This is a genomic window from Mesorhizobium sp. M0998 (genome assembly GCF_040318885.1).
Lineage (GTDB): Bacteria > Pseudomonadota > Alphaproteobacteria > Rhizobiales > Rhizobiaceae > Mesorhizobium.
Genome location: NZ_JAMYND010000013.1, coordinates 1 through 55,719 on the forward strand (window position 1 = coordinate 1; position 55,719 = coordinate 55,719).

Genomic DNA, 55,719 nt, shown 5'->3' on the forward strand with positions numbered 1-55,719 from the left:
CCCCCGCCCCCGGCGGCGCGGTGGGGGGGCCGGCCTTGTTCCACCGCCGGCGCGGGGCGCGGGGCCCGATCTTCAGGGCCTTCGGCACCGGCCGCACGCTGAAGGCCGCGATCGAGCAACTGCCGCCGATGGAATGCCCGCAGCACAAAGTGGTGTCGCTGACCGGCAACATCTCGCCGGACGGCTCGGCGGCCTTCTACAACGTCATCTTCACCATGGCCGACAGGGTCAAGGCGCGTTCGTTTCCGATGCCTTTGCCGGTCATCGCTTCCTCGCCCGAGGAGCGCGAGATGCTGCTCAGCCAGCCGATGATCCAGCCGACGCTGGCGCTTGCGGCCGAGGCCGACGTCACCTTTGTCGGCATCGGCGATCTCGGCCCGAAGGCGCCGCTTTACGAGGACGGCTTCATTTCGGAGGGTGAATTAAAGGCGCTGCAGAAGGCCGGCGGCGTCGCCGAGATCGTCGGCTGGGTATTCGATCGTGACGGCCGCATGATCGAGGGCATCACCAATGATCGAGTGTCGTCGGCACCGCTGCCGTCGCGCGAAAAGTCGCTGGTGATCGCGCTTGCCATGGGCGACCGCAAGCTGCCGGGCATCTTCGCCGCCGTCAACCGGCGGCTGGTCAACGGCCTCGTCACCGATGAGCGGACCGCCGCCGCCTTGCTGGCGGGCGCATGATCTCCGAGCCGCTGGCGGTCGGAAACGATCATGTGAAATCGAAACGCATCTGAATCCCCGATAAAACGAGCGTCACTACTGGTGCCGGCCGCAAGGATCGTTGCCGTCGAGAAAGCCCATGTCGCGCTGCAGATGCGGCGGCAGCTCCCGGACGTCGAGATAGGCCCGTTTCCGCGCCGCGTGCCTTGCCAATCCCCGCGCCAATTGTGAAAACCAGCCATGGGCTGGAGCAAGAAGCAGCTTTTCCTGTATTGTGGTCATGATCGTCAGCCTTCGCTATCTCTAGGCGTAATTGATCTTCAATACGAAATATCGGTAGGACCGGCCGGTGCCGCCAATCAAACGTCGATCACTGCCCATAAGGAGGGCTTATGCCGGAGCTCAATTCACGACAGCTGGTTTCGCAGCTTCCTCCGCTTCAGGCGATCCGGGTGTTCGAGGCGGTGGCGCGGCATCTCTCGTTCACCAAGGCCGCCCAGGAGCTTGGCATGACGCAGGCGGCGGCAAGCTATCAGATCAAGCTTCTGGAGGAGCGCATCGGTGCGCCCCTGTTCTTGCGCCAGCCAAAACAGATCGTGCTGACCGAACCCGGCCAGCGCCTGGCGCCCGCGGTCAGCGAGGCGTTCGCGCTGTTGAGCGGCGCCTATGCCGCCGCGCGCACCGGCGCCGACGGCGTGCTTTGCGTTTCGACGCTGCTGACATTTGCCTCCAATTGGCTGGCGCAGCATCTCGGTTCGTTCCAGGTCGCGCATCCGTCGCTGGCGGTGCGCGTCGATACTTCGAACAGGGTTGTCGACTTTGCCAGAGAGGATATCGACATCGCCATCCGCTCCGGCGGCGGCAACTGGCCGGGCGTCGAGACCCATATGCTTTTCAGGGCCGATTTCACGCCGGTCCTTAGTCCAAAGCTCGCGGCAAGCATCGGCGGCGTCAAGGAGCCGGCCGACCTGCTGCGGCTGCCGATCCTCGACCCGGGTGACATCTGGTGGCGGGACTGGTTTGCCGCCGCCGGCCTGCCGGTCGAGGAGCTGGCCAAGCGTCCCGGCACCAGCATGGGCGCGCAGGCCTACGAGGCCAATGCCGCGATTGCCGGCCACGGCGTGGCGATCGTTACCAAGGCGCTGTTCAAGACCGAACTTGCCGACGGCCGCCTGATCCAGCCCTTTGATCTGGTCGGTGACGACGGCCACGCCTATTGGCTGGTCTATCCGACGGCACGACGCAACGTGCCGAAGATCCGCGCCTTCCGCGATTGGATCCTGAGCGAGATCGCTTGCCAGTAGGCTGAATCCCAGCAAGCCCGAGCAAAGCGCCGGGCCCAATCAGCCCGGCCGAATCCTTCGTCAGACATGCCGCAAACGTCCCAGGCTTGCCGCTGCACAAGACCCGGCGTGCTGCGCTGCAGCAACGAATCCGTCTTGACATAATTCATCGCAAGTGAGTAATTGCTCACAGCCAAGGCAAATGCTCATCTTGGTTTATGGGAGGAATTTTGATGAAACTTCGCACGTTCACCCTAGGCCTGTTCTCGGCCAGCGCCCTCGCTTTCGCCGCGCATGCCGAATCCATCACCATCGCCACGGTCAACAATGGCGACATGGTCCGCATGCAGAAGCTGACCGACGACTTCACCGCCAAGAATCCCGACGTCCAGCTGCAGTGGGTCACGCTCGAGGAAAACGTCCTGCGCGAGCGCGTCACCACCGACATCGCCACCAAGGGTGGCCAGTACGACGTGATGACCATCGGCACCTATGAAGTGCCGATCTGGGCCAAGCAGAACTGGCTTTTGCCGCTCGACAAGCTCGGCGACGATTACGACGTCAAGGACATCATCCCGGCCATAGCCGGCGGCCTGTCGGTCGACGGCAAGCTCTACGCAGCCCCGTTCTACGGCGAAAGCTCCTTCGTCATGTACCGCAAGGACCTGATGGAAAAGGCCGGGCTCAAGATGCCCGATGCACCGACCTGGGACTTCATCAAGCAGGCCGCCGACAAGATGACCGACCGCGCCAACGGCGTGAACGGCGTCTGCCTGCGCGGCAAGGCCGGCTGGGGCGAGAACATGGCCTTCCTGACCGCCATGTCGAACTCGTTCGGCGCGCGCTGGTTCGACGAGAACTGGAAGCCGCAATTCGACCAGCCCGAATGGAAGAACACGCTGCAGTTCTATGTCGACCTGATGAAGGCCGACGGCCCCGAGGGCGCGTCGTCCAACGGTTTCAACGAAAACCTGGCGCTGTTCCAGCAGGGCAAATGCGGCATGTGGATCGACGCTACCGTCGCTGCCTCCTTCGTTTCCGACCCGAAGAACTCCACCGTCGCCGACAAGGTCGGCTATGCGCTGGCGCCGGACAATGGCCTCGGCAAGCGCGGCAATTGGCTGTGGGCATGGTCGCTAGCCATCCCCGCCGGCACGCAGAAGGCCGACGCCGCTCAAAAGTTCGTATCCTGGGCAACCAGCAAGCACTATGCCGAGCTCGTCGCCTCGAAGGAAGGCTGGGCCAACGTTCCGCCGGGAACGCGCTCGTCGCTCTATGCCAATCCCGAATACCAGAAGGCAGCACCTTTCGCCAAGATGACGCTGGACTCGATCAACTCCGCCGATCCGACGCACCCGACCGTCAAGCCGGTGCCTTATGTCGGCGTCCAGTTCGTCGCCATTCCTGAGTTCCAGGGTCTCGGCACCACCGTCGGCCAGCTCTTCTCGGCGGCACTTGCCGGCCAGTCGAGCGTCGACGATGCCTTGAAGCAGGCGCAGGACGCCGCCACCGCGACGATGACCGAAGGCGGTTACATCAAGTAAGCTCCTCCCGGTGCCGGTTGCCAATGGCGACCGGCAACGGCCGCCCGAATCCCAGTTCGGGCGGCCAGCTTTCACACCGCTGAAAAACTTGGCCGACCTCGAAGGGTGACCGTCATGGCTACTCAGCAGACCCGTTCGCTTGCCCGTTTCATGATGGCGCCATCCGTGGTGCTGCTGCTGGTCTGGATGATTGTGCCGCTGGCATTCACGCTGTGGTTTTCCTTCCAGCAATACAACCCGCTCAATCCGATGCGCGACGGCTTCGTCGGGTTTTCGAACTACGCGCTGTTCTATTCCAACCCGGCATTCCTGCAGTCGATCCTCAACACGCTCACCATCGTCGTCAGCGTGCTTTTGATCACGGTGATCGGCGGTATTCTGCTCGCCCTTCTGCTCGATCAGCCGATGTGGGGACAGGGCATCGTCCGCATCCTTGTCATCTCGCCGTTCTTCGTCATGCCACCGGTGGCAGCACTGGTCTGGAAGAACATGATCATGCATCCGCAGTACGGGGTTTTCGCCGATATTGCGCGCTTCTTCGGCGGGCAGCCGATCGATTGGTTCGGGCAGCACCCGCTCCTGGCGATCATCATCATCGTTGCCTGGCAATGGCTGCCGTTTGCTACGCTGATCCTGTTGACCGCGCTTCAGTCGCTCGACGTCGAGCAGAAGGAAGCCGCCGAAATGGACGGCGCCGGCTTCATCAGCCGCTTCATCTATTTGACGCTGCCTCACATGTCGCGCGCCATAACCGTCGTCATCCTGATCCAGACGATCTTCCTGCTGTCGGTCTATGCCGAGATCCTCGTCACCACCAACGGCGGCCCGGGTTACGCCTCCACCAACCTGCCCTTCCTCGTCTATCAGAAGGCATTGCTGGAGTTCAAAATCGGCCAGGCGTCCGCCGGCGGTATCATTGCCGTCATTCTCGCCAACATCGTTGCTTTCTTCGCCATGCGCGCTGTCGGCAAGAACCTGGATAAATAAGGGAGGATAAGATGGCACGTGCAGTCACCACCCAGCACAAGACGATTGCTACCGCGGCCGCCTGGATCGTCGCGCTGCTGATCTTCTTCCCGATCCTCTATACGATCATCACCTCGTTCAAGTCGGAGCAGGAGGCTATCCAGGGCTTCAACCTGTTCCCGTCGGGAACCACGGAGAGCTATTCCGAGGTCCAGGCGCAGAACGGCTATTTCAAATTCTTCCTGAACTCGGTGTTCCTGTCGGTCGGCTCGACCATCCTGGCTCTGCTCGTCGCCATACCGGCGGCATGGTCGATGGCGTTTTCGCCGGGCAAACGCACCAAGGACATCCTGATGTGGATGCTTTCCACCAAGATGATGCCGGCCGTCGCCGTGCTGTTTCCGATCTATCTGATCTTCCGCGATACCGGTCTGCTCGACAGCCGCATCGGCCTGATGGTCATGCTGATGCTGATCAACCTGCCGATCGTGGTCTGGATGCTTTACACCTATTTTCGCGAGATCCCGGGCGAGATCCTGGAAGCGGCGCGCATGGACGGCGCATCGCTCTGGAACGAGATCATCTACGTGCTGACGCCGATGGCGGTCCCCGGCATCGCCTCGACCATGCTGCTCAACATCATTCTCGCCTGGAACGAGGCGTTCTGGACGATCCGGCTGACCACCACCGAGGCCGCGCCGCTCACCGCTTTCATCAGCTCCTTCTCCAGCCCGCAGGGGCTGTTCTGGGCCAAGCTTTCGGCCGCCTCGACGCTGGCGATCGCGCCGATCCTGATCATGGGCTGGTTCAGCCAGAAGCAGCTGGTTCGAGGCCTGACATTCGGTGCGGTAAAGTAGCGGGCATCGCCTGACGCAAAACGAAAAGATAGCCCTTCGGGGGAGGAAACCATGGGAAACATCACGCTCAAGAACGTCTCCAAATCCTTCGGGGCGACGTCCATCATCCCCGGCCTCGATCTGGTCATCGAGGACGGAGAGTTCGTCGTCTTCGTCGGCCCGTCGGGCTGCGGCAAATCCACCCTGTTGCGTCTGATCGCCGGTCTCGAGGATACCAGCGGCGGCACCATCATCATCGATGGTCGCGACGTCACCGGCGAGGCGCCGGCCAAGCGCAAGCTGGCTATGGTGTTCCAGTCCTATGCGCTCTACCCGCACATGACGGTGGCCAAGAACATCGCCTTCCCGCTGAAGATGGCGGGCGAGGACCAGGCGACCATCGACAAGAAGGTGAAGGACGCCGCGCGGATCCTGAACCTCACCAACTACCTCGACCGCCGCCCCGGCCAGCTCTCCGGCGGCCAGCGGCAGCGCGTCGCCATCGGCCGCGCCATCGTGCGCCAGCCGTCGGCCTTCCTGTTCGACGAGCCTTTGTCCAATCTCGACGCGGCGCTGCGCGGCACCATGCGGCTGGAGATCAGCGAGCTGCATCACCAGCTCAAGACAACCATGGTCTACGTCACCCACGACCAGATCGAGGCGATGACCATGGCCGACAAGATCGTCGTGCTCAATGCCGGCAATATCGAGCAGGTCGGCTCGCCGATGGAGCTCTATAAGACGCCGAAGAATCTGTTCGTCGCCGGCTTCATAGGTTCGCCGAAGATGAACCTGATCGAAGGCGCGCCGGCCGCCAAATATGGCGCCAAGACAGTCGGCATCCGCCCGGAGCATATGAACATTTCGAAGACGTCAGGCGACTGGAAGGCGACGGTCGGGGTTGCCGAGCATCTCGGCTCCGACACGTTTTTGCACGTCCAGGCGGATGGTGTCGGGCAGCTGACGGTGCGTGCCGACGGCGAGTTGGCCGCCCATCATGGCGATACGATCTACCTGACGCCGGAAAAGGCCAAGCTGCATCGTTTCGGCGCCGACGGGAAGGCGATGCTGCAATGAGGCTCCGGGGTAAATCGGCGCTGATTACCGGATCGGCGCGCGGCATCGGCAGGGCGTTTGCCGAAGCCTACATGCGCGAAGGGGCGACGGTCGCGATTGGCGACATCAATCTCGAAGCCGCCGAGAAGACGGCTTCGGAAATCGGCCGCAACGCCTACGCGGTAAAGCTCGACGTCACCGATCTCGCGTCTATCGATGAGGCCGTCAAGGCGGTCGAAGCCAGGGCCGGCGGCCTCGATATCTTGATCAACAACGCTGCTTTGTTCGACCTGGCGCCGATCGTCGAGATCACCAAGACAAGCTACGACAAATTGTTTTCGGTCAACGTCGCCGGCACGCTGTTTACGTTGCAGGCCGCCGCCCGTTCGATGATTGCCCGCGGCAAGGGCGGCAAGATCATCAACATGGCAAGCCAGGCCGGGCGCCGCGGCGAGGCGCTGGTCGCCGTCTACTGCGCCACCAAGGCGGCGGTCATCTCGCTCACCCAGTCGGCAGGGCTCGACCTGATCAAACACCGCATCAACGTCAATGCCATCGCCCCGGGTGTCGTCGACGGCGAGCATTGGGACCATGTCGATGCATTGTTCGCCAAGTTCGAGAACCGGCCGAGGGGCGAGAAGAAGAGGCTGGTCGGCGAAGCCGTGCCTTATGGCCGCATGGGCACGGCGCAAGACCTCACCGGCATGGCGGTGTTCCTGGCCAGCGATGAGGCCGAGTACATCGTCGCCCAGACCTATAATGTCGATGGCGGCCAGTGGATGAGTTGAGGGGGCGAAGGCGCTCTTCCCCCCGTCTCCTCCACGGGGGGAAGAGCCGTCCCGCTAAAGGGTAAAGCAGATGACCGTGAAACTCTCTTCTTCCATCCTCGCCAAGCTGCCGCCCAAGGTCGCCGGCCCGAAATATGATCGCGCCGCGCTCAAGGCCGGCATCGTGCATTTCGGCGTCGGCAATTTCCATCGCTCGCACCAGGCCGTCTATCTCGACGACCTGTTCAATTCGGGTGTCGGCCACGACTGGGCCATTGTCGGCGCCGGCGTCTTCGAAGGCGAGAAGGTCGGCCGCGGCAAGCTGCAGGAGCAGGACTGGCTGACCACCGTGGTCGAGCAGGACAGCGGCCATATGAGCGCGCGCGTCACCGGCGTCATGATCGACTTCCTGGTGCCGGGCGATGCGGCCGCAATCGTCGAACGGCTTGCCGATCCGGCGATCAAGATCGTCTCCCTGACCATAACCGAGGGCGGCTATTTCATCGATCCGGCATCCGGCGTCTTCAATCCGACACATCCCGACATCGTTGCCGACGCTGAGCCGGGGGCGACGCCGAAGACCGTCTTCGGCCTCGTTCTCGCCGGGCTGCTGCGCCGCCGCGCCGACGGTATCGTGCCCTTCACAATCATGTCCTGCGACAACATTCCCCATAACGGCCACGTCACCTCAGATGGCGTCATCGGCCTTGCGCGGCTGATCGACGAAGGTTTGGCAAACTGGGTGAGCGAGAACGTTACCTTTCCCAATGGCATGGTCGACCGCATCACGCCGGCCACCACCGACCGCGAGCGCGGCATTCTCTCCAGCGAGTTCGGCCTCGACGACAATTGGCCGGTGTTTTGCGAACCGTTCAAGCAATGGGTGCTGGAGGACCGTTTCACCGACGGCCGCCCGCCGCTGGAAAAAGTCGGCGTGCAGTTCGTCAGCGACGTCGCGCCCTATGAGCTGATGAAGATCCGCATCCTCAATGGCGGCCATGCGACCATCGCCTATCCGGCCGGGCTGATGGACATCCATTTCGTCCATGAGGCGATGCAGGAGCCGCTGGTACGCGGCTTCCTCGACAAGCTCGAGCATGACGAAATCATCCCGACCGTGCCGCCGGTTCCGGACACCGACCTCGAAGATTACTACCAGCTCATCGAGCACCGCTTCTCCAATCCGAAGATCGGCGACACCATACGCCGGCTTTGCCTCGACGGCTCCAACCGCCAGCCGAAATTCATCATCCCGACCATCACCGACCGGCTGAAGGCTGGCAAAAGTGTCACCGGCCTTGCGCTGGAATCGGCGCTCTGGTGTCGCTACTGCTTCGGCACGACGGATTCCGGTGCCGTCACCGAGCCCAACGACCCGAACTGGGGCCGGTTGCAGGCGACGGCCAAGGCGGCCAGGGACATGCCTGCCGCCTGGCTTGCCATGGAGGACATCTATGGCGATGTCGGCCGCTCGCCGCCGTTCGCTGAAGCCTTCGGCCAAGCGCTGAGACTGCTGTGGGCGGACGGCGCGCGCGCGACACTGACGCGCTATCTCGCCGGCGACCTCTGAAGCCGATCCAGCGCGATGACGCCTGAACTGGTCATTTTCGACTGTGACGGCGTGCTGGTGGACAGTGAGATGCTGTCCGTCTCGGCATTGCTGGAGATGATCGCGCTTGCCGGTGGCAACGTCAGCGAGGACATTGCCTACGAGCACTTCCTCGGCAAGAGCATGAAGAGCGTCCGCGAAATCCTCGCAAGCGACTTCGGGCTCGATCTCACCGAGCAGCATCTGACCGAGATGCGCTCCGAACTGATGCGCAGATTCCGCGATGAGCTGAAACCGATGCCAGGTATCGCACAGGTCCTGCCGAGGCTCGGCGTACCGTGCTGCGTCGCCTCCTCCGGCACCCTGGAACGCATCCGCTATGCGCTCGCCGTCACCGGGTTGCTTGGGCTGCTGGAGCCGCATTTGTTCAGCGCCGCCATGGTGGCGCGGGGCAAACCGGCGCCCGATCTCTTTCTCCATGCAGCAGATAAAATGAGAGCGGCCCCGCGAAACTGCCTCGTCGTCGAGGACAGCCCGGCCGGCATCGAAGCGGCGCGGGCGGCCGGCATGCGCGTCCTTGCCTTCACCGGCGGCTCGCACACCGGCAACCCGGCATTGAAAGCGCGGCTTGCGTCGAGTGAGCCGGACTTTATATTCGCTGACATGCTGCAATTGCCCGATCTGATTGCAGGCCTGGGAGCGAGAGCAAGAACACCTTGACCAACAGTTTCGTTTGCGCGGTCGATGTCGGCACCGGAAGCGCTCGTGCCGGCATTCTCGACACCGGTGGCGCCTTGCTCGGCCGCGCCGAGCACCCGATCGCCATGCAACAGCCGAAGGCCGATCATGCCGAGCACGATTCGCAGGATATATGGTCGGCGGTGTGCATGGCCGTCCGCGCTGCCCGCGAAAAGGCGGGCGTGCGGGCCGAGGATATCGTCGGCATCTCCTTTGATGCCACCTGCTCGCTGGTGGTGCGAGACCGGCATGGCGGCCAGCTCAGCGTGTCCGTCACTGGTGAAAGGCGCTGGGACACCATTGTCTGGCTCGACCACCGCGCAATTGCCGAGGCCGACGAATGCACTGAAAGCGGCCACGCTGTGCTCGACTATATCGGCGGCGTCATGTCGCCGGAAATGGAGACGCCGAAGCTGATGTGGCTGAAGCGCAACCTGCCCGGAACATGGAACGAAGCCGGCTATCTATTCGACCTCACCGACTTCCTCACCTGGAAGGCAAGCGGCTCGCTCTCCCGTTCACAATGCACGCTGACCGCCAAATGGACCTATCTAGCCCATGAAGCGACCGGCTGGCGGCGCGACTTCTTCGAAGCCGTCGGGCTCGGTGATATCTTTGAGCACGGCAACCTGCCGGAAAAGGCAAGCCCGGTCGGTGCCGATATCGGCCCGCTCGGCGCGCAAGCCGCGACGGAGCTTGGCCTCACCGAAAAATGCCGGGTCGGCGCCGGCGTCATCGATGCCTATGCCGGCGCGCTTGGCGTGCTCGGCGGTTTCGCCGGTGACGCAACGAACATCGGTCGCCATCTGGCCCTGATTGCCGGTACGTCGAGCTGCGTCATGGCGATGTCGACCGATCCGCAGCCTTTCGCCGGTGTCTGGGGCCCATATTATGGCGCAGCCCTTCCCGGCCTGTGGCTGTCGGAAGGTGGCCAGTCGGCCACCGGCGCGCTGCTCGACCACATCATCCGCTGGCATGGCGCCGGCGGCGAGCCGGATGCCGCCATGCATGCCAGGATTGCCCACCGCGTCGCCGAGCTGCGCGCCGCCGAGGGCGACAACCTCGCCGCAAGGCTGCACGTGCTGCCCGATTTTCACGGCAACCGCTCCCCGCTCGCCGACCCGCATGCCGTCGGCGTCATCAGCGGGCTGACGCTGGATGCCTCCTTCGACAGTCTGTGCAAGCTCTACTGGCGCACCGCCGTCAGCGTCGCGCTTGGCGTCCGTCATGTGCTGGAAGCGCTGAACGAGAACGGCTATCTGATCGACACGCTGCACGTCACCGGCGGCCACACCAAGAACCCGCTGTTGATGGAGCTCTATGCCGATGCCACCGGCTGCACGGTGGTCGAGCCGCTGGCGGACGAGGCGGTGCTGCTCGGCACCGGCATGATTGCCGCCACCGCGGCCAGGCTTTTTCCCGATTTGAACGCTGCCTGCGTCGCCATGCAACAGGGCGGCAGGACGCGAGAGCCCAATCCGGCTGCCGCCGGCCGGTTCGATCGCGACTACCGCGTGTTTCTCGAAATGCACAGGCAAAGGCAGGCGCTGGACGCGATCCGATAAATCGGATCGGTTGCTATCTCTGGTTCCAGCGCCGGATGACCGGCTCGTCAAGGTCGTGCTCATAACCGAGCACGCTTATGCTGGCGGTATCCAGCACGAAAAACGCGCCGGCTTGCGGCGGCAGGCCGAGCCAGCGTGCGGCCAGCACTCTAAGGAAATGCGAGCTTGAGAAGACCAGGACATTGCTGCCGACCTCGCGCAACCGGCTGACGATCCGGTCCGCCCTCGAGCCGACATCCGTGGCGGACTCGCCGCTCGGGCAGCCGTCGCGAAAAAGACGCCAGCCGGGGCGCTCGGCGAGGATTTGCTTGGTGGTCAATCCCTCATAGGCACCATAATCCCACTCCGCCAGATCGTCCTTCTTCACGCCTGACGAGCCGAAGCCGGCCAGCGCACAGGTGTTGAAGGCGCGCTGCGACGGGCTCGACCACACCGCCGAGACGGAGAGGCCCTTGAGCCGGTCAGCGATCCGCCTTGCCGCTTCCTCGCCGGCCGGCGTCAGCGGTATGTCGGTTCGGCCAGTATGTTTTCCGGACGCACTCCATTCCGTCTCGCCATGCCGAACCAGATAGATTTCGGGAAACGTGCTCATCAGGCTGCCTTTCAAATGGATCTGCCGCGACCATAGCGGCTTCCATAGCCTCTCCAACAGCCTGCATGGAGCTGACTGGCTTAACCCTTCCGCAAGTCAGCCTCTTGCCACCGGTGCCTATTTCATAGACAAACTCGCCGTAATGCGGAATCCGGCCGATCATGGCCGTTTCCGCGCTGAGACGCGGCTTCCGGCTCTTGCCGACGTGCCGCAATCGGATAGGCGGAAAACTAGAATGTCTGCGATCGAAGCCGACGCTCGCGCGCCGGAAAACCTTTGGCGTCGGGAAATCAGGGCGATGCTGGCGCTCGCCTGGCCGATGGTGCTGACCAATCTCGGCCAGACCGCGATGACCGCTACCGACGTCATGATGATGGGACGGCTGGGGCCGGACACGCTGGCCAGTGGTGCGCTTGGTGCCAACCTCTACTTCATGCCGCTCATCTTCGGGCTCGGCCTGATGCTGGCGACCTCGCCGATGATGGCGACCGAGCTCGGCCGCCGTCGGCACTCGGTGCGCGACCTGCGCCGCACCGTGCGCCAGGGTCTGTGGCTGGCGATCCTCATTTGCATTCCGATATGGGCCCTTCTCTGGCACGGCGAGAGCGTGTTGCTGGCCATGGGTCAGGAACCGGCGTTGGCGCACCAGGCCGGCATCTATCTGCGCTGGCTCGAATGGGCGGTGCTGCCCTTTTTCGGCTACATCGTCCTGCGCTCGTTCATTTCGGCGCTGGAGCGGCCGGGCTGGGCACTGATCATCGTTTTCGTTGCCGTCGCCTGCAATGCCTTCTTCAACTGGCTGTTCATGTTCGGCAATCTCGGCATCCCTTCGATGGGCATCGCCGGCTCCGGCCTTGCCACCACTCTGTCCAGCACGCTGATGTTCGCCGGCATGGCGATGGTGGTGATGCTTGAGAAGAAGTTCCGGCGCTATCGTCTGTTCGGACGCTTCTGGCGCGCCGATTGGCCGCGCTTCAAGGGCCTGCTGCGGCTCGGTCTGCCGATCGCCGGCCTGCTGGCGTTCGAGGTGACGATCTTCAACGCGGCGGCCTTTCTCATGGGCCTGATCGATGCGGCTTCGCTTGCCGCCCATGCGATCGCCATCCAGATCGCCTCGATCACCTTCATGGTGCCGCTCGGCCTCAACCAGGCGGTGACGGTGCGCGTCGGACTTGCCCACGGCGCCGGCAATCCGGAAGGTGTCAGCCGGGCTGGCTGGACCGCCTATGTCGTCGGTGTCTCCTTCATGGCGCTGATGGGGCTAGTGATGATCCTGTGGCCGCATCTCTTGATCGGCGCCTTCATCGATCTGGGCAATCCGGCTAATGCCGAGGTGGTGGCGCTTGCCGTGTCGTTCCTCGCCTTTGCCGCGCTGTTCCAGGTTTTTGACGGTGCGCAGGCGGTCGCCAGCGGCATGCTGCGCGGCCTGCACGACACCAAGGTGCCGATGATCTATGCCGCGATCGGCTATTGGGGCATCGGGCTGCCGCTCGGCGTGCTGCTGGCCTTTCGTTTCGGCTTCAACGGCGTCGGCATCTGGATCGGCCTGTCGTCGGGACTGGCGGTGGTTGCGGCACTCCTGCTGGTGCGCTGGCTGCGGCGTGACAGGATCGCGCCGCCGCTGGTATTCGGGCGTTGAATTGCTGGTTGCCCGCTCAGCGGGCCGCCGCCCGCTGCTCAAAGCGAACGTGCGTATTGCGTCAGCGGAAAGCACATGATGAAGAAGATCAGCGCTACCAGCCCATAGACTTTGAATGGTTCGAAGGTCGCATTGTTGATCGCGTTGGATGTCCTCACCAGCTCCTCGAAACCGATGATCGAGGTCAGCGCGGTCGACTTGATCAGCTGCACCAGGAAGCCGACGGTCGGTGCGCGGGTGATCGAAAACGCCTGCGGCAGGATGATCAGCCGGAGTTCCTGCAGATAGTGCAGGCCGAGGCTGGCGCCGGCGTCCCACTGGCCGCGCGGCAGCGCATCGACGCCGCCGCGCCAGATCTCGGCGAGATAGGCGCTGGCGAAGAAGGTCAGGCCAAGCACCGCCGCGGTCCACGGCTCGATGCGCAGGCCCAGCATCGGCAAGCCGAAGAACATCAGGAAGAGCTGCATCAGCAGCGGCGTGCCCTGGAAAAGCGCGATGTAGCCGGAGGCAAACCGTCGCGCCCATTTATTCTTGGCGATCCGGAAGAACAGCACGATCATGCCGACCACGGCCCCGCCGACAAACGCGGCCAGCGACAAGAGCACCGTCCAGCGCGCCGCCAGCAGCAGGTTGCGCAGAATGTCCCAGAAGGTGAATTCGATCATGACACGCCGGCTCCGAGAAGCCGGCGCCCGCCGCCGACCAGCAGCCGGCGCAGCCCAATCGACAGGGCGAGATAGACCATCGTCACCACGAAATAGGTCTCGAAAGCCCGGAACGTGCGCGCCTGCAGCATGTCGGCTTCATAGGTCAGCTCGCGAACGGCGATCTGCGATACCACGGCGGATTCCAGCATCATGATGACGATCTGGCTGGTCAGCGCCGGATAGATCACCTCGAGCGCCTGCGGCAGCACGATCTTGATGAAGACCTGGCGCGGCCTGAGCCCAAGCGCCAGTGCCGCTTCCGTCTGCCCGGGCGGCACCGCGTCGAGCCCGGCGCCAACGATCTCGATCGTATAGGCGGCCATGTTGAGCGTCATCGCCAACATGGCTGCCAACACCGGATCGAGCCTGACGCCGATGCTGGGCAGCCCGAAGAAGATGAAGAACAGCTGCACCAGGAACGGCGTGTTGCGGATCACCTCGACATAGACGCCGATCGCCCGCTTGAGCAGCAGCGGACCGTTCCGCCGCCCTGCCGCGCCGAGGATGCTGAGCAACGTTCCCGCCAGCGTGGTGACAGTGATCAGCAGGATCGTCGTGGCCGCGCCGCGCGCGATCGCCCCTGTCGCCCCGGCAAGCCAGCCGAAGTCGAGGCTATACGTCACCGGCGATCAATCCTTGAGATTGGCGGGATCGAGCGGTGTCTTCAGCCAGGCCTTCGAGCTTTCGTCCAGTTTGCCGTCGGCCAGCATCTTGGCGACCGCATCGTTGACCGCTTGCTTGAGGCGGTCTTCCTTCTTGTTGAGGCCGATATGCGAGGGCGAGGTGAGAAGCTGGAATTTCTGCTCCGGCTTCAGTTCCTCCTGCCGGGCGAGCACCTGGGCGCCGACATCGTTGCCGACCACCATCAGTTGGGTCTGGCCCGAGATGAAAGCCTGGATGACGGAATTATAGTTGTCGAAACGGCGGATGTCGGCCGAGGCGGGTGCCGCCTCGGTCAGCGAGGTGTCCTCCAGCGTGCCGCGATTGACGGCGATCGACTTGTCGGCAAGGTCTTCCTTGCCCTTGACCGAGAGTGCTGCCGGGCCGATGACGGCGATGTAGTAGGGTGCGTAGGCGGCGGCGAAATCGATCACCTGCTCTCGCTCCTTGGAGTAGCCGACGCTCATCAGCAGGTCGACGCGCTTGTCGGTCAGGTACGGAATGCGGTTCTGGCCGGTCACGCTGACCAGATTGAGCTTGACCTTGAGCTGGTCGGCGATGGATTGCGCCACGTCGATGTCGTAGCCCTTGATGCTCATGTCGGCGCTGGCCGAGGAAAAGGGCGGGAAGTCGGAAAAGATGCCGACATTGATGGCGCCGGCCTTGGCTATGTCATCGATCGCGTCGGCATTGGCGGCCTGGATGGTGAAAGCAAGACCCGTCGCGCCGAGCATCAGCACGGCGGCGATGGACGATTTGAGTTTCATGTGAAGTGTCATTGTCATTCCCCTGCTGGAAGCTTGTTTGTTTGAGTGCAACCGCCGGCTCCAGCGCGGCGGTCGCCTTTGGATTCTCTAGTGGACCATGATCTTCTCCGAAAACCAGTTCCCACTTTCGGGATCATGGTCGAGCGTGTCAGCCCGCCTTGCCGGTGATTGCCGGGCTGAAGACCATCAGGCTGAGGATCTCGAACAGCACCTGCGCGCCGGCGTGCGCCGTGTTGGTGGTCGCGTCGTACTGCGGTGCCACCTCGACCACGTCGCCGCCGACGATGTTGAGTCCCTTCAGGCCGCGCAGCAGCTCGAGCACTTCGCGCGTCGTCAGCCCGCCGACTTCCGGTGTGCCGGTGCCCGGCGCGAAGGCCGGATCGATGCTGTCAATGTCGAAGGAGACATAGGTCGGGCCGTCGCCGACTATCCTGCGCGCCTTCTCGATAATGGCGGGAATGCCGAGGCCGGTCACCTCTTCGGCATGCACGACGGTCATGCCGGACTCATAGGTGAACTCCCACAGATATTCGGCCGAGCCGCGAATGCCGATCTGGATGGTGCGGCTCGGGTCGAGCACGCCGTCCAGCACCGCGTTGCGGAACGGCCCGCCATGGTGGAACTTGGTCATGTCGAACAGGCCGCTGGTATCGCAATGAGCGTCGATATGGATCATGCCCACCGGCGCCTTCTTGCCGACCGCCTTCAGGATCGGGTGGCTGATCGAATGGTCGCCGCCGACAGACAAGGGCAGGACGCCGGCGTCGACGATCTGGTTGGTGCGGCGTTCGATGTCGTCATGGCTGGTCTCCGGCCGGTAGCGGCTCTGGAACGGCACGTCGCCGATGTCGGCGACCTTCAGCTCATGCGTCGGTGCGCATTCCAGCACATGATTGTAGGGGCCGATGCGCTCGATGGCGCGCAACGCCCTTGGCCCGAAACGGGCGCCCGGCCGGTTGGTGACGCCCAGATCCATCGGCACACCGATCATCGCCACCTGCAGATCGCCGAAATCCGGATTGTCGGCGGCGATTTCACGATAGGGCGCCGCGAGGAAGGTCGGGATGCCGGAATAGGGCGCCAGTCGCGTGCCGGTCTTGGAGAAGATCTTGTCGGCGACACGCTGGAATTTCGGGTCGAACATTTCGCCGCCATGGCTCTCGCCGTATTTGCGGCGCAACGCTTCGAGCTTGCCGCGGTCGTAACCCATGTCGGTCCTCCATGGCTGGTGCGGCGCGCGGGCGGCGGCCTCGATAGCCGCAGCCGCCGGCTGCCTGCAGATTTCACGTCTTGATGCAATGCCTGGGCAAAGTGTCCCGTAGCTGCATTGAAAAATCAATTGATATTGTTAGCGTGTTATCTGTGAGAAAATCTCACAGAGCCTAGGGTCCAAATGGCCAAGCGTTTGCCACCGCTCAACCCGCTGCGCGCCTTCGAGGCGACGGCGCGCCACGCCTCGCTGAGCAAGGCGGCGGCTGAGCTCAACGTCACCCACGGCGCCATCAGCCATCAGATCAAGGCGCTCGAGCAATCGTTGGGTGTCAAGCTGTTCGAGCGTGCCGGTCAGCGGGTGAAGCTGACGCCGCACGGCGCCGAGTTGCTGCCGGCGGTGTCGACCGCCTTCGACGGCATTGCCGCCGCCACGCAGCGCATGACGAGACCGGCCAGCACCGGCGTTCTCTCTGTATCCTGCGTGCCGGCGCTACTGTTGCTGTGGATGATCCCGCGGCTGGGCAGCTTCACCTCGCAATATCCGGATATCAGGCTGACGCTGATCCCATCCAATGATGCCAAGGACGTCCGCGCACCGCACATCGATGTCTGCGTGCACTATGGTGACGGCAGCTGGACCGACTGCTGGATGCGCAAATGGTCGGGCCTCGAACTGTTCCCGGTGGTCAGCCCGACGCTGATCAACAACCGCCCGATCCGCACCGTCCGCGACCTCGCCGATCACGTCTTCCTGCATGGCGACGACGGCCGCGAATGGCATACCTGGCTGGCCGCCGCCGACGCGCTGGACCTCGAGCGCGGCCGTCGCCATCATCTCGGCGATGCGCGGATGGCGACCGAGGCCGCGGTTCACGGCCATGGCGTGGCGCTCGGCGATACGGTGACGGCAAGCGGACTGCTCGCCAGGGGCCTGCTTGTCGCCCCGTTCAGTCTTTCCGTGCCGGCCGTCGACGATTTCTACGTCGTCTGCCGCAACGAGATGCGGTCGGCGCCGATCGTGCAATTGTTCATCGACTGGCTGTTTGCCGAGAAAGAACAGGCCGACCGCCGCGCTGACGCACCGGTGGCAGGCCGCATCGGCATTCGCCGCAAGCGTCCGGCGCTCAAGGTGGTCGGCGCCAAGACCGCATCCTGAGGCGGAAACTGCCGTAGGCGCCGCTTGCAGCAGGGGCTTCTTTTTGTCGGGCCAGCCCGCAAAGCGGGAGGCGCGTTCAAAAATTCGATGCTAAGAGGCATTTGGAGCAATTCCAGGAAAAGTGCGCAGCGGTTTTCCGTCCGGAATTGCGCTAGACAAAAGCTAGAGCGAGCAACGAAGGCGCATTAAGCGATGGCAAAGACCGATATAGCGCGGCGCGTCTACAATCACACCTGGAAGCTCGACCCGATCGTCCGCAGCTTGCTCGACACCGATTTCTACAAGCTTCTGATGCTGCAGATGATCTGGGGCATGTATCCCAAGGTCGACGCCACCTTCTCGCTGATCAACCGCACCACCTCGGTCCGCCTTGCCGAGGAGATCGATGAGACGGAGCTGCGCGAGCAGCTCGACCATGCCCGCACCTTGCGCTTCTCTAAGAAAGAGATGATCTGGCTCGGCGGCAACACCTTCTATGGCCGCAAGCAGATATTCGAACCGGAATTCCTGGCCTGGCTGGAAAATTTCCGGCTGCCCGAATACGAGCTTTCCAAGCGCGACGGCCAATACGAACTCGCCTTCAGCGGTCCGTGGATGTACACGACGCTGTGGGAGATCCCGGCGCTGGCAATTATCAATGAACTTCGATCTCGCGCGGCCATGCGGGCGTTCGGGCCGTTCGCGCTCGACGTGCTCTATGCCCGCGCCAAGGCCAAGATGTGGGCCAAGACCGAGCGGCTGAAGGCGCTGCCCGGCATCCGCATCTCGGATTTCGGCACCCGCCGCCGTCATTCTTTCCTGTGGCAGCGCTGGTGCGTCGAAGCGTTGAAGGAGGGCATCGGCGAGGCCTTCACTGGCACCTCCAACGTGCTGCTCGCCATGGACAACGATCTCGAGGCGCTCGGCACCAACGCGCATGAACTGCCGATGGTGTTCGCCGCGCTCACCAATTCGGAAAAGGAATTGAAACGGTCGCCCTACAACGTGCTGCAGGACTGGCAGCGCTACTACGGCGGCAACCTGCTGATCGTACTGCCGGACACCTTCGGCACCGCGGCGTTCCTGCGCGATGCACCGGACTGGGTCGCCGACTGGACCGGCTTCCGCCCCGACAGCGCGCCGCCGATCGAAGGCGGCGAGAAAATCATTTCCTGGTGGCGCGAAAAGGGCAAGGACCCCAAGCAGAAGCTGCTCATCTTCTCGGATGGGCTGGAGGTCGAGACCATCGAGGAAACCTACCGCCACTTCCGCGGCAAGGTGCGCATGTCCTTCGGCTGGGGCACCAACCTGACCAACGATTTCGAGGGCTGCGCGCCGACCGAGACCAACCGGCTAGACGCCATCTCGCTGGTCTGCAAGGTCACCGAAGCCAACGGCAGGCCGGCGGTCAAGCTTTCCGACAATCCGGCCAAGTCGACAGGCGACGAGAAAGAGATCGAGCGCTATTTGCGCATCTTCGGCCAGAAGGACCGCGTGGAGCAGTTGGTGAAGGTGTGAGGTAGGGGAACTCTTGCGCAGTATGAGTTCCTTCGCGCCCCCCTCTGTCCTGCCGGACATCTCCCCCGCGAGGGGGGAGATTGCGCCCTCATTGCTGCTTTCGCCAATTGCTGAAGTTGCAGAAGGAGAGCCGACGGCGGAACCGCCGATCTCCCCGCTTGAGATGTCCGGCAGGACAGAGGGGGGCGCTGTAGAGCGCTGCATTTCGGCAATCAGGCCCTTTCCCGGCCTCGTCGCTTCCTTGGCATTCCCATCCACGCCCGCCTTCGCCCACGCCTCCGACCGCGGCCATGTCCTGCTGCTTCCCACCGGCTACTACGTCGTCGGTGGCGCGCTCGCGGTTGCCGCCAGCTTCCTTGTCCTGGCTCTACTGCCGCCGGACCCCCTCGACCGCTTCTGGCGCAAACGCCTGCCGCTTTTTGCCTTCGGCGACGGCGCGCGGACTGCCGTCAGCCTGGTATCCTTTGCCGGCTTTGCAATTCTGATTGCCGCCGGCCTGTTCGGCAGCCGCGATCCGCTTTCCAATCCGCTGCCGCTGACCGTATGGACGCTGCTCTGGGTTGGCCTGGCTCTGTTGCAGGGGCTCGCCGGCGATCTCTGGTCGTGGCTCAACCCCTGGTACGGGCCATGCCGCGTCGCCTCGCGCCTGTCCGGCAGAACGCAGCCGTATCTGCTCCCCCAACGGCTCGGCTATTGGCCGGCTTTCCTGCTGTTCTTCGCCTTCGCCTGGTTCGAGCTGATCGACCCTGCGCCCGACGATCCGGCGCGGCTGGCCTGGGCCGCCGGCGCCTATTGGCTGCTGACCTTTGCCGCCATGCAGGTCTTCGGATATCGCGACTGGAGCCTGCGCGGTGAGTTCCTGACGGTGTTCTTTTCCATGGTAGCGCACTTCGCCATCATCGAGCGCAACGAAGACGGCCGGCTCAAACTCTGCTGGCCGGGTGCCAAGCTGCTCGGTGGCGCGCCGCTACCGCTCAGCGGCGTCGCTTTCCTGCTGCTTGCGCTGTCGTCTGTGTCCTTCGACGGCCTGTCGAAAACCTTCTTCTGGCTAGGCTGGTTCGGCATCAATCCGCTGGAGTTTCCTGGACGCACCGCTTTGATCGGCATCGGCAGTTTCGGTCTTGTGCTGAGCTTTGCCGTGCTTGCGGCCGTGTTCGCGCTAGCCGTCTTTCTTGGCCAGCACCTTGCCGGCAGCAACCATTCGCTCGGTCACGCCGCCGGGCTTTTGGCCTGGTCGATCGTACCGATCGCGCTCGCCTACCACTTCGCGCATTATCTGACGGCGCTGCTGGTCGACGGCCAATATGCAATTGCCGCTCTCTCCGACCCGTTTGCGTTTGGCTGGAACCTGTTCGGTACCGCAGACATGTCAATTGAAGCCGGCGTTGTCGCCGGCGCCGGCTCGGCGTGGTGGCTGTGGAACCTCCAGGCCGGCGTCATCATTGGCGGCCACATGCTTGCTGTGCTTGTCGCCCATGGCTTGGCCTGGCGGCTGCACGCCATTCCGGCTCGCGCCGCGCTCAGCCAGTTCCCGCTCACCGTGCTGATGATCGCCTACACCGTCCTCGGCCTATGGCTGCTTGCGACGCCGAGCGCCGGATGAACGAGGTGTGCGATGGCCGTCAATCGAACCTTGGGGAAAGCTCGCTTGCCACGTCAGAGCTTTGGTGATTTAGTTTGTACACATGCAATTTTCGCCCCTCTTAACAAGAGTGGCCTGCCTGCTACAGCCATTGGTCAAAGCTCAAAAACAAGGGGAACTGCCGTGACTGACAAGAATGGGTTTTTCGATCTCTCCAGATCCGCTCTCACCCGCCGCACGGCGCTGAAGGGCCTTGCCGCCGGCGCCGGTCTTGCCGTCGCGCCGGGTTTCGTGCGTTACAGCCAGGCGCAGAACTCGGCGCCGATCAAGATCGGCTTCCAGTCGCACCGCACCGGCATCGGCGCCGCCTATGGCCGCTGGTACGAGAAGACCACAGCGGCTGCCGTCAAGGCGATCAACGATGCCGGCGGCATCAACGGCCGACCCGTCGAGGTGATCATTGAGGATGACGGCACCGATCCCGGCCGGGGAGCCGAAGTCGTCGGCAAGTTCGCCTCTCAGCACAAGACCGATATCGTCTACGGCACGCTGTTTTCGCATGTCGTCATCGGCTCGGCGCCGGCCGCCGGCGAGGCCAAGATGCCCTATTTCGTTGTCAGCGAAGGCCACCACGTCGCCTCGACCAAGTTGAACCGCTACGTCTTCCAGCCCGGCATCACCGATGTGAAGAGCCAGATCCAGTCGATGGCGCCGTGGATTGCCGCCAATGCCGGCAAGAAGGTGACGCAGATCTTCCCCGATTTCGCTTTCGGCTACGACCATCGCGACTACCTGCCGCCGGCCCTGAAGGCGCAAGGCGCCGAGGTCATTGCGCAGATCGCGATTCCGCCGACGGAATCCTCCTTCACCAAATATTTCCCGCAGATCCCCGCAGAGACCGAGGTGATCTACCACGTCATGGTCGGCCCGGCGGTGCTCACCTTCGTCAAGGAGCTCGGCGAGTTCTACGGCTCCAATCGGCCGCAATTGTTCGGCTTCATCGATTCGCTCGAAGCCACCGACATCAACAGCCCCGGCCTCGAATTCCTCGACGGCAGCCATTTCTGGGAAGGCTCGCCGCGTTATGCGCAGCCCGATGACTCCCCTGCGCAGAAAGCCTACCGCGCCGCCGTCGGCATCGACGACAATGGTGCCGCCGTCGGCGACCCCAAGGACGTCTCCACCGCCGCGCATATGTTCGGCTGCTGGGAAACGCTCTACGTCGTCAAGAAGGCGATGGAGGATGCCGGCTACAAGGGCCCGGAAGACCGCGCCAAGCTGGTCGAGGCGACCGAGGCGTTGACCGAGTTCGCCGAGGGGCCGGAGCATCCGCAGGGGCCGAAAACCTTCAACGGCAAGATCCACCAGTGCTTTGGCATCCAGAACATCTCCAAGGTCGAAGGCGGCCGGCTGAATGTCGTCCACAAGACCAAGATCGAGGACGGCCTCTACGAGCCTGAGGGGGATTACACGACGCAGACGCTGTGAGCTTGGCTGCTGCAGCAAGCGTGAGCGCCAAGATACCCCCCTCTGGCCAGAGGGGGGTGCTTCGCGCATCCGCCGGTGCTTAGGCGATGCACTTCGGACCTCACCTGCTCCTCGCCGCCCTCGAAGGCCTCGTCACCTCCGCCGTGCTGGCGCTGACGGCGCTTGGGCTGTCGCTGGTGTTCGGCGTCATGCGCGTCGTCAATGTCGCGCATGGCGAGTTCTTCATGCTGGGCGCGGTGCTTGCCTGGGCGATCTCAACGGCGATATCCGGCCATCCGGCGCTCGGCTTCCTGGCCGCCCTGGTGCTGGCGCCGCTGATCGTCGGCCTGATCGCGCTGCTCGCCGAACGGCTGGTGCTGCGCCGGCTCAACTACAATCCGGAAGCCACCATCGTCGCCACCATCGGCATGCTCTACATCATCCAGCAATTGGCGCTGACCTTCTACGGCCCGGAGGCGCGGCCGGTGGAGCCGCCGTTCAGCTACCGCATCCTCCTGCCGTGGTTCGGCTATTCCGGCTACAAGCTGTCGATCATCGCCGCGTCGGCGCTGCTGCTGGTCGCGACCTGGCTGGTGCTGACGCGCACGAAAATCGGCCTCGTCATGCGCGCCACGCAATATGACAGCGAGACGGCGCAGGCCTTCGGCATCCCGGTGACCAGAGTCTATGCCGGTGTTTTCGCGCTCGGCGCCATGCTGGCTGCTGTCGCCGCGGTGCTGATCGTGCCGATCAGCCAGGCCCACTATCTGATGGGACAGGACCCGCTGTTGCTGTCGTTCATCGTCGTCATCATCGGCGGCCTCGGCTCGCTGCGCGGCACGGTCGTCGCCGCGGTGTTGATCGGCCTTTCCGACGGCATCATCTCGGTGTTCTTCTCACCGACGCTGGCCAAGATCATCGCCACCTTGCTCGTCGCCATGGTGCTGGTGTTCCGGCCGCAGGGCCTATTCGGGACGACATCGCGATGAAGGATGCTTCGCCGGCAAAGCCATATGCGCTGCACCTCGGCGTCATCGCCCTGCTTTTCGGGCTTAGCTTCGTCCTGCCGGAATACCATCACGGCCTGCTCGCCCGCATCATGGTGCTGGCGGTCTTCGCCATGGGCTACAATCTGCTGTTCGGCTATGTCGGGCTGCTCAGCCTCGGCCATGCCATGTTCTTTTCAGCCGGGCTCTATGGCGCCGGCCTTGCCGTCATCCATCTCGGCTGGAGCGTACCGGCCGCCTTCGCAGCCGGGCTTGCCTACGGCGCGCTTCTCGCGCTGGTGATCGGGCTGCTGGCGCTGCGCACCTCCGGCGTCGCCTTCATGATCGTCACCATGATGTTCGCTCAGGTATTTTATCTCGTCATTCTTTATTTCGCTGCCTGGACCGGTGGCGACCAGGGCATGGTCGTGCCGCAGCCGATGCGTGTCCTTGTCCTGGGCAGCACGTCACTCGACCTCACCAACCCGACCGTGCGCTATATGAGCGCGCTGGCACTGTTCTCGATCGTGCTGCTCATAAGCCTGGCGATAGTCCGCTCCGGCTACGGTCGCGTGCTGGTCGCCATCCGCGAGAACGAGGAGCGGACCAAGATGCTTGGCTACGACACATTCTCCAGCAAGCTCGCCGCCGTCGTCATCTCCGGCAGCATCTGCGCGGCTTCCGGCGCGGCCTATGCGCTGCTGTTCGGCTATGTCGGCTCGAGCTTCGCCTCGGTGCAATACTCCATCCTGCCGCTGCTCTGGGTGCTGCTGGGCGGTGCCGCCACCACGCTCGGTCCGCTGATCGGCACGCTGTTCATGTATTATGTCATCGACGTCGCCAGCGGCTACACCTCGGCCTATCTGCTGGTCGTCGGCATAGCGCTCATCCTGCTGGTGCTGTTCTTCCCGAGAGGCATTCTCGGCAGCATCCGCCAGCGCTGGCTCGGGTGGTTGCCATGATGCCGCTGCTCACCACCAAAGGCCTGTCGCGCAGTTTCGGCGGCTTGCGTGCCGTCGACGGCGTCGACTTCGTGCTGATACCGGGCGAGATTCGCGCCATTATCGGCCCCAACGGTGCCGGCAAGACCACCTTCGTCAGCCTGGTCAGCGGCCGCATCCAGCCCTCGTCGGGCATGATCGTCTTCGACGGCGCCGACATCACCAGCCTGCCTGCCTACGCCCGGGTTCGCCTCGGCATCGCCTATACGTTCCAGATCACCAGCGTCTTTGCCAATCTCAGCGCCTACGACAATGTTGCCCTGCCGGTGCAGCGCACGCTGACCGACGGCCGCTCGAAGGGCGCGGTTCACACCGGCGTCATGGCGGCTCTCGAGCGCACCGGCCTTGCCGACCGGGCGCAAATGCCTGCCGGGCAATTGTCCTACGGTCACCAGCGGTTGCTGGAAGTGGCAATGGGACTGGCACTGAAGCCGCGGCTGCTGATCCTCGACGAACCGACGCAAGGGCTTGCCGACAGCGAGATCGACAATTTCATCGAGCTGGTGCGCGAGATCGCCGATAGCGCCACCGTGCTTTTGATCGAGCACAACATGCCGGTGGTCATGCGGCTCGCCGACCGCATCACCGTCTTCAACGCCGGCAGGATCTTGGCTGAAGGCACGCCCGAGCAGATCCGCGCCAATGCCGCGGTGCAGGACGCCTATCTGGGGACGACCCATGGCTGAGGCCCAGTCCAAGGCACTGACGATCTCCGGGGTCGACTGCTTCTATGGCGAGGTCCAGGTGCTCTATGGCCTCGATCTTGTGTTGAACGAGGGCGAAGTGCTCTGCCTGTTCGGCCGCAACGGCGCCGGCAAGACGACGACGCTGAAGGCAATCATGGGCCTGGTGCCGGTAAGCTCCGGCTCGATCAGGCTCGAAGGGCGGGAATTGAGCGGCTTGCCGGCGCACGAGGTGCCCAAGGCCGGCGTCGCCTACGTGCCGCAGGGCCGGCGGCTGTTCGCCGAGATGACGGTGGCGGAAAATATCGATATCGGCCTGATGGCCCGCAACAAGGGCAAGGCGACGCGCGAAAACGTGCTCGATCTCTTCCCGCTGTTGCGCCAGCGCCTCAGGCAGCGTTCGGGCACGCTGTCCGGCGGCGAGCAGCAGATGCTGGCCATGGCCCGCGCCCTGTGTCTGGAACCGCAGGTGCTCCTGCTCGACGAACCGACCGAAGGGCTGATGCCGTCAATGATCGCCAAGATCCGGGAAACCGTGTCGAAGCTGCGTGCGCTTGGCGTGTCGACAATTCTTGTCGAGCAGCGCGTCGATGCCGTGCTGTCGGTCGCAGACCGCGTTTGTTTCATCGAAAACGGCCGCGACCGCGAGACGGTCGATGTCGAGGAACTGCGTTCCGATCCCTCCGCGGTCCGTCGCTATGTCGGCGTCGGATGATCAGGCAAAGAACAGCAAGCCGGCAAGCAGGAATGTCGGGATCAGCACCGCGCCCGACCATGCCATATAGCCAAAGAAGCTCGGCATCTTGATGCCGCGATGCCTGGCAATGGCATAGACCATGAAATTCGGCGCATTGCCGACATAGGTGTTGGCGCCCATGAACACCGCGCCTGCCGAGATCGCCGCCAGCGTCGAGGCGAGCTCGGTCATCAGATGCTGCGCATCGCCGCCAGCCAGCTCGAAGAACACCAGATAGGTCGGCGCATTGTCGAGGAAGGACGACAGCGCTCCGGTCAGCCAGAAATAGGCAAGGTTGTCCGGCGCGCCGGTCGGCGAACTGACCAGCAGTACCAACGGCGCCAGCGCGCCATCGAGCCCGGCCCGCAATATGGCGACGACCGGCACGATGCAGATGAAGATGCTGGCGAACAGCTTCGCCACCTCGGCAATCGGCCCCCAGTTGAAGGCGTTTGCGCCGCGAAACTCCTTCGGCGAGACGACAAGCGAAGTGAAGGCCAGTATCAGGATGGCGGCGTCCCGCACCAGATTCTGCAGCTCGAGGCTGACACCCTGAAATGAGAAACTCACTCCCGGCTTCCAGGCAGCGGAAATCAGGATCGCGGCGATTACGCCGGCCAGCAGCGGGATGTTGGCCAGGCCGCGAATGCGCACCTTGCTGTCGGGCGTCGGATCCTTGATCTTCGGCGCGCCTTCCTCCCGGCGATGCATGATGATGTCGATCGCCAGGAAAACAGCCAGCACCACGCCGGCGACGAACAGCGTCTCGGGCAGCAGGTGAACTGTCGTCCAGAAGAAATCGACGCCGCGCAGAAAGCCGACGAACAGCGGCGGATCGCCCAGCGGCGTTAGCGACCCGCCGATGTTGGACACCAGGAAGATGAAAAAGATGACGACATGGGCGTTGAAGCGCCGGTTGTCGTTGGCGCGGATGAGCGGCCGGATCAGGATCATCGAGGCGCCGGTTGTGCCAATGATCGAGGCAAGCAGCGCCCCTCCCAGCAACAGCCCGGCATTGACCAGCGGCGTGCCGTGTATGTTGCCGGCAACGAAGATACCGCCCGAAATGGTGAACAGCGCAAACAGCAGGATGATGAACGACATGTATTCGGTGAGCAGCGCATGCAGCACTGCCTGCGTGGCGGACGGGATGCCGAAGGCGATGGCCAGCGGCCCGATCACCAACGCTGCCCAGAAGGCAGCGATCTTGCCGTAATGGTGCTCCCAAGCATGATGGAACAGCAGCGGGCCGGTCGCGATGCAAAGCAATAGCCCGGCAAACGGCAGCACCCACCAAAGCGACATGGCGGCGCCCGGCAATTCGTGCGCTTCGGCCGCGAGAACCGCATTCGGAGAAAAGATTGCTGCAATAAGTGCAGCACTTGCCGTCAACGCCGCAAACCGCATGAAGCCCCTCAAAAGTCTGTCAGGTTCGGCTGGATGACGTTCAAATCAGTGTCACGCCGGCATCGCGCATCCGGCCCAGCATCCTCTCCACGGAGCCGTTGAGATCGATGCCGCGGCAGGCGTCGAGCCGCACGGACGTCTCAAAACCGAGCTTGACCGCGTCGAGCGCCGAAAAGGCGACGCAGAAATCCGTCGCCAGGCCGACCAGGGTCAGCGTCTCGATGTTCCGATCCCGGAGATAGCCGGCAAGGCCGGTCGGCGTCGTCCGGTCGTTCTCGAAGAATGCGGAATAGCTGTCGATCGCAGGACGGAACCCCTTGCGGATCACCAACTCGGCCTTGCTCCAGGCGAGGCCCGAATGGAAATCCGATCCCAGGCTGCCCTGGATGCAGTGATCCGGCCACAGCGTCTGGTGGCCATAAGGCACGTCGATCGTTTCGAACGGGTGCTTGCCGGGGTGGCTGGAGGCAAAGCTCGAATGGCCGGCAGGGTGCCAGTCCTGCGTCAGCAGGACGTGCTCGGTCCGCCGGATTAGGTCATTGACCAACGGCACGATTTCGTCGCCACCGGCCACTTCAAGGGCGCCACCCGGGCAGAAATCGTTCTGCAGGTCGATAACGACAAGCGCTTCGTCGGCCATGGAGCCTCCTTATTTTCTTGGTCTTGAGCTTAGGCTCCAATGAAAACGCGACCGGACGCAGAAACTTGACCAGATGGCCGGCTGCGTCAACCTCTCATGGCATAACAAATGCGTTCCGGGTGCACCGGGGCCAACAGCCGTGCAAACTCTGGCTTTGACAATTCCTGCCGGCTTGATATCATTTGCATACGAATGAATTTCCTGCCTTGAATGCTCGGGAAAATCTTTCGGCAGGATCCCCTCTCGGGAAGCCCATTCTGGGAAGGCAAAGCGTGATCCGTTACGCAAAACCCACCACGGTCGACGACGCCCTCGCTTTGCTGGGCGAAGGGCAATGGCGCATCCTCGCCGGCGGCACCGACTTCTATCCGGCACAGGGCAGCAAGCCTTTCCGCGACAATGTCCTCGATATCAATGGCCTGGTGGCATTGCGCGGCATTGCCGAAGCCGAAAACCATTGGCTCGTCGGCGCGCGCACCACCTGGACCGATCTCGTCCGCCATCCTCTGCCGGCGGCTTTCGACGCGCTGAAGCAGGCGGCGCGGGAAGTCGGCTCGGTGCAGATCCAGAACGTTGCCTCGATTGCCGGCAATCTCTGCAACGCCTCGCCGGCCGCCGACGGCGTGCCGGCGCTGCTGGTGCTCGATGCCGAAGTCGAACTGCGTTCCGCTGTGGCGACCCGGCATCTGCCCCTTGCAGAATTCATCCTCGGCAACCGTCGCACCGCACTGCAGCCCGGCGAAATGGTCACGGCAATCCGCATTCCCAAACCCGCGACCGCCGGCAGCTCCGCCTTCGTGAAACTCGGCGCGCGGCGTTATCTCGTCATCTCCATCGCCATGGCCGCCGCACGCCTGGCCGTCGAAGATGGTATGGTCAGGAACGCGGCCGTCGCCGTCGGTTCCTGCTCGGTTGTCGCCAGGCGCCTGGCGGGTGTCGAGGCGGCGCTACGCGGCCGGCCCGTCGGCCACGCGCTGGCCACTGCGATCCAATCCGCACCGATGGACGAGCTGTCGCCGATCGGCGACGTGCGCGGCAGCGCCGAATATCGGCTGGACGCTGCGCGCGAGATCGTCGCCCGCGCCGTGCTTGGTGCGATGGGCGCTGTTCCCGACGAAAGGGCGGCGGCCTGATGGGCATGGAGCGCGCCGACATCGCCTTCGAAGTCAACGGCGCCGCCGTCAGCGTTTGTGTGCCGCCGGTGCGGCGGCTGTCCGCGGTGCTGCGCGACGAGTTGCGGCTGACCGGCACCAAGATCGGCTGTGATGCCGGCGATTGCGGCGCCTGCACGGTGCTGGTCGACGGCGAGCCGGTCTGCGCCTGCTTGATGCCCGCGGCTTCCGCCTCCGGCACCGTGGTGACGACAGTCGAAGGCCTCGCCAATGGCCGGTTGTCGGCGCTGCAGGCTTCGTTCCTCAGCCATGGCGCAGCGCAATGCGGCGCCTGCACGCCCGGCCTGCTGGTCGCGGCAACGGCACTCCTGGACAGGACGCCTTGCCCGAGCGAGGCCGAAACGCAGGATGCACTGGGCGGCGTGCTCTGCCGCTGTACCGGCTACCGCAAGATCGTCACCGCGGTGATGGATGCTTGGCGCCACACCGACGGCCTCGATCAGCGCATGCCATCCTCTGGTCATGCCGTCGGCTCCTCCCCGATCCGCCTCGATGGCCTGCCGAAAGTCACCGGCGACGAAAAATTCGGCGGTGATTCATTCCCGGCCGACGCGTTGTCGGTGCTGGTGGTCCGCTCGCCGCATTATCATGCCGCTTTCACTTTTGGCGATCTCGGCAGCTGGGTGAAATCCCGTCCTGGCATTGCCGGCGTCTTCACCGCCGCCGACATTCCGGGAAAGAATTGTTTCGGCGTCATCGCGCCCTTCGCCGACCAGCCGGCGCTGGCCGAAGGGGTTTCGCGCTTTCGCGGTGAGGCGGTGGCGCTGGTTGCCGGCGAACGCGAGGCTATCCTCGATCTCGACCTTGCCGATTTTCCTGTCAGTTGGACAGAGTTGCCGCATTTTCTGGAAACTGGCGAAGCGCAGGCCGGCGGTGCGCAACTGGTCCATGAAAACCGGCCCTCGAACCTGCTCACCTCCGGCTTCGTCGAGCGTGGCGACCCGGAAGCCGCGCTTGCCGGTGCGGCTTTCGTCGTTTCCGGCGCCATCGACACCTCCTATGTCGAGCACGCCTATATCGAACCGGAAGCCGGCTATGCCTTCATGGACGGCGACACGTTGGTCGTCGTCGCCTGCACGCAGGCGCCCTATATGGACCGTGACGACACGGCAAAAGTGCTCGGCCTTGCCCCGGAAAAGGTGCGCATCGTGCCGACCGCCACCGGCGGCGGCTTCGGCTCCAAACTCGACGTCTCGCTGCAACCGCTCATCGGCCTCGTCGCCATGAAAACCGGCCGGCCGGCGGCGCTCGCCTACAGCCGCACCGAATCGATGATCTCGACCACCAAGCGCCATCCGGCTCTGATGAGAGCGAGCATCGGCGCCGATGCCGACGGCCGCGTCACCGGCATGGTCTTCGCCGGCGATTTCAACACCGGCGCCTATGCCAGCTGGGGGCCGACGGTCGCCAACCGCGTGCCGGTGCACGCCTCCGGCCCCTATGCGACGCCGAACTATCGTGCCGAAGGCCGCGCCATCCACACCAATGGCCCGATTGCCGGCGCCTTTCGCGGTTTCGGCGTGCCGCAGGCGACGATCATGCAGGAGACCCTCTATGATGAGCTGGCCGACGAGCTTGGCATGGATCGGCTCGCCTTTCGCCTGAAAAACTGCCTTCGGAACGGATCCGAAACAGTCACCGGCCAGCGGCTCGAATCGGGCGTCGGCATCGCCGACTGCCTGGAGGCCCTCCGTTCACATTGGCAGCGTGCCGTTCGCGATGCCGAAGCGTTCAATGCCGGTAGCAGCATCAAGAAACGCGGCGTCGGCATCGCTTCTTGCTGGTACGGCTGCGGCAACACCTCGCTGCCCAATCCGTCGACCATCAAGGTCGGCATCTTGGCATCGGGCGAAGTCGTCCTGCATCAGGGTGCGGTCGATATCGGGCAAGGCTCGAACACTGTCATCGCGCAGATCTGCGCCGATGCGTTGGGTCTTCCGCTCGAAAAATTCATGCTGAAAGGCGCCGACACGGCGATCACCCCCGACGCCGGCAAGACCTCGGCCTCGCGCCAGACCTTCGTCACCGGCAAGGCCGCCGAAAAGGCCGGCCGCGCCTTGCGCGAGGAGATCTTGCGTTTCGCCAATGTCTCGGAAAAGGCGGCGATTGCGCTGGACGGCACAAGCCTGAGCATCAGGGAAGGCGAAGCGACCCGCCGCGTCGATCTTTCCTCGCTGAAGGCAGACCCCGAAGGCTTTGTCTTTCGCGCCGAGGAAAGCTACGACCCGCCGACGCTGCCGCTCGATGCCAAGGGCCAGGGCAAGCCTTATGCCGTCTATGGCTATGGCGCGCAGATCGCCGAACTGGAGGTCGACCTCAGGCTCGGCACCGTGAAGCTTATAAAAATCACCGCCGCTCACGATGTCGGCAAGGCCATCAACCCTTTACTGGCAGAGGGCCAGATCGAGGGTGGCATCGCCCAGGGCATCGGCATGGCGCTGATGGAGGAATTCATCCCCGGGCGCACCGAAAACCTGCACGATTATCTGATCCCGACGATCGGCGACGTGCCACCGATCGAGACCATCCTGATAGAAGTTCCGGATCCGGAAGGACCCTTCGGCGCCAAGGGCTTGGGCGAGCATGTGCTGATCCCGACGGCGCCGGCGATCCTCAACGCCATCCGCCACGCCACCGGTGTGCTGGTCACCAAAATTCCGGCGACGCCGACCCGCATCCGCGCCGCCATCCTCGACAAGGAGGCGCGCCGATGAGCGAGCTTGCCGAACGCTTCGAGACCCACGATCCCGGCGAGAAGCTGGTGGCCGAGAAGATCCGCTGCGATGCCTGTCCAGTCATGTGCTACATCGCCGATGGCCGCACCGGCGCCTGCGATCGCTACGGCAATGTTGGCGGCAGGATCGTGCGGATGGATCCACTGACCATCCTCGACCACGCGGCCGAGACCGGCGCCGCAATCGTACCCTTTGCCGAAGAAGGCGAGGCATGGGACGGCGAACTGGTCAACACCGGCCGCCGCTTCGTCACCGCCATCGGCGCCGGCACCACCTATCCCGATTACAAGCCGGCGCCCTTCATCGTCAGCCAGGAGGTCGAGGGCGTCGATCTGGTCACCGTCGTCACCGAGGGCATCTTCTCCTATTGCGGCGTCAAGGTGAAGATCGACACCGACCGTCATATCGGCCCCGAAACGGCTACGGTCCGTGCTCAAGGCGAGGCGATCGGCCATGTCACGACCGGCGAATACGGCTCGCAGATGCTGTCGCTGGGCGGCGTACATCATCTGACCGGCGGCTCGAAGGGTGAAGGGCGCGCCACCTGCGACGCCATGCTCGCCCTGTGCAACCGCAAACCGGTTGAACTCGTCATCGACGGCGGCGCCACCGTCATCGTCGAAGCCGGCAAGCCGCCGGTCATCGACGGCAAGCTTGAGCAGCGCATGCGCGTCGGCTGCGGTTCGGCTACCATAGGCATGTTCGCGACCCAATGGCGCGGCCTTGTCGACGAGGTGGTGGTGGTCGATGACCACATCACCGGCGTCGTCTCCGAGCATCAGGCCGGCAAGGTGCTTGGCTGGCAGGATACCGGCATCAAGATCATCGGCCGCCGTTCGACGCCGGGCCGTTATTTCAAGGTGTCGGAGCCCGGGCTCGGCTGGGGCGGCACCAGCATTTCCGACCCGCTGTCGATCCTTGGTGAATGGAACGCCAAAAAGGGTGCGCGCCCCGGCATGTCGCTGCTGATGGTCTCGACCACCGGTGAGCAATTCGCCTATTACGAGCTCGACGACGAATTGAAGCCGGTCCAGAAACCGTTCCCGGAGCGGCTGCGGAAGTCGGTCGAACTGATCGAGGACAATTGCGAGCCGGCGCTCTGCACCGTGCTTTTCGTCGGCGGCGCCGGCGGCTCGCTGCGCGCCGGCGTCACCGAGAACCCGGTCAATCTGACCCGCTCGGTGCAGGGCTTGACGACCTACGTGACGGTCGGCGGCGCGCCGGTCTATGTCTGGCCGGGCGGCGGCATCACGCTGATGGTCGACGTCACCCGCGTCCCGGAAGGCGCCTTCGGCTATGTGCCGACGCCGGCGCTGGTGGCGCCGATCGAGTTCACCATGCGCCGCGACGATTATGTCAGACTTGGCGGCTACGAAGCCGAAATCCGCAGCGTCGACGATATCCTGGCCAAGGGCGGCGAATATCTCAATCCGCGCCGCGGCACGGCCGCACCCCGTGACAATCCCTGGCCGCCGCTGGCGCAGTTGCGTCGCGCGACCGCAAACGGGGCCGGGCGATGAACGGCCCGCAGGCGCATTGGCTCGAGGACGGCCGGAGGCTTCACCTCAATCATGGGCCGATCGACCTGATCGTCGAGGCATTCGGCGAGGCGAGTGAATGCAGCGCCGCACATCGCCAGGCAGTGGCGCGCTTCCAGACAATCCTGCCCGAACTGGTCGAAGAGTTGCCCGAACTGCGGCGCCCGGCCGCCTCGCGGCCACGTGCTTTCGCTGGCCCGACGGCGCGCCGCATGGAAGCGGCGGTCGTTCCGCTAGCGAAACAATTCATCACACCGATGGCGGCTGTCGCCGGCTCGGTAGCCGACGAAGTGCTTGGCGCGCTGCTTGCCGGCCGCCGGCTCGAGCGCGCCTATGTCAACAATGGCGGCGACAGCGCGATCTATCTCGGCCACGGCCAGCCGATGACGCTTGTCATTGCCGGGACAGGTCATGGGTTGGCAGATCGTCTCACGATCCGCCCCGAAGACGGGATCCGCGGTGTCGCGACAAGCGGCTGGCGCGGCCGCTCCTTTTCGCTGGGCATCGCCGACGCGGTCACGGTGCTGGCGCGAACGGGTGCTGAAGCCGATGCCGCCGCGACCTTGATCGCCAACGCCGTCGATCTGCCCGGTCATCCGGCCGTTAGGCGCGTGCGGGCGCGCGATCTCGCACCTGACAGCGACCTCGGCGACCGTTTGGTGACGCAGGGCGTGGGGCTGCTTTCCGCCGCTGAAATCGCTATTGCACTGGAAGGCGGATTTGCCGTTGCCGAGGAGTTTCGGCGGCGCGGCCTGATTGCCGCCGCGGCGCTTTTCCTCGGCGGTCAGGCGCGCATCGCAGGTCCGATGGCGCTCGCCAATAAAGTTTTAGAGAGGGAAATTGCTCATGCCTGAGTTTCCGATCCGCAAGATCGCCGTGCTGACCGAAGAGATTTTTCACGAAGGCGGGCCGGTGGCGAAGGTGCCGCGGCGCCGCGCGGCGGCCATGGCTGTGGTCAAGAACCCGTTCGCCGGCCGTTACGTCGAGGAACTGCAGAGCGCCATGGAGGATTTGAAGCCGCTCGGGCTGCTGCTCTCCGACAGGCTTATTGCCGCATTGGGCGGCGACGTCAAACAGATCGACGGTTACGGCAAGGGCGCCATCGTCGGCATGGCGGGCGAGCTGGAGCATGGCGCGCTGTGGCATGTGCCGGGCGGCTATGCCATGCGCGAACGGCTCGGCGACGCCAAGGCGATCGTGCCCTCGGCGAAGAAGGTCGGCGGCTTCGGGGCGCGGCTCGATGTGCCGCTCGGCCACATCAACGCCGCCTATGTGCGCAGCCATTTCGATGCCATGGAAATCGGCACCAGCGATGGCCCCCGTCCCGACGAGATCCTGTTTTGCCTCGCCATGACCTGCGGCCCGCGCGTGCACGACCGCATGGGTGGGCTGGCGGCCAAGGACATTAAGGCATGGGATGGGCTGCGGTGAGCGCCGAGGACAATCTGCTCAAGCTGGTCGAGGCCGAGGAGCCTGACGAAAACGACTATCGCTTGCAGGAGCAGGTCGGCTTCATCCTGCGCAAGGCGCATCAGCGCCATGTCTCGATCTTCGCCGCACACATCGCCGATCTGACGCCGCCGCAATTTGCCGCTTTGGCCAAATTGCGCGACGTCGGCGAGACCTCTCAGAACCAGCTTGGCAGCCTGATCGCCATGGATGCGGCGACCGTGAAGGGCGTCATCGACCGGCTGAAAGCGCGTGGCTTTGTCGAACTTAGCAAACACGAAGTCGACAAACGGCGCCTGCTGGTCAATCTGACCGCCGAGGGGCGCGACGCGATCGAGCGGCTGATTCCGCTTGCCCGTGAGATTACGCAGGAAACGCTGGCGCCGCTTTCCGCCAAGGAAGCGGCCATTTTCATGAAGCTGCTGGCCAGGCTGGCTTGAGCTGCTGCCTGCCGGCGTTTGGTTGTTGTTCCTGCCGGGCGCTGAACGCCCGGCAGGAAAGCCTCGTCTCAGAGGCCGTTGTCCTTCAGGATCTGGGCGGCATTTTCCTTGGTGATCTTCTGCGTCGGCAGGGTGATCGTCTTTTCCACCTTCTCGCCGTTCAGGAACTTGATCGCCTGCCGCAGCCCTTCGGCGCCCGGCGTCACATAAGTGAACGTCGCCGTCAGCTCGCCATTGGCGACCAGCTGCACGCCTTCATTGGGCAGGCCGTCGATGCCGATGAACTTGATGTCCTTCTCACGTCCGACGTCCTTGGCGGCAAGATAGGCGCCATAGGCCATCGGATCATTGTGGCCGTAGACAAGATCGATTTTCTCGTTGTTGCGCAACGCCGTCGCCATGATGTTGTAGGCCTGGTCCTGCTTCCAGTCGCCCGACTGCTGGTCGAGCAGGTATTTTATGCCCGGCTCCTTGTCGGTGAATTCATGGAAACCGTCATGGCGGTCGTGTGCCGGCTGGGTGCCCATGCCGCCCCAGATCTCGACAACGTTGCCGGCGGCCTTGCCCTTGCCGCCAAGCAGCTCGACGGCATATTCACCGGCAGCCCGGCCGATCAGCTTGTTGTCGCCGCCGACGAACTGCGTGTAGTCGTTGGTTTCGACGTTGCGGTCGAGCACGAAGACCGGGATCTTGGCATCGATCGCCTGCTGCACGACACCGGTCAGGCCGGCGGATTCTTTCGGTGATACCAAGAGCGCATCGACCTCCTGACGGATAAGGTTTTCGACATCGGCGACCTGCTTCTCGGTCTTGTCCTCGCCGTCGGTGATGATCAGCTCGACTTCCGGATGCTTGGCCGCTTCGGCCAGGATGTCCTTGTTGAACTGGGCGCGCCAGGGTTCGATGGTCGTCACCTGCGAGAAGCCGATCTTCCACTTCTTGTCCTGCGCATGGGCGCCGCCGCCAAGCATGGCGGTCGTGGTCAGGAGTGCCGCTGTCAGCCCGGCGAGCTTCAACAATTCACGTCGTTTCATTTCTTGTTTCCTCCAATATTCAGAGACGCGGTCTCTTGCGACGGCCGCTTTGCCGCGGCCGTTTCCTTGTGCGCTTGCCCGCCGGGCAGTCGCAGATAGAAGAGAAGATCACCGGCACTGCGCTCCTGTACGAGCACGGTACCGATGATGATCATCCCCTTCAGCACCAGCTGAAGGTTCGAATTGATGTTGTGCAGCTGCAGGATGTTGGAGAGCAGCCCGAAGATCAGCACGCCGCAGAACGTCCCGGTGAGGCTGCCGCGTCCGCCCATCAGGCTGGTGCCGCCGATGACCACGGCGGCAATCGCGTCGAGCTCCAGCCCGGCGCCGGCGTCCGGCTTGCCTTGCCGGTACTGCGCGACATAGAGCACCGCCGCGATGCCGGCCAGCAGCCCTGACACGGCATAGGTGGCGATCTTCACGCGGCCTGCGGCGATGCCCGACAGCCGCGCCGCCTCCTCATTGCCGCCGATCGCATAGACATAGCGGCCGAACGGGGTGAAGCGCAGCACAGCGCCGTAGATCAGGATGGCGCCGAGGAAGAACAGGCCCGGCATCGGGATCACACCGAATACCAGCGAGCGCAGCATTTCGAAATCGGCGGTGGCATTCGAGCCGGTGTAGACCGGCAGCACCGCATTGTTCTGGCCGGCTGTCAGCCGGGCGATGCCGAGCGCAGTGACCATCATCGCCAGCGTCACGATGAAAGGCTGCAGCCGCCCGGCGACGATGATGAAGCCGTTGAGCGCGCCGAACAGCAGGCCGACGCAAGGCGCCACCAGCAGCACGCCGAGCACGCCGAATTTTGAGCCCACCTGCGGCAGCAGGAACCACAGCACCAGACTGCACAGGATCACCCCGACAATGCCGGGTGTCACCAGCCCGCGAACGCTGTCCAACCTGATGTCGTGCGTGGCCTGCGCGCCGGCGCGGGATTTTTCGATGTTCAGCAGGATGAAACGAGTGACGAGAATGCCGAGGCAAAGGGCTGCCAGGGCAACTGTCGGCACCCCCAGCACCACCGCCGGCGTCACGCCGGGGACCGTCAGCAGCATGGCACAGACGACCGTGCAGATAGCCATCAGCGAGCCGACGGAAAGGTCGATACCGCCGGTGATGATCACCGCAGTCATGCCGGTGGCAATCAGCCCGGTGGTCGACACCTGGCGCAGCACATCGAGCAGGTTGCCGTAGGACAGGAAGATGTTGTTGCCCTTGGAGCTGATCGGCGAGCCGAGCACGCCGATCAGGAAGATGGCGATCAGGCCCCAATAGAGCTTCGTCCGGGACAGGATATGCAAAATGCTCATGCGGCAGGCCTCGTCATCGTCCGTCGCGGCGCCGCAAGCCACATGATGGCCTCCTCGCTGGCTTGCGCGCGGGACAGGGTTCCCGTCTGGCGGCCGTCGGCCATGACCAGAATACGGTCGGAGAGATGCAGCAGCTCCGGCAATTCCGAGCTGATGACGGCGATTGCCAGCCCGTCTCGCGCCAGCTTGAAGATGAGATCGTAGATTTCCCGCTTGGCACCGACATCGATGCCGCGTGTCGGCTCGTCAAGCAGCAGCACCCGCGGCCTCGTCGCTAGCCATTTGCCGATGACGACCTTCTGCTGGTTGCCGCCGGACAGCGTGCCGGCCGGCTGCTCGACGGTCTCGCAGCGAATGCCGAGCGCCTTGACGGCGTCCCGTGCCAGCCCTTGCTCACCGGCCAGCGAGCGCACGCCGAACCGCGCCAGCGCGCCGACCAGCGGCAGCGCGACATTGTCGGTGATCGAGGCCTCGAGATGCAGGCCTTGCGTCTTGCGGTCTTCCGTGACCAGGGCGATGCCGAGCCGGCGCGCATCGCGCGGCGAACGGATTTCTACTGCCTCGCCATCGAGCCTGATCTCACCGCCGGCACGTCCGCCGCTGGACCCGAAGATGGTTTCCAGGATTTCGGTACGGCCCGAGCCCAGCAGCCCGCCGATACCGAGGATTTCTCCTGCGGCAAGATCGAAGCTGACGCCGTCGAGCACGGTGCGCCAACCATGGCGATTGGGCTTCGACAACGACAGCTCGCTTACGGACAGGACCGTGTTGCCACCGGGGATGCGGTGCTCCTGGGAGGAAGCAAGCAGGTTTCGCCCGACCATCGCCGAAATTATGGCGTCTTCGTCGAGCTTGTCCATCACCCGCGTCAGGACGTGGCGTCCATCGCGAAACACGGTGACGCGGCTGGCCAGATGCATGACCTCGTCGATGCGGTGCGAAATGTAGACGATCGCCACGCCGCTGTCGGCGAGCTGGCGGATGATGCGGAACAGCCGCTGGCATTCGGCCGGCGAAAGCGCCGAGGTCGGCTCGTCCATGATCAGAATGCGCGCCGACATCGACAGCGCCTTGGCGATCTCGACCAGCTGCTGTTCGCCGACGCGCAAGGCACCGACGCGCGCATCCGGGTCGAGCTCGATGCCGAGCCTTTGCAAGAGCGCGCCGGCAGCGCGGCTGCTCGCCTTGCGGTCGACGATCAGCCCGGCGATCAGCTTCTCGCGGCCGAGAAAGATATTGTCGGCGACGCTAAGTTCGGGAACGAGGTTCAGCTCCTGGTGGATGATGGCGATGCCGGCGCGCTCGGCTTCGCGGACGCCGGCAAAGCGCACCGGATGGCCATCGATACTGACCGTTCCGTTATAGTCCGTATAGACGCCGGACAGGATCTTCATCAGCGTCGACTTGCCGGCGCCGTTCTCGCCCATCAGCGCATGGACCTCGCCGCGCCGCAGTTCGAAGCCGACATCGACAAGCGCGGCGATACCGCCGAAGGACTTGGAGATGTGCTCGGCGCTCAGCACGATCGCCGAGCCGTCCGCCACAACGCCTTGCGCAGGGATGGAATTGCCGTGCTGCATGATAAGGACGGCCTCCCTCCGTCGTCACCGAACACCTCAAACGCTAATCTAAACGTTTCGATCATGTCAAGGCAATATCTGGAGCCTGAGATTGTTCCATTTCAATTCTTGCGCAAAATCATAAGATTCCGTACGTATTGCTACCGTGGAGTGGTGAAACGTTTCGAAAATGACAGCGTCAGGACGAAAAAAGCAGCGCAAATTCACTGCCCCGACTATGCTTCATGTGGCCGAGGCCGCGCGTGTTTCCGTGGCCACCGTATCGGCGCTGATCAATGGCACCGCGACCGTCAGCCCCGAGCTCAGCCAGCGGATCGAACAGGCGATCCGCGACATCGGTTATAAGCGCAACGCCATTGCCCGCAGCCTGAAGATGGGCACCACACGCACCATCGGGCTCACCGTCCCACACATCACCAATCCGTTCTTTACCGACGTGGTTTCGGTCATCCAGCAGGCTTTCGACAGGGCCGGCTACGCCGTCATGCTGTGCTGCACCGACGAGCACCTGAACACGCAGGACGACCAGATCAGGCTGCTGCTCGACCGCATGGTCGACGGACTGATCGTCGCGCGTGTCGGTGACGGCGCGATCCTCAAACGGATTGTCGACGACGCCAATGTGCCGGTCGTGCTGCTCGACCGTGTTTGCCAGGGTGTCGACACCGATGCCGTCGTTCTCGACAATCAGCGCGCGGTGTTCGACGCCATCACTTATCTGATCGATCTCGGCCATCGGCGCATCGGCTACATCTCCGGCTCGTTCGATATCTCGCCGATGCATGACCGCATGGCGGGATACCGCGAGGCCCTCCAGGCCGCCGGCCTGCCGGCCGAACCCGAGCTCGTCCGCTTCGGCAATTTCCACGAAGTCGATGGCTACAACGCCACCATGCAGCTGCTTTCGCTGCACGACCGGCCGAGCGCCATCTTTTCGGCCAACAACCCGATGGTGATCGGCACCATGAAGGCCATTCGCGATATCGGCCTGTCCTGTCCGGAGGATATTTCCGTCGCTTGCTTCGACGATTTTCCGTGGTCGGATGTGTTCCGGCCGCAATTGACCACGGTCGCACAGCCCGTGCAGGCGATCGGCGAACAGGCGGCCAATCTGCTGCTCGACCGGCTCGCCGGAAACAGGGATGCGCCGCCGCGCAAGCTGACGCTCAAGGGACGCTTGATGATCCGCAATTCATGCCGTCCGCTAGGTGCGACTGCGCAGAGCGTCAGCGCGTAGCGCGTGGGCTCTGTTCAGAAACTTTGCAATGCCGGACGGACAGCGCTCCCTCTGTCCTGCCGACCCCGGGTCTGCGCAGCCACTACGGGGGGTCGTCGTTCAAAAACCGAGCAATTGAAGGACGCGGCGCCGATCGGGCCAAGTGGCCAACAATCAGCCAGCCGACCGTCAGGAAAATCTTGGCAATCGAAGCATGTCGGATTAGGAATATGACGAGATGCGACAGATCGTTCACACGGGCGCCGGCTTGAGTCATGCGCGTGAAATCGATCCTAATCGGGCTGGTACTTGCTGGGATGGCCGCATTCTCCGGCTGCACCACCGGCGGAGCGTTACAGACCTTTCCCCAGGCCTATGGCGGCCTCACCGACGCCGGTTTTCGCGTTCCGCCGGTTCCGATCTACAAGGTTGACCAAAAGTTCCATCGGCAGACAGTACCTTATGCGACTGACGAGGCGCCGGGCACCATCATTGTCGATACAGGAGCGAAGTTCCTCTACTACGTGTTGGGAGACGGTCAGGCGCTGCGCTACGGCATCGGCGTCGGCAAGGCGGGCTTCGAGTGGCATGGCACTGCTCACGTTGCGAGGAAGCGCGAATGGCCGGATTGGAGCGCGCCGTCTGCGATGATCGTGCGCGAGCAGAAGCGAGGCCGCATCATACCGGCCCATATGGAGGGCGGACTCATGAACCCGCTCGGGGCGCGGGCGCTCTATCTTTTTAACGAGAAAGGTGACACTGGATATCGCCTGCACGGTAGCCCTGAATGGTGGTCCATCGGCAAAGCTGTGTCGGCGGGCTGCATTCGCCTCATGAACCAGGACATCATCGATCTCTATGACCGCGCCACAATCGGCACCAAGGTGATCGTTATTTAGTGGACGCCGCGTTTCCCGCTAACGGACGAGCATGACGGATCGAAAACCTCCGCGCAAAACGCGCGAAATGTTCGCTATGTTTTCGCACACCTGTTCGCGATGTTCCCTGCCTAAGGCCGGCCTTGCCCGCAACAGTGGCAAGTGGCGAACCAACTCTCAGGCAGCTTCCGACAGCGATTTGTGGGCGTCGGCCAGGATCTCGAACGAGCGCACCCGCGCCGCATGGTCGAAAATCTGCGCTGTGACCATCAAGTCGTCGGCGCCTGTCCGGCGCACAAACGCCTCGATGCCTTGCCTGACTGTTTCGGGAGAGCCGACGACGGCGCAGGAAAGCGCTTGGCCGAGCATGGTCTTGGCCATTGGATCGAGGTCGCGCTCATATCCTTCGACCGGCGGCGGCAATCGGCCGGGCCGGCCGGTGCGCAGATTGACGAAGGCCTGCTGCAGCGAGGTGAACAGCAGCCGCGCCTCGGCATCGGAAGGAGCGGCGAAGACGTTGAGGCCGAGCATCACATAAGGCTTGTCGAGCTGCTCCGAAGGCTGGAAACGCGAGCGGTAGATCTCCAGAGCATGGTCGAGCTCGGCCGGCGCAAAATGCGAAGCGAAAGCGTAGGGCAGGCCGAGCATGGCGGCAAGCTGCGCGCCGTAGAGGCTGGAACCGAGAATCCAGATCGGCACCTTTTCGCCTTCGCCGGGCACCGCGCGGATGCGTTGGCCGTCTTCGGCCGGCTGCAAGTAACCCATCAGCTCGACGACGTCCTGCGGGAAATTGTCGGCGCCAGCGTCGAGGTTACGGCGCAGCGCCCGTGCCGTGGCCATGTCGGTGCCGGGCGCCCGGCCGAGGCCGAGATCGATGCGGCCAGGATGCAGAGCGTTGAGCGTACCGAACTGCTCGGCGATGACCAGCGGGGAATGATTGGGCAGCATGACGCCGCCGGCGCCGACGCGTATCGTATCGGTGCCGCCGGCCACATGGGCAATGACCACCGAGGTGGCAGCGCTGGCGATGCCCGGCATATTGTGGTGCTCTGCCAGCCAATAGCGCCGGTAACCCAGCCGCTCGGCATGACGGGCGAGATCGAGCGAATTGGCGAGTGACTGTGAAGCGTTGCTGCCTTCGACGATCGGCGACAGGTCGAGAACGGAAAGAACGGTCATCGGCGCGGGTTTCCTGTGGGCCGAAGGGATGTAGGAAGCCGTTGCCGAGGCGGCAAATTCAAAATGTTGATGGAGCGCTGAGGGCACAACGGACGTGCGACCGATGCAAGGTCGTGATCTGCACCATCGGGGGGACGCTTTTGACCCTTTAAGCCGCTACTTGTTCACCTCGGAAATCTCTTCGTCCTCGATCGCTGCCGTGTGTTGCGCCGCCAGGAAATTGCCGACATGGCTGAGACCGTCGAAATGATCGCAGAACACCTTGATGACGACCAGCAGCGGCACCGCCAGCAGCGCGCCGACAAAACCCCATAGCCACGACCAGAAGGCGATGGCGATGAGGATCGCCACTGCGTTGATTTCGAGACGGCGGCCGACCACCGTCGGCGTCACGAACTGGCCTTCGACGATGTAGCATAGAACGACGAAGGCCGGCGCCAGCAGCGCGTAGGAAATCGTGTCGAAGCTTATCAGCGCAATGATCGTGACCAGCGTGATGGTGATTAACGCTCCGATATAGGGCAGGAAATTGAGCAGAGCCGCTGCCGCGCCCCAGACCTGCGCGTTTGGCACGCCGAGTGCCCACAGGCCGAGCCCGATGACCACGCCGAGACATGTATTGATGATCGTGACGGTAAGCAGATAGTGCGAGATTTCACGTTCGACGTCGTAGACGACACGCAGTGCCCGCTTCTTTTCGCTGAGACTGGGGAAGGATTGGACGATCTTTTCATAGAACATCGTGCCGGAGGCGAGCAGGAACAGCGACAGGACGAAGACGATGGTGACGCTGGTGCCGGCCGACAGTACATTGCCGGCGGCCTGCGAGAGAATACCGGATGGCGCCATCGCCACCCTCTGAACGCCCGGCTCCTGGGATGTCTGCGTCAGTCCCTCTATCTGACGCGAAACCTCCACGATCCTTTCGAACGGACGGCGCAGTTGTGCCAGACGTTCGGTAAGCTGCTGGCCGATCGTCGAGGTGTTGTTGATGAGATCGATGACCGGGCCGCTGAGCAGATATCCCGCGACGGCGACGAGGCAGAACGAAAGCAGCACCAGCAGTGTCGCTGAAATGACATCGGGCATGCCATGCTTGCGCAGGAAGCGAACGATCGGCGTCAGCGTCAGCGCCAGCAGGAAAGCCAGAATGACTGGCATGAAGAAGGCGCGCGCGAAGTAAAGCGCGTAGATCGCCATGAGAATGAAGATGCCGACGAGCAGCGAACGCATCAGATGCGCATCCGCCCGCGCCTCGACGCGCGGATCCGGGCTTTCGGCAGCGCTTGCGCCCGAAGCGTCGGGTTCGGCTTTCATTCTGACCCTCGGCGGCACACCGCGATTGGTGCAGACCGTTGGCGAAAACGCCTCTGTCGCTTCAAGGTTCCGTTAGCTGGCGTCACCGGCAAGGCCGCCTCGCGGCCTTGGCAATGAATCGGGTGACTGGGAATCAGGCAACCGGCGCCGCCACGGCGGGAACGGCCTTCGCAGTTTCCCGGCGCACGATCGGCGCCACTTTGGTGCCGTAGAGTTCGATGGCCTTCATCACCTTGGCGTGCGGCATGGTGCCGATCGCCATTTGCAGCAGGAAGCGGTCGTTGCCGAATATCCTGTGGTGGGCAATGATCTTCTCGGCCACCTGTTCTGGATTGCCGACGAACAGCGCGCCGTTTGGGCCGCGCGATTGGTTGAAATGCGCCCGCGATGTCGGCCCCCAGCCGCGCTCGCGGCCGATGCGGTTCATCACCTCGGCCTGCGGCCCGTAAAAATCGTCGGCTGCCTGGTCCGTGGTGTCGGCAATGAAGCCGTGCACGTTGAGACTGGTGGCAAGGCTTGCCGGATCGTTGCCGGCGCGCCTGGCTGCATCCCTGTAGATGTCGAACAGCGGTGCGAACCGCGCCGGCTCGCCACCGATGATCGCCAGTGCCAGCGGCAACCCGAGCACGCCCGCGCGGGCGACGGATTGCGGTGTTCCACCGACGGCGATCCAGATCGGCAATTTGTCCTGCAAGGGCCGGGGATAGACGCCGCGGTCGTTGATCGGCGCGCGCAGACTGCCCGACCAGGTCACCTTGACATGATCGCGGATGGCGAGCAGCAGGTCGAGCTTCTCGGCGAAGAGTTCGTCATAATCTTCGAGATTGTAGCCGAACAGCGGAAAGGATTCGATGAACGAGCCGCGCCCGGCCATGATCTCGGCACGGCCGCCGGACAGAAGATCGAGGGTGGCAAACTGCTGGAAGACGCGCACCGGATCGTCGGAGGACAGCACGGTGACAGCGCTGGTCAGCCTTATGCGCTTGGTCCGTTCGGCCGCCGCCGCCAGCGCCACCGCCGGAGCCGAGGCAGCATAGTCGGGACGGTGGTGCTCGCCGAGACCAAAGACGTCCAGCCCGACCTGGTCGGCGAGCTCGATCTCCTCGATCAAATTGCGCAACCGCTCATGCGCACCGATCGCACCGGGACCCGGTTCCGGGCTGACGTCGGCGAAGGTGTAGAGACCGAGTTCCATAGTGTGTCATCTCAGCGTTTTGTCTTGGCGCTACACGTAGCGATCAGTCCACCGCCCCGCCAGATGCCTGGATGGTGAACAGTGCGGGTGCCTTTCAGCCGAATTCAATCGAAATGGCGTCTCCCGGCTGCAACAGATCAGAATTTCATGGCTGGCATACCGTTTTGGCGCTTGAACTCTCGGTTTTCACGCGTATGTAAGCCTCGCAAATTGACTTCAGGGAAGTGGACTTGGCTATCTATAGGGAAAAAGACGTTTTCGAGCGGCGCAATGCCGCAAACGAGGCAAAGAAGGCGCTTCTGGAGCGCTTCAAGGCAAAGCCGGCGCCAGATGATCCAGCGGTGCTGGCACGACAGGCCGAGCGCAAGGCAATCCTCGAGGCCCGCGCTATACGCGAGGCCGAAAAGGCCAGGCTGAAGCAGGAAAAGCTGGCGCGCGAAGCGGTCGAAAAGGCCGAGCGCGAGGCAGCTGCCGAAGCGGCACGCATTGCCGCGGAAGAAGCAGCACAGGCCGAAGCGAAGATCCGGGAAGCTGAAGAGAACGAGCGCATCGCCCGTTTTCTTGCCGACGAGGCCGAACGCAAGGCCAAGCGTGACGCACGCTATGCCGCGCGCAAGCAGCGCACCGGCAGGACGCCGCCCGGCTTCTCCGCGCGATAGCGCCTTCCGGCACTGATCAGCCGAATTCAAGAATCAGGGCCGCCTTGCAGCGGCCCCGAACGCGTTCGTCTGTCAGAATCGGCTAAGCCGCGAGCTTCAGTCCCATGATGCCGCAGACGATTAGCGCGATGCAGGCCAGCCTGATCGCCGTCGCTGGCTCGCCGAGCAGCCATATCCCCAACAGCGCCGTGCCGATGCCGGTCCACACCGCGTAAGCGGTGCCGACCGCCAACGCCTTCAGCGCCAGGCCGAGCAAGGTCAGGCTGACGATCATCGAGGCTACCGTCAGGACGGTCGGCAGCGGCTTCGAGAATCCGTCGGTGTATTTGAGGCCGATCGCCCAGCCGATCTCGAACAGGCCGGCGAGGAACAGGAAAACCGACGACATCGGAACGCTCCGTTTCGATGGCTTTGCCTTCGCCGCATCCAAGGGGATGCGCGTGAGCTTAGTGAACAATCATACCCGGCCGCGTTTGCGGCCGGTCGAAATAAGCCGAAACGGTAGCTGCGGCTCTACTTGTCCTTCAGCTTCATCGCCTTCACCGGCGGTGCCTTCAGGGCCGGCGCCGGAGCCGGTTTCTTCGCGTCCTTCTTCGGCTTGCGGGCCTCCTTGCCTGCCTTCATCGCACCCTTAGCCATGATTCGTTCCTCCAGTTGATATCTGGCGAAGTGAAACAAGAGAAAACGCTCGACTGCAAGAGGCCGCTGCCGTGCAGTCGCCTGGCCGATGGGCTGTCAACCGGTTTCTAATTCCCTCGTAAACCGCAGCGGTCCGTGCCATGGTCTTCTTCGCACTGCAGCATCAGCCCTCGCGTTTCGCCGGCTGATGATCAGGCAGGCCGGTCAGGACGACAATGCGGATCCACATCGGTTGCCAGATGAGCTTCGACTTCCCGCAGGAAACACCGCTGATCGCGATGCTAAATGTCCATTATTCGCGCGCATCCGATCTTGAGCGGCCGGATTTCCTGACGTCGAACCCGCCGGTGCCGATCGAGAGCTACCGCGACAGTTTCGGCAATTGGTGCAACCGTTTCGTTGCGCCGGCCGGGCGCTTTGCGTTCGGCACGGACGCGGTGATCCGCGCCCCCGGCTCCTTCGAGACGCGCGAGCTGACGGCGTGGCAGCACGAGGTCCGCGATCTGCCGTCGGAGACGCTGCTGTTCCTGCTGCCCAGCCGCTATTGCGAGAGCGACGTGCTGTCGAATGAAGCGTGGCGGCTGTTCGGCAGCACCCCGCTCGGCATTCCGCGCGTCCAGGCGGTCTGCGACTTCGTCCATAACCACATCGTCTTCAACTATTTCAATGCGCGGCCGACGCGCACCGCCGCCGAGGCCTATCGCGAGCAGAGTGGTGTATGCCGGGACTTTGCTCACCTCGCTGTTGCCTTCTGCCGCGCCCTGAACATTCCGACCCGCTACTGCACCGGCTATATCAGTGATATCGGCCTGCCAAAGCCGTGGTCGGACATGGATTTCGCCGCCTGGATGGAAGTCTATCTCGGCGGCCGCTGGCACGCGTTCGACCCGCGCAACAACGCGCCGCGCATCGGCCGCATCCTGATTGCCTCCGGACGCGATGCCGCCGATGTGCCGCTGACCCACATTTTCGGGCCGGGCGCGCTGGCTGGCTTCAAGGTCTGGACGGACGAGGTCGTCGAATAGCCCCGCGCCGCCCTTTTGAACAACTGACCTTGTGAACAACTGGGCGCTTCAGGCGTTGTGAGAGCTGTGGAGCGTGGGCGGACGCTCCGCCAATCTCGAGGCATCAACCAGGGCAGCACACCATGGCGGCGCATGGCGGGTCGAAAAAAGTGATCTATGCGGCGCTCGCCGGAAATCTTGCGATCGCACTGACCAAATTTGCCGCCGCCTTGTTCACGGGCAGCTCGGCTATGCTCTCGGAAGGCGTCCACTCGCTCGTCGATACCGGCAATGGCAGCCTGCTGCTTTACGGCATGCACCGTGCCGCCCGGCCGGCCGACCGCACGCATCCGCTCGGCCATGGCCGCGAGCTGTACTTCTGGAGCTTCATCGTTGCGCTCCTCGTCTTTGCACTGGGCGCCGGCATATCGTTCTACGAAGGCGTGACGCACATCATGGCGCCGGAGCCGATTGCCAACGCCAAGGTGAACTACGCTGTCCTTGGCCTTTCCTTTCTCTTCGAAGGCACCTCTTGGCTGGTGGCGCTGAAGGAGTTCCGCCACCAAAAAGGCAGCCACGGCTGGCTCGAGGCGGTGCAGCTCAGCAAGGATCCGAGTGTCTACACCGTACTCTTCGAGGACAGCGCGGCACTTCTCGGCCTCGTTGTCGCCTTCGCCGGGATATCGGCGGCGGAACTGCTGGACATGCCGAAGCTCGACGGCGCCGCGTCGATCGGCATCGCGCTGATCCTGGGCGGGACCGCGATCTTCCTGGCGCGCGAAAGCAAGAGCCTGCTGCTCGGCGAGCCGGCTTCGCCCGAGGTGCAAACAGAGGTGCTGGCCATCGTCCAGCAGGACCCGGCGGTGCAGCGGGCGAATGGCGCGCTGACGCTGCATATGGGTCCGCAGGAGATCGTCGCCGCTTTGAGCATCGAGTTCGAGGATCATTTGTCGGCGCCGGAGATAGAGACCTGTGTCGAGCGCCTGGAGACGCGGCTGAAGGCGGAGATGCCGGAGGTGACGCGGCTCTTCGTCAAACCGCAGACCACCGGCACCTGGGAACGCCGGAGCAAGGCCTTGGCGGCGTCCGGAGGGGAACCAGCCTGAGGAAAATGGCTGCGCCATCGGGCAGTCCCGGTTATGATTGCGGGCAAAAGCTCCAGGAGGAACGAAGATGAAAATCGACGGCGGGTGTCATTGCGGCGCCATTACTTACGAGGCCGAGATCGATCCGGAAAAGACCACCATTTGTCACTGCATCGATTGTCAGAAGCTAACCGGAACGGCCTTTCGCGTCACCGTGCCGGCGTCCGAGGACAATTACAGGATCACCAAGGGCACGCCGAAGATCTACATCAAGACCGGTTCGAGCGGCGCCAAGCGCGCCCAGGCATTTTGCGGTGAGTGCGGCTCGCATCTCTACGCCACTTCGGCGGGTGAGGGACCGAAGGTTTACGGTATCAGGGTCGGCACGGCACGGCAGCGCGAGCAACTGGTGCCGAGAAAGCAGATCTGGCACCGCTCGGCGCTGCATTGGCTGCCGGAATTCGAAGGCACAACCATCATCGAGGAGCAGTAGCGCCAGACCGGGGCGAAGCCTCCGGTTCCGGCGCAGCTCTCAATCGTCGCCTTCGACGACCCTTAGCCTCAACTGCCCGGTTTTCGAATCGGCGACGCGCGGGCTGCTTTCCGCTTTTGCTCCGCTGCCATTCGAACCGGGGGTGTCCTCCGCCGGCTGCACGCCAAACTCCAGCGCCTCGATCTTCTGTCCGCGCCTGGTCACCTTCGATGTCGAGACCAGGATGTCCTCGATGTCCTTGGCCGATTGGCCGAAATGCGTCTGCAATTTGCGCACCCGCTCGTCTAGCCGGGAGACGTCTTCCATCAGCCGGATAACCTCGCCCTGGATCAGGTGTGCCTGCTCGCGCATGCGGGCATCCTTGAGGATCGCCTGGATGACCTGGATCGACAGCATCAAAAGCGATGGCGAGACGATGACGATCCGTGAGCGATGCGCCTTCTGGACAACGGCCTCGAAATTCTCGTGGATTTCGGCGAACACCGATTCCGAAGGCACGAACATGAAGGCGGTGTCCTGCGTCTCGCCCTGGATCAGGTATTTTTCGGAAATATCGCGGACATGCACCTCGATGTCGCGGCGGAAAGCCTGTGCGGCGGTCTTCTGCAGTTCGGCGCCTTCGGCGGCCCGGATGGCATTCCAGGCCTCGAGCGGAAACTTTGCATCGATGGCAAGCGACGGTGCGCCGTTCGGCATCTTCACCAGGCAGTCGGGCCGGCTGCCATTCGACAAGGTCGCCTGGAATTCATAGGCGCCGTGCGGCAATCCGTCGGCGACGATAGCTTCCATACGCGACTGGCCGAAGGCGCCGCGCGTCTGCTTGTTGGAAAGGATCGCCTGCAATTGCACGACCTGGCCGGCCAGCGACTGGATGTTGCCTTGCGCGATATCGATGACCGCCAGCCGTTCCTGCAGCTTGGCGAGGCTCTCATGCGTCGATCTCGTCTGCTCGGTCATGGTCTGGCCCAGGCGGCCGGTCATGGCATCGAGACGCTGGCCGATCGACTGTGTCAGTTCCGCCTGGCGCGCCCCGAACACTTCGGCGATGGCGCCCATGCGGCCCTGCATTTCCGCCTGGCTTGCCAAGATGCCGGCCATCCGCACCTCGGCGTCGCGGGCGTGGTCGGCGGCTTCGGCGGCCGCCACTGCACGCGCCTTGGCCGATCGCCAGAGCGCAACGACGAGCGCCACGAACAGTCCAAGGAACAGCATTGCGCCGAAACCCAGGGCATGGCCGAGCGTGATCGTGGTGGCGCCTAGGCGGGCGACAGGTTCGGACAGGATGGTGGCCAGATCGTTCATGTCGACAGCATAGATGATTCGGTCTGCCAGCACAGATCAAAACGTGAACGACCCGAAGGCGCCCCGGTTGACGCTTTTCCTGCGAGGTCTTAGGTGAGACGCCATGTCGATCAAGCCGCTTATCATCCTCCCCGATCCCGTCCTGCGCCAGGTTTCAAAACCGGTCGAGCGTGTCGATGGCGATTTGCGCAAACTGGCCGGCGACATGCTGGACACCATGTATGACGCGCCCGGCATCGGCCTCGCAGCGATCCAGGTCGGCGAACCCTTGCGCATGCTGGTGATCGACCTCGCCAAGGAGGACGAGACGCCGGCGCCGCACGTCTTCATCAATCCCGAAATCCTTGAAAGCTCCGACCAGCGTTCGGTCTATGAGGAAGGCTGCCTGTCGATCCCCGATTACTATGCGGAAGTCGAGCGCCCCGCCGCGGTGCGGGTGAAATATCTCGATCGCGATGGCAAGCTGCAGGAGATCGAGGCCGAGGGGCTGATGGCGACCTGCCTGCAGCATGAAATCGACCACCTCAACGGCGTGCTGTTCATCGATTACATCTCCAAGCTGAAGCGCGACATGGTGGTCAAGAAATTCAAGAAGCTCGCCAGGGACAAGGCGCCGGGCAAGATGGTGGGGTAGGCGTCGACGAATGCCCCTGCGTGTCATCTTCATGGGTACGCCCGAATTCTCCGTGCCGACGCTGCGGGCGATTGCCGGGGCCGGGCACGAGTTGGCAGCCGTCTACACGCAGCCGCCGCGCGCCGGCGGCCGGCGCGGGCTCGAACTGACGCCGTCGCCGGTGCAGCGCGAGGCCGAGCGGCTTGGCATCGAGGTGCGGTCGCCGGTGTCGCTGAAGGGCGAGGCGGAGCAGGAGGCGTTCCGCGCGTTGCGTGCCGACGTCGCCGTGGTGGTCGCCTACGGGCTGCTTCTGCCCAAACCCATTCTCGAGGCGCCGCGGCTCGGTTGCCTCAACGGCCATGCATCGCTGCTGCCGCGCTGGCGCGGCGCTGCCCCTATCCAGCGCGCCATCATGGCCGGCGATACCGAAACGGGCATGATGGTGATGCGGATGGAGGAAGGCCTCGACACCGGCCCGGTGGCAATGGTTGAAAAATGCGCCATTGGACCCGACATGACGGCCGGCGATCTGCACGATCGGCTGATGGTCTTGGGTGCTTCGCTGATAGTGCAAGCGCTCGAACGGCTGGAGCGGAATACGCTGACATTTACCACACAGGCGGAGGTGGGGGTGACCTACGCCAAGAAAATCGATAAATCGGAGACTCGCATAGACTGGCTGCGACCTGCCGGCGACGTGCACAACCAGATTCGCGGCCTGTCGCCCTTTCCCGGTGCATGGTGCGAGGCCGAAATCGGCGGCCGCGTGGAACGGCTGAAACTGCTTCGCTCGACGCTCTCGCAAGGCGCCGGCGAACCGGGAGGAATTCTCGATGACCGGCTGACGGTCGCCTGCGGGTCAGGCGCGATCAGGCCGGTCGAAGTTCAACGTGCGGGCGCAAGGCCCATTGCCGCGCAGGAGTTTCTGCGCGGGGCCAGGCTCGAAAAAGGAATGAAATTGTCATGAGCATGATGTCCATACGCGCGGCGACGCCGCGGGACCGCGAGGCGATCCGCCTTGTCGAAGAACACGCATTCGGCCAGCAGACCGAGGCCGGACTGGTCGACGCGCTGGTCACCGGCGGTGATGCCGTCGTCGAACTGGTGGCGGACGAAGACGGGCAAGTGGTCGGCCATATCCTGTTTTCACGGCTTTTCGTGCGGAATGGCGGCAAGAGCTTCCCGGCGGTGGCTTTGGCTCCTTTGGCGGTCGAGCCGTCGTTCCACGGCACCGGCATCGGCGGTGCGCTGGTCCGCGAGGCGCATATCCGCCTGAAGGCTGCTGGCGAGACGCTCGCCGTGGTGCTCGGCGATCCCGCTTACTATGGCCGTTTCGGCTACAGCCGCGCCCGTGCAGCGAAATTCGAGAGCGACTACCAAAGCGAGGCTTTGCAGGCGCTTGCCTGGGGCGAGGCGCCCGAGACCGGCAGGCTGGTCTACGCCTCGGCCTTCGGCTCAGCCCTCGCCGCCTGATTTCGCCTCGATCCGGGAATGCCGCGTTTTCGCCTCGACATCGAATATGACGGCAGTCTCTTCGCCGGCTGGCAGCGCCAGGCCAACCAGCCTTCGGTGCAGCAGGCGATCGAGCGGGCGATCGAGAACTTCTGCGGTGAGCAGGTTTCGCTGCGCGCCGCCGGCCGCACCGATGCCGGCGTCCATGCGACCGCTCAGGTGGCGCATGTCGATCTGATCAAGGCATGGCCCGGCGACAAGGTGCGCGACGCCGTCAACGCGCATCTGCAGGCGGCCAAGGTGCGCATCGCCATCCTGAAGGCCGCCGTCGTGCCGGATGGCTTCGATGCGCGTTTCTCGGCGATCAGCCGCCATTACCTCTACCGCATCGTCAATCGCCGCGCGCCGGCGGCGCTCGACAAGGGCAAGATCTGGTGGGTACCGAAGCAGCTCGATGCCGGTGCCATGCACGAAGCGGCAAAGGTGCTGCTTGGCCGGCATGATTTCACCACCTTCCGCTCGACCCAGTGCCAAGCCACCAGCCCCGTCCGCACGCTCGACCGGCTGGATGTCAGCCGGGCGGGCGATTTCATTGAGGTCCGCGCTTCGGCGCGGTCATTCCTGCACAACCAGGTGCGCTCGATGGTCGGCTCGCTCAAACGTGTCGGCGAAGGCGGCTGGACTGTTGCCGACCTCAAGGCGGCGCTTGAGGCGCGCGACCGTGCGGCCTGCGGTCAGGTGGCGCCGCCCGACGGGCTGTTTCTCGTCGGCGTCGATTATCCGACGCCTGGCTGATCCGGAACGCTGATCCCGAGCAGCGCCTGCAGGCCGAACAGGACGATCAGCGACGCCACGAACATGCCGGCAAAAACGGCGCTGCCGGTGGCCGCACCCCTGCCGATCGCAACGTTGGTCATCCGCCAGGTCAATACCATCGACAGCGCGAATAACAGCAGCGACACGAGTCCGGAGACTTCGCTGGCCGACGTCAGGAAAAGCCGGATCAACGCCGATGGCAGCATCATCCAGGCGATGATCGCCGAGGCCCAATTGCTGGCCACGACATAATGGACGAAACGGCCGCCGACGCCGACCCGCGGCGCCACCAGGGCGAGGCCTATGAGCGGCAGCACCCAGGCGCCGATATCGACGGTGGCCAGGCGGATCAACATGCTGAAACGGCCGACGAATGCGTTGGGATCGCCGATCTCGTTGGCAATACCGACCCAGCCGACGATCAGTGCCGGCGCCGCGACGACGATGGCAAAAAAGGAGTTCCAGAAACCGTCCGCCGAAAGGTCGAGCAGGCGAAATCCGTCGGCCTTGCCGAGCATCAGCCGCCAGGCACCGGCAAGCGAAGCGTAGGTTTCATCCGCTGAAAGCATCACTAGGATATGTCCTGCGCAAACCAGTCTTCAACGAAGCGCAGATAAATCTGCGTCAGCGTCTCGAGGTCGGCAATCGCCACGCGTTCGTCGACCATGTGCATGGTCTTGCCGACCAGTCCGAATTCGACCACCGGACAATAATCCTTGATGAAGCGGGCATCGGAGGTGCCGCCGGAGGTGGAGAGCGCCGGCTTCCTGCCGGTCACCGCCTTGATCGAGCCGCCAAGCGTCTCGATCAACCTGTCGTCGCGTGTCAGGAAAACGTGGCTCGGTCCGTCGCGCCAGACGATCTCGTAGTCGACCGGCGTCTTCTTGCCGGCGCGGTATTTCTTGCGTTTCGCCGCCCGGTCGAGGCGGTTGTGGATCTCGGCCTGGATCGTCTCGGCGGTCCATATGTCGTTGAAGCGAATATTGAAGGTAGCCGCCGCCTTCGCCGGGATGACGTTGGTGGCAGGGTTGCCAACGTCGATGGAGGTGACCTCAAGATTGGTCGGCTGGAAATCCCTTGTTCCGTTGTCGAAGACGGGGTGAAGCAAGGCGTCGACCAGCGTCACCAGGCCGCGCACCGGGTTGTCGGCTAGCTGCGGATAGGCGGCGTGGCCCTGGCGGCCGTTGACGACGACCGTGCCGGAGAGCGAGCCGCGCCGGCCGATCTTGATCATATCGCCGAGCGCGTCGGGATTGGTCGGCTCGCCGACGATCGCAGCATGCCATTTCTCACCCTTGGCAGCCGCCCATTCGAGCAGCTTCGTCGTGCCGTTGATCGCCGGCCCTTCCTCGTCGCCGGTTATCAGCAGCGAGACCGACCCCTTCGGGCCGCCCTTCTGCGCGATATGTCGCGCTACCGCCGCGACGAAACAAGCAATGCCGCCCTTCATGTCGACGGCGCCGCGGCCCAACATCTCGCCATTGGCGATCTCGGCGCCAAAGGGTGGGTGCGTCCAGGCTGTTTCATCGCCCACCGGCACCACATCGGTATGGCCGGCAAACATCAGATGCGGGCCGTTGCCGGAACGCCGCGCGTAAAGGTTCTCTATGTCAGGTGTGCCGGATTCGGAAAACACCGGGCGCTCGACGGCAAAGCCGAGCGGCTTCAACATTTCTTCCAGCGCGCTCAGCGCACCGCCTTCGGCGGGCGTCACGGAAGCGCAGCGGATGAGAGCAGCCAGATTTCTGGTCGGATCGGTAGGCAGCGTCATGGGCAAAAGCGATAGTCGAAAGCGCAAGGCCTGTCACGGCCAGACATAAGGGCCAGCCATGCCGCCGACATTATGGTTTTCATGCCGTATAAGTTGCGGCAAGGCCTCTCAACCAGGACAGGGCCATCGCATGATCACGCATGGCAGGACGATCGTAATCGCCGGTGCCGGCAGTATCGGGTGCTACGCCGGCGGCTGCCTGATACTTGCCGGGCGAAAGGTGGTTCTGCTGGCGCGGCCTCGCATCGAGAAGGCGCTGCAAAAAGGTGGATTGCGCATCACCGACCGTGATGGCCGCGACCGATCCGTCAAGCCGGAGGCATTGTCGGTCACCGCCGATCCGGCCGCGGCATTCCCCGGTGCCGATGTCATCCTGCTAACGGTCAAGAGCGGCGCGACGCAAGACATGGCCGGGCTTATTGCGGCCCATGCCCGACCGGATGCGGTGGTACTCAGTCTGCAGAACGGCGTCGACAATGCCGATAAGTTGCGAGCCCATCTCACCGCCCGGCGGGTGCTCGCGGGCATGGTGCCGTTCAACGTGGTCCAATCACCGGAGGGCGAATTGCCGCTTCGCCTGCACCGCGCCAGCGGCGGCAAGGTGATGATCGAACAGGGCGCGACAGGCCTTGACGAACTGCTCGACGTCGAGGGCTTTGCCGTCGCCACACATGGTGACATCGAAGCGGTGCTATGGGGCAAGCTGCTGCTCAACCTCAACAACGCGCTGGTGGCGCTTTCCGGCCTGCCGCTGGCGGCAGAGCTTGCCGATCGCCGCTGGCGGCTGATCCTGGCCGGCCAGATCGACGAAGCATTGGCGGCAATGATGGCGACAGGCATCGAACCCGCTCGCATCGCCGGCCTGCGTCCCGCGCTGCTGCCGAAAGTGCTTCGCCTGCCCGACTGGCTGTTCAAGTTCTTGGCGCGTCGGATGCTTGCCATCGATCCGGCCGCGCGTTCGTCGATGTGGGATGACCTTCAGCGCCGCCGGCCCTCGGAGATCGGCGAACTGCAAGGCGCGGCCTTGCGTTTGGCCGAAAAGGCCGGCACGCCGGCGCCGTTGCTGAAGCGCGTGACGGCATTGGTGCGCGCGGTCGAGCAGGAAAGAGGCGGATCGCCCTGCCTGTCGCCGGAAGCCGTTGTCGCG

At 63.7% G+C, this 55,719-nt stretch carries 55 protein-coding genes (1 of these 55 only partly in view); 36 read left to right on the plus strand and 19 right to left on the minus strand.

What is annotated here, in order from left to right; translation table 11 throughout:
* Positions 1-680: sugar-binding transcriptional regulator (locus NKH59_RS14425; RefSeq protein ID WP_353022196.1), on the plus strand; the 680-nt coding region annotated here is incomplete at its 5' end.
* Positions 681-755: 75 nt separating this feature from the next.
* On the opposite strand, the gene NKH59_RS14430 is transcribed toward NKH59_RS14425, so the two are convergent.
* Positions 756-941 carry a hypothetical protein gene (locus NKH59_RS14430; RefSeq protein ID WP_023676996.1) on the minus strand — a complete coding sequence of 62 codons (186 nt, stop codon included), beginning with the start codon at positions 939-941 and terminating at the stop codon, positions 756-758.
* Positions 942-1,051: 110 nt separating this feature from the next.
* On the opposite strand from NKH59_RS14430, the gene gcvA (NKH59_RS14435) reads away from it, so the two are divergent.
* The 9 genes from gcvA (NKH59_RS14435) to NKH59_RS14475 all read left to right on the plus strand — a co-directional run bounded on the left by gcvA (NKH59_RS14435) (position 1,052) and on the right by NKH59_RS14475 (position 10,963).
* The gene (gene gcvA / locus NKH59_RS14435; protein WP_292662413.1) at positions 1,052-1,963 is read left to right on the plus strand and encodes a transcriptional regulator GcvA; all 912 of its coding nucleotides are present in this window, start codon (positions 1,052-1,054) and stop codon (positions 1,961-1,963) included.
* Positions 1,964-2,175: 212 nt separating this feature from the next.
* Positions 2,176-3,486 carry an ABC transporter substrate-binding protein gene (locus tag NKH59_RS14440; protein ID WP_352814026.1) on the plus strand — a complete coding sequence of 437 codons (1,311 nt, stop codon included), beginning with the start codon at positions 2,176-2,178 and terminating at the stop codon, positions 3,484-3,486.
* Positions 3,487-3,600: 114 nt separating this feature from the next.
* Entirely contained in the window at positions 3,601-4,473 is an 873-nt protein-coding gene (locus NKH59_RS14445) for a carbohydrate ABC transporter permease (RefSeq protein WP_023676993.1), read from the plus strand.
* An 11-nt stretch (positions 4,474-4,484) separates the two neighbouring features.
* Positions 4,485-5,309, plus strand: a complete 825-nt coding sequence (locus NKH59_RS14450) for a carbohydrate ABC transporter permease (protein WP_023676992.1) — start codon at positions 4,485-4,487, stop codon at positions 5,307-5,309.
* A 51-nt stretch (positions 5,310-5,360) separates the two neighbouring features.
* Positions 5,361-6,365, plus strand: a complete 1,005-nt coding sequence (locus NKH59_RS14455; RefSeq protein WP_023676991.1) for an ABC transporter ATP-binding protein — start codon at positions 5,361-5,363, stop codon at positions 6,363-6,365.
* Positions 6,362-7,132 carry an L-iditol 2-dehydrogenase gene (locus NKH59_RS14460; RefSeq protein WP_352701857.1) on the plus strand — a complete coding sequence of 257 codons (771 nt, stop codon included), beginning with the start codon at positions 6,362-6,364 and terminating at the stop codon, positions 7,130-7,132. The genes NKH59_RS14455 and NKH59_RS14460 overlap by 4 nt, the downstream gene beginning before the upstream one ends.
* 70 nt (positions 7,133-7,202) lie before the next feature.
* Positions 7,203-8,681 (plus strand): mannitol dehydrogenase family protein, encoded by a 1,479-nt coding sequence (locus NKH59_RS14465; protein ID WP_352996099.1) that lies wholly within the window; start codon positions 7,203-7,205, stop codon positions 8,679-8,681.
* Positions 8,682-8,696: 15 nt separating this feature from the next.
* On the plus strand, positions 8,697-9,380 hold the full coding sequence (locus NKH59_RS14470) for an HAD family hydrolase (protein WP_353022198.1): 684 nt from the start codon (positions 8,697-8,699) through the stop codon (positions 9,378-9,380).
* Positions 9,377-10,963, plus strand: a complete 1,587-nt coding sequence (locus NKH59_RS14475) for an FGGY-family carbohydrate kinase (protein ID WP_353022200.1) — start codon at positions 9,377-9,379, stop codon at positions 10,961-10,963. The genes NKH59_RS14470 and NKH59_RS14475 overlap by 4 nt, the downstream gene beginning before the upstream one ends.
* Positions 10,964-10,976: 13 nt before the next feature.
* Here NKH59_RS14475 and NKH59_RS14480 read toward each other — a convergent pair whose 3' ends face one another.
* Positions 10,977-11,558 carry a histidine phosphatase family protein gene (locus tag NKH59_RS14480; protein ID WP_353022280.1) on the minus strand — a complete coding sequence of 194 codons (582 nt, stop codon included), beginning with the start codon at positions 11,556-11,558 and terminating at the stop codon, positions 10,977-10,979.
* Positions 11,559-11,790: 232 nt separating this feature from the next.
* On the opposite strand from NKH59_RS14480, the gene NKH59_RS14485 reads away from it, so the two are divergent.
* Positions 11,791-13,194: an MATE family efflux transporter gene (locus tag NKH59_RS14485; protein WP_352814018.1), complete on the plus strand. Its 1,404-nt coding sequence runs from the start codon at positions 11,791-11,793 to the stop codon at positions 13,192-13,194.
* Between the two features lie 38 nt (positions 13,195-13,232).
* Here NKH59_RS14485 and NKH59_RS14490 read toward each other — a convergent pair whose 3' ends face one another.
* From NKH59_RS14490 to speB, 4 genes are all read right to left on the minus strand, one after another.
* The gene (locus tag NKH59_RS14490; protein ID WP_352701849.1) at positions 13,233-13,859 is read right to left on the minus strand and encodes an amino acid ABC transporter permease; all 627 of its coding nucleotides are present in this window, start codon (positions 13,857-13,859) and stop codon (positions 13,233-13,235) included.
* On the minus strand, positions 13,856-14,524 hold the full coding sequence (locus tag NKH59_RS14495) for an amino acid ABC transporter permease (protein WP_353022202.1): 669 nt from the start codon (positions 14,522-14,524) through the stop codon (positions 13,856-13,858). Before NKH59_RS14495 ends, NKH59_RS14490 begins: the two co-directional genes overlap by 4 nt.
* 6 nt (positions 14,525-14,530) lie before the next feature.
* On the minus strand, positions 14,531-15,340 hold the full coding sequence (locus NKH59_RS14500; protein ID WP_353022204.1) for a transporter substrate-binding domain-containing protein: 810 nt from the start codon (positions 15,338-15,340) through the stop codon (positions 14,531-14,533).
* Positions 15,341-15,476: 136 nt separating this feature from the next.
* A complete protein-coding gene (speB, locus tag NKH59_RS14505) occupies positions 15,477-16,538 on the minus strand; it encodes an agmatinase (RefSeq protein WP_353022205.1) in 1,062 nt (353 codons plus the stop codon).
* Between the two features lie 183 nt (positions 16,539-16,721).
* Here speB and gcvA (NKH59_RS14510) point away from each other — a divergent pair, with 183 nt between their 5' ends.
* From gcvA (NKH59_RS14510) to NKH59_RS14545, 8 genes are all read left to right on the plus strand, one after another.
* Positions 16,722-17,696, plus strand: coding sequence for a transcriptional regulator GcvA (gene gcvA, locus NKH59_RS14510; protein ID WP_023676980.1), 975 nt, complete (start codon positions 16,722-16,724; stop codon positions 17,694-17,696).
* Between the two features lie 192 nt (positions 17,697-17,888).
* Positions 17,889-19,193, plus strand: coding sequence for a nicotinate phosphoribosyltransferase (pncB, locus tag NKH59_RS14515; RefSeq protein WP_352472380.1), 1,305 nt, complete (start codon positions 17,889-17,891; stop codon positions 19,191-19,193).
* A 163-nt stretch (positions 19,194-19,356) separates the two neighbouring features.
* Complete coding sequence (locus tag NKH59_RS14520; protein WP_353022207.1) at positions 19,357-20,796, plus strand: hypothetical protein; 1,440 nt, start codon at positions 19,357-19,359, stop codon at positions 20,794-20,796.
* Between the two features lie 162 nt (positions 20,797-20,958).
* A complete protein-coding gene (locus NKH59_RS14525; RefSeq protein ID WP_352472378.1) occupies positions 20,959-22,263 on the plus strand; it encodes an ABC transporter substrate-binding protein in 1,305 nt (434 codons plus the stop codon).
* Between the two features lie 86 nt (positions 22,264-22,349).
* Positions 22,350-23,231, plus strand: a complete 882-nt coding sequence (locus NKH59_RS14530; RefSeq protein WP_352455934.1) for a branched-chain amino acid ABC transporter permease — start codon at positions 22,350-22,352, stop codon at positions 23,229-23,231.
* Complete coding sequence (locus NKH59_RS14535) at positions 23,228-24,190, plus strand: branched-chain amino acid ABC transporter permease (protein WP_352819612.1); 963 nt, start codon at positions 23,228-23,230, stop codon at positions 24,188-24,190. Before NKH59_RS14530 ends, NKH59_RS14535 begins: the two co-directional genes overlap by 4 nt.
* Positions 24,187-24,915 carry an ABC transporter ATP-binding protein gene (locus NKH59_RS14540; RefSeq protein ID WP_353022209.1) on the plus strand — a complete coding sequence of 243 codons (729 nt, stop codon included), beginning with the start codon at positions 24,187-24,189 and terminating at the stop codon, positions 24,913-24,915. The genes NKH59_RS14535 and NKH59_RS14540 overlap by 4 nt, the downstream gene beginning before the upstream one ends.
* Positions 24,908-25,627, plus strand: coding sequence for an ABC transporter ATP-binding protein (locus NKH59_RS14545; protein WP_352744239.1), 720 nt, complete (start codon positions 24,908-24,910; stop codon positions 25,625-25,627). Before NKH59_RS14540 ends, NKH59_RS14545 begins: the two co-directional genes overlap by 8 nt.
* Here NKH59_RS14545 and NKH59_RS14550 read toward each other — a convergent pair whose 3' ends face one another.
* Both NKH59_RS14550 and pncA read right to left on the minus strand, forming a co-directional pair.
* The gene (locus NKH59_RS14550) at positions 25,628-27,055 is read right to left on the minus strand and encodes a sodium:proton antiporter (RefSeq protein WP_352539931.1); all 1,428 of its coding nucleotides are present in this window, start codon (positions 27,053-27,055) and stop codon (positions 25,628-25,630) included.
* Between the two features lie 40 nt (positions 27,056-27,095).
* Positions 27,096-27,695: a bifunctional nicotinamidase/pyrazinamidase gene (gene pncA, locus NKH59_RS14555; RefSeq protein WP_023676971.1), complete on the minus strand. Its 600-nt coding sequence runs from the start codon at positions 27,693-27,695 to the stop codon at positions 27,096-27,098.
* A gap of 272 nt (positions 27,696-27,967) precedes the next feature.
* Between pncA and NKH59_RS14560 the strand changes: the two genes are divergently transcribed.
* From NKH59_RS14560 to NKH59_RS14585, 6 genes are read left to right on the plus strand one after another with little or no spacing between them, the layout of a single operon-like run.
* Positions 27,968-28,828 carry an FAD binding domain-containing protein gene (locus tag NKH59_RS14560; protein ID WP_352539932.1) on the plus strand — a complete coding sequence of 287 codons (861 nt, stop codon included), beginning with the start codon at positions 27,968-27,970 and terminating at the stop codon, positions 28,826-28,828.
* The gene (locus NKH59_RS14565; protein WP_353022211.1) at positions 28,828-31,581 is read left to right on the plus strand and encodes a molybdopterin-dependent oxidoreductase; all 2,754 of its coding nucleotides are present in this window, start codon (positions 28,828-28,830) and stop codon (positions 31,579-31,581) included. The genes NKH59_RS14560 and NKH59_RS14565 overlap by 1 nt, the downstream gene beginning before the upstream one ends.
* Complete coding sequence (locus NKH59_RS14570) at positions 31,578-33,122, plus strand: 6-hydroxynicotinate reductase (RefSeq protein WP_353022213.1); 1,545 nt, start codon at positions 31,578-31,580, stop codon at positions 33,120-33,122. Before NKH59_RS14565 ends, NKH59_RS14570 begins: the two co-directional genes overlap by 4 nt.
* The gene (locus NKH59_RS14575) at positions 33,119-33,994 is read left to right on the plus strand and encodes a UPF0280 family protein (RefSeq protein WP_353022215.1); all 876 of its coding nucleotides are present in this window, start codon (positions 33,119-33,121) and stop codon (positions 33,992-33,994) included. The genes NKH59_RS14570 and NKH59_RS14575 overlap by 4 nt, the downstream gene beginning before the upstream one ends.
* Positions 33,987-34,571 carry an amino acid synthesis family protein gene (locus NKH59_RS14580; protein WP_352970199.1) on the plus strand — a complete coding sequence of 195 codons (585 nt, stop codon included), beginning with the start codon at positions 33,987-33,989 and terminating at the stop codon, positions 34,569-34,571. The genes NKH59_RS14575 and NKH59_RS14580 overlap by 8 nt, the downstream gene beginning before the upstream one ends.
* Positions 34,568-35,029 (plus strand): MarR family winged helix-turn-helix transcriptional regulator, encoded by a 462-nt coding sequence (locus NKH59_RS14585; RefSeq protein ID WP_352970341.1) that lies wholly within the window; start codon positions 34,568-34,570, stop codon positions 35,027-35,029. Before NKH59_RS14580 ends, NKH59_RS14585 begins: the two co-directional genes overlap by 4 nt.
* Before the next feature lie 68 nt (positions 35,030-35,097).
* On the opposite strand, the gene NKH59_RS14590 is transcribed toward NKH59_RS14585, so the two are convergent.
* Genes NKH59_RS14590 through NKH59_RS14600 form a run of 3 tightly spaced genes read right to left on the minus strand, consistent with a single transcriptional unit; the run spans position 35,098 to position 38,953 of the window.
* Positions 35,098-36,063 (minus strand): substrate-binding domain-containing protein, encoded by a 966-nt coding sequence (locus NKH59_RS14590; protein ID WP_352682299.1) that lies wholly within the window; start codon positions 36,061-36,063, stop codon positions 35,098-35,100.
* A complete protein-coding gene (locus tag NKH59_RS14595; protein ID WP_023676963.1) occupies positions 36,060-37,373 on the minus strand; it encodes an ABC transporter permease in 1,314 nt (437 codons plus the stop codon). Before NKH59_RS14595 ends, NKH59_RS14590 begins: the two co-directional genes overlap by 4 nt.
* Positions 37,370-38,953: a sugar ABC transporter ATP-binding protein gene (locus tag NKH59_RS14600; RefSeq protein WP_352769588.1), complete on the minus strand. Its 1,584-nt coding sequence runs from the start codon at positions 38,951-38,953 to the stop codon at positions 37,370-37,372. Before NKH59_RS14600 ends, NKH59_RS14595 begins: the two co-directional genes overlap by 4 nt.
* 217 nt (positions 38,954-39,170) lie before the next feature.
* Between NKH59_RS14600 and NKH59_RS14605 the strand changes: the two genes are divergently transcribed.
* Both NKH59_RS14605 and NKH59_RS14610 read left to right on the plus strand, forming a co-directional pair.
* A complete protein-coding gene (locus tag NKH59_RS14605) occupies positions 39,171-40,190 on the plus strand; it encodes a LacI family DNA-binding transcriptional regulator (protein WP_254815864.1) in 1,020 nt (339 codons plus the stop codon).
* A 254-nt stretch (positions 40,191-40,444) separates the two neighbouring features.
* Positions 40,445-41,068 carry a L,D-transpeptidase gene (locus NKH59_RS14610; protein ID WP_352814004.1) on the plus strand — a complete coding sequence of 208 codons (624 nt, stop codon included), beginning with the start codon at positions 40,445-40,447 and terminating at the stop codon, positions 41,066-41,068.
* Positions 41,069-41,224: 156 nt separating this feature from the next.
* Here NKH59_RS14610 and NKH59_RS14615 read toward each other — a convergent pair whose 3' ends face one another.
* The 3 genes from NKH59_RS14615 to NKH59_RS14625 all read right to left on the minus strand — a co-directional run bounded on the left by NKH59_RS14615 (position 41,225) and on the right by NKH59_RS14625 (position 44,738).
* On the minus strand, positions 41,225-42,226 hold the full coding sequence (locus NKH59_RS14615) for an LLM class flavin-dependent oxidoreductase (protein WP_353022217.1): 1,002 nt from the start codon (positions 42,224-42,226) through the stop codon (positions 41,225-41,227).
* Positions 42,227-42,382: 156 nt separating this feature from the next.
* Positions 42,383-43,543, minus strand: coding sequence for an AI-2E family transporter (locus NKH59_RS14620; protein ID WP_352472364.1), 1,161 nt, complete (start codon positions 43,541-43,543; stop codon positions 42,383-42,385).
* 133 nt (positions 43,544-43,676) lie between these two features.
* Positions 43,677-44,738, minus strand: a complete 1,062-nt coding sequence (locus NKH59_RS14625) for an LLM class flavin-dependent oxidoreductase (RefSeq protein WP_353022219.1) — start codon at positions 44,736-44,738, stop codon at positions 43,677-43,679.
* Positions 44,739-44,968: 230 nt separating this feature from the next.
* On the opposite strand from NKH59_RS14625, the gene NKH59_RS14630 reads away from it, so the two are divergent.
* Positions 44,969-45,397 (plus strand): DUF6481 family protein, encoded by a 429-nt coding sequence (locus tag NKH59_RS14630; RefSeq protein WP_353022221.1) that lies wholly within the window; start codon positions 44,969-44,971, stop codon positions 45,395-45,397.
* 82 nt (positions 45,398-45,479) lie between these two features.
* Here the strand turns inward: NKH59_RS14630 and NKH59_RS14635 are convergent, their stop codons facing one another.
* Positions 45,480-45,785, minus strand: coding sequence for a DMT family transporter (locus NKH59_RS14635; protein WP_352539941.1), 306 nt, complete (start codon positions 45,783-45,785; stop codon positions 45,480-45,482).
* A 125-nt stretch (positions 45,786-45,910) separates the two neighbouring features.
* Complete coding sequence (locus NKH59_RS14640; protein ID WP_013528464.1) at positions 45,911-46,036, minus strand: hypothetical protein; 126 nt, start codon at positions 46,034-46,036, stop codon at positions 45,911-45,913.
* A gap of 215 nt (positions 46,037-46,251) precedes the next feature.
* Between NKH59_RS14640 and NKH59_RS14645 the strand changes: the two genes are divergently transcribed.
* The 3 genes from NKH59_RS14645 (at position 46,252) to NKH59_RS14655 (ending at position 48,618) form a co-directional block, all read left to right on the plus strand.
* Positions 46,252-47,061 (plus strand): transglutaminase-like domain-containing protein, encoded by an 810-nt coding sequence (locus tag NKH59_RS14645; RefSeq protein ID WP_353022222.1) that lies wholly within the window; start codon positions 46,252-46,254, stop codon positions 47,059-47,061.
* A gap of 122 nt (positions 47,062-47,183) precedes the next feature.
* Positions 47,184-48,146 carry a cation diffusion facilitator family transporter gene (locus NKH59_RS14650; RefSeq protein WP_353022224.1) on the plus strand — a complete coding sequence of 321 codons (963 nt, stop codon included), beginning with the start codon at positions 47,184-47,186 and terminating at the stop codon, positions 48,144-48,146.
* 67 nt (positions 48,147-48,213) lie between these two features.
* Positions 48,214-48,618, plus strand: coding sequence for a GFA family protein (locus NKH59_RS14655; protein ID WP_352769472.1), 405 nt, complete (start codon positions 48,214-48,216; stop codon positions 48,616-48,618).
* Between the two features lie 39 nt (positions 48,619-48,657).
* On the opposite strand, the gene NKH59_RS14660 is transcribed toward NKH59_RS14655, so the two are convergent.
* Complete coding sequence (locus NKH59_RS14660) at positions 48,658-49,920, minus strand: DNA recombination protein RmuC (RefSeq protein WP_352769475.1); 1,263 nt, start codon at positions 49,918-49,920, stop codon at positions 48,658-48,660.
* A gap of 103 nt (positions 49,921-50,023) precedes the next feature.
* On the opposite strand from NKH59_RS14660, the gene def reads away from it, so the two are divergent.
* The 4 genes from def to truA are packed head-to-tail and all read left to right on the plus strand — an operon-like array spanning position 50,024 to position 52,780.
* Positions 50,024-50,554: a peptide deformylase gene (gene def, locus NKH59_RS14665; RefSeq protein WP_352455964.1), complete on the plus strand. Its 531-nt coding sequence runs from the start codon at positions 50,024-50,026 to the stop codon at positions 50,552-50,554.
* A 16-nt stretch (positions 50,555-50,570) separates the two neighbouring features.
* A complete protein-coding gene (gene fmt, locus NKH59_RS14670; RefSeq protein WP_352615146.1) occupies positions 50,571-51,500 on the plus strand; it encodes a methionyl-tRNA formyltransferase in 930 nt (309 codons plus the stop codon).
* Positions 51,497-52,006, plus strand: a complete 510-nt coding sequence (locus NKH59_RS14675) for a GNAT family N-acetyltransferase (protein ID WP_352615027.1) — start codon at positions 51,497-51,499, stop codon at positions 52,004-52,006. Before fmt ends, NKH59_RS14675 begins: the two co-directional genes overlap by 4 nt.
* A gap of 18 nt (positions 52,007-52,024) precedes the next feature.
* Positions 52,025-52,780: a tRNA pseudouridine(38-40) synthase TruA gene (gene truA, locus NKH59_RS14680; protein ID WP_353012391.1), complete on the plus strand. Its 756-nt coding sequence runs from the start codon at positions 52,025-52,027 to the stop codon at positions 52,778-52,780.
* Here the strand turns inward: truA and NKH59_RS14685 are convergent.
* Positions 52,762-53,370 (minus strand): transporter, encoded by a 609-nt coding sequence (locus NKH59_RS14685; protein ID WP_352615023.1) that lies wholly within the window; start codon positions 53,368-53,370, stop codon positions 52,762-52,764. The two genes, truA and NKH59_RS14685, sit on opposite strands and share 19 nt — an antisense overlap.
* A 2-nt stretch (positions 53,371-53,372) precedes the next feature.
* Positions 53,373-54,572: a succinyl-diaminopimelate desuccinylase gene (gene dapE, locus NKH59_RS14690; protein ID WP_353022226.1), complete on the minus strand. Its 1,200-nt coding sequence runs from the start codon at positions 54,570-54,572 to the stop codon at positions 53,373-53,375.
* 130 nt (positions 54,573-54,702) lie between these two features.
* Here dapE and NKH59_RS14695 point away from each other — a divergent pair, with 130 nt between their 5' ends.
* Positions 54,703-55,719 carry the 5' portion of a 2-dehydropantoate 2-reductase gene (locus NKH59_RS14695; protein WP_352539948.1) on the plus strand. The gene runs 15 nt beyond the window's last position, so the window shows 1,017 of its 1,032 coding nt (coding positions 1-1,017); it begins with the start codon at positions 54,703-54,705; its stop codon lies off the right edge, out of view.

Bases quoted from the DNA above. Each gene is read 5' to 3' on its own strand.
- NKH59_RS14430 (WP_023676996.1), bottom strand. From the start codon at position 941: ATGACCACAATACAGGAAAAGCTGCTTCTTGCTCCAGCCCATGGCTGG.
- gcvA (WP_292662413.1), top strand. From the start codon at position 1,052: ATGCCGGAGCTCAATTCACGACAGCTGGTTTCGCAGCTTCCTCCGCTT.
- NKH59_RS14440 (WP_352814026.1), top strand. From the start codon at position 2,176: ATGAAACTTCGCACGTTCACCCTAGGCCTGTTCTCGGCCAGCGCCCTC.
- NKH59_RS14445 (WP_023676993.1), top strand. From the start codon at position 3,601: ATGGCTACTCAGCAGACCCGTTCGCTTGCCCGTTTCATGATGGCGCCA.
- NKH59_RS14450 (WP_023676992.1), top strand. From the start codon at position 4,485: ATGGCACGTGCAGTCACCACCCAGCACAAGACGATTGCTACCGCGGCC.
- NKH59_RS14455 (WP_023676991.1), top strand. From the start codon at position 5,361: ATGGGAAACATCACGCTCAAGAACGTCTCCAAATCCTTCGGGGCGACG.
- NKH59_RS14460 (WP_352701857.1), top strand. From the start codon at position 6,362: ATGAGGCTCCGGGGTAAATCGGCGCTGATTACCGGATCGGCGCGCGGC.
- NKH59_RS14465 (WP_352996099.1), top strand. From the start codon at position 7,203: ATGACCGTGAAACTCTCTTCTTCCATCCTCGCCAAGCTGCCGCCCAAG.
- NKH59_RS14470 (WP_353022198.1), top strand. From the start codon at position 8,697: ATGACGCCTGAACTGGTCATTTTCGACTGTGACGGCGTGCTGGTGGAC.
- NKH59_RS14485 (WP_352814018.1), top strand. From the start codon at position 11,791: ATGTCTGCGATCGAAGCCGACGCTCGCGCGCCGGAAAACCTTTGGCGT.
- NKH59_RS14490 (WP_352701849.1), bottom strand. From the start codon at position 13,859: ATGATCGAATTCACCTTCTGGGACATTCTGCGCAACCTGCTGCTGGCG.
- NKH59_RS14500 (WP_353022204.1), bottom strand. From the start codon at position 15,340: ATGACACTTCACATGAAACTCAAATCGTCCATCGCCGCCGTGCTGATG.
- speB (WP_353022205.1), bottom strand. From the start codon at position 16,538: ATGGGTTACGACCGCGGCAAGCTCGAAGCGTTGCGCCGCAAATACGGC.
- gcvA (WP_023676980.1), top strand. From the start codon at position 16,722: ATGGCCAAGCGTTTGCCACCGCTCAACCCGCTGCGCGCCTTCGAGGCG.
- pncB (WP_352472380.1), top strand. From the start codon at position 17,889: ATGGCAAAGACCGATATAGCGCGGCGCGTCTACAATCACACCTGGAAG.
- NKH59_RS14520 (WP_353022207.1), top strand. From the start codon at position 19,357: ATGTCCGGCAGGACAGAGGGGGGCGCTGTAGAGCGCTGCATTTCGGCA.
- NKH59_RS14530 (WP_352455934.1), top strand. From the start codon at position 22,350: ATGCACTTCGGACCTCACCTGCTCCTCGCCGCCCTCGAAGGCCTCGTC.
- NKH59_RS14535 (WP_352819612.1), top strand. From the start codon at position 23,228: ATGAAGGATGCTTCGCCGGCAAAGCCATATGCGCTGCACCTCGGCGTC.
- NKH59_RS14540 (WP_353022209.1), top strand. From the start codon at position 24,187: ATGATGCCGCTGCTCACCACCAAAGGCCTGTCGCGCAGTTTCGGCGGC.
- NKH59_RS14545 (WP_352744239.1), top strand. From the start codon at position 24,908: ATGGCTGAGGCCCAGTCCAAGGCACTGACGATCTCCGGGGTCGACTGC.
- NKH59_RS14550 (WP_352539931.1), bottom strand. From the start codon at position 27,055: ATGCGGTTTGCGGCGTTGACGGCAAGTGCTGCACTTATTGCAGCAATC.
- pncA (WP_023676971.1), bottom strand. From the start codon at position 27,695: ATGGCCGACGAAGCGCTTGTCGTTATCGACCTGCAGAACGATTTCTGC.
- NKH59_RS14565 (WP_353022211.1), top strand. From the start codon at position 28,828: ATGGGCATGGAGCGCGCCGACATCGCCTTCGAAGTCAACGGCGCCGCC.
- NKH59_RS14570 (WP_353022213.1), top strand. From the start codon at position 31,578: ATGAGCGAGCTTGCCGAACGCTTCGAGACCCACGATCCCGGCGAGAAG.
- NKH59_RS14575 (WP_353022215.1), top strand. From the start codon at position 33,119: ATGAACGGCCCGCAGGCGCATTGGCTCGAGGACGGCCGGAGGCTTCAC.
- NKH59_RS14580 (WP_352970199.1), top strand. From the start codon at position 33,987: ATGCCTGAGTTTCCGATCCGCAAGATCGCCGTGCTGACCGAAGAGATT.
- NKH59_RS14590 (WP_352682299.1), bottom strand. From the start codon at position 36,063: ATGAAACGACGTGAATTGTTGAAGCTCGCCGGGCTGACAGCGGCACTC.
- NKH59_RS14595 (WP_023676963.1), bottom strand. From the start codon at position 37,373: ATGAGCATTTTGCATATCCTGTCCCGGACGAAGCTCTATTGGGGCCTG.
- NKH59_RS14600 (WP_352769588.1), bottom strand. From the start codon at position 38,953: ATGCAGCACGGCAATTCCATCCCTGCGCAAGGCGTTGTGGCGGACGGC.
- NKH59_RS14605 (WP_254815864.1), top strand. From the start codon at position 39,171: ATGCTTCATGTGGCCGAGGCCGCGCGTGTTTCCGTGGCCACCGTATCG.
- NKH59_RS14610 (WP_352814004.1), top strand. From the start codon at position 40,445: ATGCGCGTGAAATCGATCCTAATCGGGCTGGTACTTGCTGGGATGGCC.
- NKH59_RS14615 (WP_353022217.1), bottom strand. From the start codon at position 42,226: ATGACCGTTCTTTCCGTTCTCGACCTGTCGCCGATCGTCGAAGGCAGC.
- NKH59_RS14620 (WP_352472364.1), bottom strand. From the start codon at position 43,543: ATGAAAGCCGAACCCGACGCTTCGGGCGCAAGCGCTGCCGAAAGCCCG.
- NKH59_RS14625 (WP_353022219.1), bottom strand. From the start codon at position 44,738: ATGGAACTCGGTCTCTACACCTTCGCCGACGTCAGCCCGGAACCGGGT.
- NKH59_RS14635 (WP_352539941.1), bottom strand. From the start codon at position 45,785: ATGTCGTCGGTTTTCCTGTTCCTCGCCGGCCTGTTCGAGATCGGCTGG.
- NKH59_RS14640 (WP_013528464.1), bottom strand. From the start codon at position 46,036: ATGGCTAAGGGTGCGATGAAGGCAGGCAAGGAGGCCCGCAAGCCGAAG.
- NKH59_RS14645 (WP_353022222.1), top strand. From the start codon at position 46,252: ATGCGGATCCACATCGGTTGCCAGATGAGCTTCGACTTCCCGCAGGAA.
- NKH59_RS14650 (WP_353022224.1), top strand. From the start codon at position 47,184: ATGGCGGCGCATGGCGGGTCGAAAAAAGTGATCTATGCGGCGCTCGCC.
- NKH59_RS14655 (WP_352769472.1), top strand. From the start codon at position 48,214: ATGAAAATCGACGGCGGGTGTCATTGCGGCGCCATTACTTACGAGGCC.
- NKH59_RS14660 (WP_352769475.1), bottom strand. From the start codon at position 49,920: ATGAACGATCTGGCCACCATCCTGTCCGAACCTGTCGCCCGCCTAGGC.
- def (WP_352455964.1), top strand. From the start codon at position 50,024: ATGTCGATCAAGCCGCTTATCATCCTCCCCGATCCCGTCCTGCGCCAG.
- NKH59_RS14675 (WP_352615027.1), top strand. From the start codon at position 51,497: ATGAGCATGATGTCCATACGCGCGGCGACGCCGCGGGACCGCGAGGCG.
- truA (WP_353012391.1), top strand. From the start codon at position 52,025: ATGCCGCGTTTTCGCCTCGACATCGAATATGACGGCAGTCTCTTCGCC.
- NKH59_RS14685 (WP_352615023.1), bottom strand. From the start codon at position 53,370: ATGCTTTCAGCGGATGAAACCTACGCTTCGCTTGCCGGTGCCTGGCGG.
- dapE (WP_353022226.1), bottom strand. From the start codon at position 54,572: ATGACGCTGCCTACCGATCCGACCAGAAATCTGGCTGCTCTCATCCGC.